Raw genomic sequence first — 56,057 nt, 5'->3', positions numbered from 1 at the left:
CAATAAGAAATTTTCCTGTTGAAGCAGTTCAACCTGTTTCTTCAATTCATCATATACAGTCATCATATCTGCATATAACTGCTTTGTCTGAAGATATAATTCTTTGTAGTCTTGATCATTGATCTGGCCTGTTTTCATCATCTATATTATACCATAATATGCTTTATATATCGCGTTTTTGAGCGATTTATATCACACTTTTTGGACTGACTTTTTTGATGACCTTCGGCTGTTCGATCTCTAATCCTTCCAGCAGCCATCGAAGCTGCTGATGTGTAAGATCTTTGACTTCTTTCTGTTTTCTAGGCCATCTGAACCGTCCGTCTTCCAAACGTTTATACATCAAAAGAAAACCATCACCATCCCAATACAATGCCTTGATCCGATCATTCTTCCTTCCACAAAAAAGAAACAGACTGCTTGAAAACGGATCCAATTGAAATTCTTCCTGGACGATGGCGGAAAGACCATCAATTGACTTTCGCATATCGGTATGACCACAAGCTAAATAGATGTGATCGAGTTTGTTTAGATCTAACATTTTGATGCCGCTCTAAATAATTTGATCAGAAATTCTTCCGATACATCTTCTGACATTTCGATATCCACATTACCGATATGGATAGATATGGAATCAGTATGTGCAGCAGGCAATGAAGATACAGGTATTTCTTCAAAACAGGTATTTTTATTTTTTGATGACCAGTCAACTGGAAGATTTGAATTTTTCTTCGGGATATCTTCGATCGCCATCTTTCGAATCTTGGCCAGATAATAGTAATAGCTTTTTTCACTGATATTGTTCTGTTTACAAAATTCTGTATTTGTGAGACCACTGGCCCGGCACTTATGGATCACTTCAAGCCAGTATTCGATCTTCACCTGTTTCACAGGAGATAATTCAGCCTTCATATAATTTAGACTCCAATCTAGAATTTTTTAAAGTTCTTGGAGCAGCTCCAAAAACTCTAATTGAATTCACTAAAATTATCGGAGATTTATTGATGAATTGGAATCCACTGTTTTATCTGACGCTTACATACTAAATGCAATTTGAAGCAATTAAGCCCTTTGGAAGAAAGTTAACTGAAAAGCTTAGGAACCTAAATCTGAATTTTTCTAAAAATAGTACAATAAAATATCTTAAATGTTGAACAAAAACGCCAGAAATCCTTTGTTCATGGGATATCTGGCATTTTCTCTGTGTAGTGATGTAACTTCAAATTTATAGTATTTTAAAATTTTCTTTTTTATTTTGGTACTTATTGATTGTTGGTACACCATATGAAGAACCACAATGAGTTGTTAACTTTTATGATATTGTTCCTATTCAAAAGCGGTTGTATGAAGATAAGGAAGAAATATTTCAATGATATATCCCATTTCTGCAGGTGGGATTTGGATTGCGAATATTTCATTGATAACATTAAAATTCTTTTCTAATACGTTATATAATTTTTCATTATTTTTTATTAGAGACTTAGCTTTTGGATAATTGTATGGTTCTTTTCGGATACAGCGTTCTAAAGTAAATGTTGTATGGAATAAGAACTTTATTAGCAGATCATCACAATATGTTATGTTTAAATCATTTATGATATTAAGCAATACATTGAACAAAGCTTGGCAAGCTTTATGTGGATTAAGAAACACTAAAGATTCAGACAACAATTTTTCTTCAATTGATTTTAATAAATCATAGGCATGTTTTTCGATTTCTTTTGTTTCATTTGATTTCGAATCGTTGATATTCAATCCTGTGTAGGAACCCATTGCCGTTAGAGTTGTGCCCAAGGATTCAACTTTTTGCGCAATGGATACTAAATTTTTTATGGATATGTCGTTTGTTGTGATAAATTCTCCGGAATATGTACTATCCAAAAGTTCGATCACTTGTTTAATAAATGGATAATCCAATAATAAGACTACACCTTTTCCTCTGTCAATTTCTGTCATTTTCATAGCAATATTTGCTACAGTTGATTCAATTTGATTGGCTTCTTTTGAAACGGAAAGATAGTTAGCATGGGTTTTAAAAAAATTGTTGTTAATATAATTTGAATAATGAGCCGCTTTTTCCTTATCCGTTGATACAATGAGTAATTGTATATATTTTTTATCAATCCATTGGGATGATAAATATAGATATGTAGCCACATAATCAATTTCTTCATCATTGAAGGATAAATTATAATATTTCTCAATACTTGTAATGATTAAATTTGCGTAATTATAATCTACATTTCTTGCGATTTTATTTGAAAGTTTTTTGAATTTTGAATGAGTTTGACCTGAAGTTATTCTATTGATTTCATTGGAAAGATGTAATAATAATCCATAAATAAGATTTTCATTTTCTTTAATAGGATGTCCATCTAATAAGTTATAGATGATATCGTAAATTCTTTGAAGAAGTACAGCTCGAATTGTATTGATTTGAATGGATCCTACAGAGTCAATATCATTAATACATTGATTAACTAATTGTTCATCATTTTTGGTTGTTAAATTTGTGGAAATAGTATTATCAATCGGTTCACTAATTTCGAAGAGTAACTTTAATTCTGGATTCTGTTTATCAGCTGAGAAAAACAAATATTCATTTTCGAATAAGTTTAAAGTATCATATAATTCATTTAATCGTTTATCCACATTAAAAATATTCATTAAAACAGGTGTTGAAATTTCATCAAAACCAATATTAATGAAATAACTTTTATTTTTTATAAAATTTGTGTATCCCATGGCACACGCTTGGCGAATTTCTGAGCGTAATTGAGCCAAATTCCCTTTATATTGCGACATAGCAAAACAGCTAATGGCATCTTTAGATACCCGAATGGTTTCTTTGATGTTATTTGCTTCATCTTGAAAAAATTGCAAAATGATAACGATTATTTCCATAATTGTTCGATCATTCAAGCTTGGAATTTGAATATACATTGGAAAGCATCTAAGCATTTCTGTGCTTTCAGCTAACATTTTGTTTGTTGTTGTCGCAATGATAAAAGCATCGAGTTTTAGTTGTTTACTGGAATTGATCGGAGAATAGGATTTATCGAGAATAACGTTTAATAATGCTGTGGATGTACGCTCTGATAGTTGATTGATATTGTTGAAAATAATGATGTTATTTTGAGCTTTTTGAAGAATTCCTTTTTTGTAAGATTCAGTTCGCGTAACATACTCTCCAAACACCATTTTTAAGAAGGAATCCTCATTTACGGCATTATAGTTTACACATTCCACAATAATGGGTTCTGATTTTTCATCTACTAATTGATTTTCTTTGGCAAATTGTGCTAGAGATTTGGCAAATTGAAGTCGTCCAGATCCTTTTTCTCCATAAATGAGAGTGTTTAGTTTGCTTGGATATAATATAGCGGATTTTGCTTTAGCAATAGGATCAAACATTTTCGATTGACGAGAATTAGCTAGATATCTATTAAAACTATTTACGTTTGACTTTTTAATAGATAAATATGAGATGTAATCATTGATTGTCTTACTTTTAGGTATGATTGACGGAATAGCAATACTTTGAAATGCATCATTGATGGAAGACCGATCAATAAATAATACAGGTCGGGAAGATGTTTTTATTAGTTTTCCCTCATTATATAATTGATTTAATATTCTCGAAATGTTTGAACGATTCATTTTTAATTGGGTACTTATTTCTAAGGCATCCATCCCTAAATGATCGAAATTAGAATGATTGATTTTATTTTTTGTATCTAAATGAATCAGTTGATAAATTTCTTCTTTCTTTTCCATAGGCTACCTCTTTTTCAACATTATAATAAAACAGTGTGTAAAATTGAATGATAAAATTCATAAAATAACATTTATGTTCTTTTTAGAGTGTAAAATGCGAAAGAAAACGCTTACTTCAACAAATAAAAATTAGAATATTTCATAAATAAAAGGTCATATATAAATCAACACTAAAAATTGTGTGTAATATATGCCGAAATTTTACATAGAAGAATATCAATGATACTTTAAAATTGTAAAAATTATCATGATAATCTTTTTAGAATCTGGAGGGTGTTAAATGGTAGCTTTGCTATTAGTTACACACGGAGATTTAGCTAAATCTCTGGTAAGTAGTGCAGCTTTAATTATGGGGACTACACCGTTAATTGAAAGTTATGGTCTATATCATGGAGACAGTGTTGACGATTTGAAAGACACGGTGAAAGAAGCTGTAGAAAAATTGGATAAAGAATCGAATGGATCAGGCGTTCTTATATTGACGGATTTATTTGGTGGTAGTCCGTATAATGCGATAGCACGAGGATTATATGAACTGAAAGATACTGTAAAAGCTGAGTGCGTAACAGGTGTAAATTTACCAATGCTTTTAGAAGTTGCTACAAGTGTATCATACAAAGATTTAGAAGAACTTAAGAATAGCTGTTTGGAAATTGGTCCAAAAAGTATTTTGAGTTTGAAAGATAAAATTCAATATTAGAAGGAGAGAAAAATATGCACATTTCAATTATTCAAGCGATTCTTCTTGGTTCTCTGTATTATTTGACGAATAATGGTACGCCGTTATTGACGGGGCTGGGAAGTGTCTCGATACGACAACCAATTGTTTGTGGAACGATTACAGGATTGATTTTAGGTGATGTTGTTCAAGGTTGTATTATTGGTGCAACAATTAATACGTTGTATTTAGGATTTGTCAATGCTGGTGGTACATTACCAGCCGATGCCGGAATTGGTGGAATTGTTGGTACTGCATTAGCATTGAGTTCTGGATCAAGTGCGCAAGCAGCTATTGCGATTGCTGTTCCGCTTGGAATTATGGGAACGATGATTTGGACACTGCGTCAAACGGTAGATATTTACTTTGTTCATAAAATGGATAAATATGCCGAAGTTGGAGATACGAAAAAGATGGCTTTTTGGCAGTTGTGGCCAACTCAAATCTTTGCTTATTGTGTGACTGCAATTCCAGTAGCTATTTTGGTTTATTTAGGAGCACCCGTTGTTCAAAGTGCTATTACGATGTTATCTGGAACGCCACTTCATATTCTAACTGCTATTGGAGGCTTATTACCTGCTATTGGTATTGGTATGTTATTAATGATGTTAAACACACGTAGAGGTATCTTACTGTTCTTCGTATTAGGATTTTTCTTATATACGTATTCGGGATTAAGTATGTTAGTCATTGCAGTATTTGCTGGTATCTTCGCTTGGGTATATGCAGAATTGAAGTTTAAGGAGGATTAGCATGGCAGACAATAAGATTACTTTGACAAAAAAGGATTTGAACAAAGCGTATTGGAGATTTCAATTTTTTGCACAGGCTTGTTGTAGTTATGAGCGTCTTCAAGCCCCGGGCTTCTTTTCAGGAATGAGAAATATCATTGAAAAATTATATGCAGATGATGAACAAGGAAAAATCGAAGCTTGTAAAAGGCATATGGAATTTTATAATTCAGAATTTGCGTTAGTAGGACCCGTTATTTTAGGCGCTGTTATCGCCATGGAAGAAGAGAAAGCAAATGGAGCAGAAATCGAAGGAGAAGCAATCAGTGCAGTAAAAACATCCTTAATGGGACCTCTGGCAGGAGTTGGAGATACGCTTCGTCAAGGAACTTTGATTCCAATTATTGGATCCATTGCTATTTCTTTGGGACAAGCTGGAAATTTGATTGCACCCATTTTCTATATGGCCGTTACATTGGCATTGAATTGGGGAATTAGTTATACACTTTATAATAAAGTGTATCAAAAAGGTAGCAGTTATATCGCAGAATTTTTCTCCGGAAATCGAATGGAGAAGATCATGACTTTGATTACTTCTATGGGAGCTGTTACAATTGGCGCTTTAGCAGCCAGCACGGTAAAACTGTCTACTCCTCTTAAATTAATTCTTGGTCAAAAAACATTAGCGGTTCAAACGGATATTTTAGATGCAATCATCTTAAACTTGTTACCATTCTGTGCCGTTATGTTGGTATATTGGTTGATTGCAATTAAAAAGGTCAGTATCAATAAAGTGATCGTAGGTATCTTTGTCGTTTGCATTGTGGGTGGATTATTAGGAATTATCTAAAGGAGCGTATATGAAAGTTTTGATTACATCAAATAGTTTTGGAAAATTTGATTCAAAGCCCAAACAATTTATGGAATCTTTAGGATGGGAAGTTATTAATAATAGATACCACCATATCATGAATGAAAGCGAAATGATGGGCGAAGTAAAAGATGTAGATGCCATTATTCTTGGATCGGATATTTTAAATAAAAGAGTTTTAGATGAGGCTAAATCGCTAAAAATTATTTCTAGATATGGAGTAGGTATTGATAATATCGATTTAGATGAGGCAAAACGAAGAGGAATTAAAGTAACTATTACTAAGAATTGTAATACCGAAGCAGTAGCTGATTATGCGGTTGGATTAATGTTATCGACTATTCGTCATATTTGCAATGTAGATCGCCATCTTAGGGAGGGAGTTTGGAAAAAAGAAACAGGATTAAATTTATGTCATAAGAAAGTAGGCGTTATTGGATTAGGTTCGATTGGAAGACAAGTTGTAAAACGATTAAAAGGATTTGATTGTGAAATTTATGGATACGATAAATTTTTAGATGAAGCATATTGTAAAGCAAATGATATTCATGTAGCTGAACCAAGTGAAATTTATAAGATAGCTGATGTTATTACTCTTCATGTACCAGGAAATCCAGATGGCAGCCCGCTGATTGGATATAAAGAATTACATGAGATGAATAAAGACACAGTATTAATCAATACAGCTAGGGCATCTTTGGTTGATGAAAATGCATTACTCGATGTGTTAAAAAATCGAGAGATCTATGGATATGGTACAGATGTATTTGCTCAGGAGCCGCATATTAATACTGAATTTGAAAAGTTGGACAATGTTGTACTGAGCCCACATACTGCAGCCGTGAGTGTTGAAGCGATCAATAAAATGACTAATGCAGCTGTTAATAATATTTTAGCTTATTTTCATATAGATAGAGGAGACCAATTATGAAAAATATCGTATGGACAAGAATTGATGACCGATTGATACACGGTCAAGTTATGACGCAATGGATTCAAAATGCATCAGCTTCAGAAGTTGTTATTGTTGATGATGGAGTTGCGAAAGATCCTTTCATTCAAATGATCATGAAATCAAGTGTACCAGCAACCATTAATTTGCAAGTGTTTAATACATCCGATGCCATCGATTATTTAAAGGGTGATGACAATGGAAAACGAATCTTTATTTTGGTGAAAACGCCCGGGGTCTTGGTTGAATTGGTCAATAATGGTGTGAAAATTGAGTCGATCAATGTCGGTGGAATTGGTGCAAAAGCCGGTAGAACATCATTATATAAGAATATATCTGCTAGTCCCCAGGAGAAAAAAGATTTAAGAACTCTTATTGATAAAGGTATAAAAGTTTTCTTTAGAGTCGTTCAATCAGATTCTGAAGAAGATGTAGCGAAGTATGTATAAAGGAGGGCAAACGAAGGATGAATGAAGTTGTAAAATTTATCGAAGATCATAAGGTTTTAGTTATTTGTCGGGGATATTATGGCGAAACATTGTTAAAATCCATTGATGCCCTATATAACGGAGGAATTCGAATGACGGAGGTCACATTTGATCAATCCGATCCAGATGCGATTGTGAAAACAACAGACGCGATTCGTTTGATTAAAGAACATTTTCCAGATATGAAAGTAGGCTCAGGAACAGTTACTTGTATTGACCATGTATTAGCTACGAAATATGCCGGTGGAGAATTTTGTTTATCGCCGAACGTAAATATTGATGTAATAAAGAAAACAAAAGAAGTTGGACTTGTTTCTATTCCAGGAGCAATGACACCAAGTGAAATTTTAACAGCGCACGATGCTGGAGCCGATTTGGTTAAAATATTTCCAGCTGGATGGTTAGGACTCCATTATCTAAAAGATATTAAAGGGCCAATCAATCATGTCAAATTTTTAGCAACTGCTGGTGTTAATGAAGAAAATTTCGGTACTTTTTTACAAGCGGGATATTGTGGAGCTGGCATTAGCAGTCGATTATTAGATAAAAAGTCAATTCAAGAGAATAATTTTGATGAATTGACTCGAAGAGCCCAAATTTTCACAAAAATTGCTAATGAAAACTAGGTCAGATAACACTGGCCTAGTCTTATTTAGGAGGTTGCATTATGGGAACTTTTATTAAGATGGAAAAGCAAAAGAGCAATATTTTTATTGAAAGAGACATTCGCTTTCACATCGATAAATATGTTGATTTAAATAGACGCGTGCTAATCTTAACCGATGATGGAGTTCCAAAGCAATATGTTCGAGTCATTGAAGAACAGTGCCCCCATCCATATCTCAAGGTCATCCCACAAGGAGAAGGATCCAAGTCATTGCAATCGGTTGAGGAAATTGTTTTATGGATGGCACAGATGGGTTTTGAAAAAGGAGATTTGATGTTTGCTGTAGGCGGTGGAGTTGTCGGTGATTTAGGAGGATTTATTGCAAGTATTTATTTGCAGGGAATTCAAGTTGTTTCCTTGCCAACGACTACATTATCACAAATAGATTCAAGTATTGGTGGTAAGACAGCAGTCGATTTGAATCATATTAAAAACAATGTTGGATCTTTTTATCAACCATCTAATGTATTTATTGATTTAAACACAGTAGCTACCTTGACAAAACGTGAATATTACAGTGGATTAGTCGAAGCATTGAAAGCTGGTCTAATTCGAGACTCCAAACTCTTTGATATATTTTGGACACATATAACAGATTTTAATGAAAGTATTCCTCCTTCAGATGTTGAAGAAATTGTTATCAGAGCATTGAATGTCAAGAGAAAAATAGTGGAAAAAGACGAAAAAGAAGCTAATTTAAGAAAGTTACTAAATTTTGGACATACCTTGGGACATGCCATTGAAAGTATAGAAATGCCCAAATATTATCATGGTGAATGTGTTGGTTTAGGCATGCTTATGATATTAGAGAATATAGATCTTAGAGATAAAATTAAGCAGGTATTAGAAAAAATGGGGATGCCAACTCATATTGATTATGATATTGATCAAGTCATTTCATTAATTAAAAGTGATAAGAAATATAATGGTTCTACAGTGACTATTGTACAAGTGGATGAAATTGGAAAGGGATATTTCAAAGATGTTACGCTTGAATGGCTAAGAAATCATTTGGAGAAGAATAGAATATGAAAAAAGCAATCATTTTTGGATGTGGAAAAATTGCTAGAGGATTTGTCGGACAATTACTATATTTGAGTGACTTTGCAATAACATTTGTTGACGTATATCAACCCATTATTGATAAAGTAAATACGGATAAAAAATACCATGTCCATGTATTAGGGGATGCTTCATTAGATAGTGTCATTACGGGAATAAGCGCACTGAATTTTAATGAAAGTCAGGAAGTTTTTGACGCATTTAAAGAAGCTGATATTGCGTTTGTGTCAGTGGGCGGTAAGAATTTAATAAATGTAGCTAATTGTTTATCTTCTATTTTTGAGTTATATGGAATACCAAAAATAAAAAAGAATATTATTGTTTGTGAAAATTGGGCTGATGCAGCTAATACCTTGAAAGATCCCCTATATAAGAATCTGAGTGTAGAAAATAAAGATCTCTTTAACAAATATATTGGGATTACGGAAGGGGTACTTATGCGCACTGCAACACAACCAGATGAAAAATTGGCACAAAAGTATCCATTGGATGTTTGGGTTCAAAATTATTGGTATTTACCAATTGATAGATCAAGACTTATAACAGATATTCCCGAAATCCAAAGTATTGAAGCATTAGATCATTTTGGAAATTTTTTGATCCAAAAGATGTATACAAACAATACGAGTAATGCAGTGATAGCCTATACAGGATATTTACTTGGGTATGAGATATTAGCCGAAGCAGCAAACAGTCCAGAAATTTCTAAGATATTAGATAAAACATATAAAGAAATCAATCAGACACTGGTTGCTGAATTGGGCGTAGATCCAAAAGATCAAGAGGAATTTTCAAAACGAGCAAGAAAAAAATATTGTGATTGGACTATTGTTGATAAGATCACAAGACATGCCAAGGATCCGCTTCGCAAATTAGGGCCTAAAGATAGATTGATTGCACCAAGTCGTATGGCATTAAAACATGGTATTTACCCAGAAACGTTAATTACTACCATTGCAGAAGCATTATTTTTTGATGAGCCTACTGATGAATCTGCAATGGAATTAAAAAAGATACGTCGTGAAAAAGGAATTGAATACGTGTTAAAAAACGTATGTAAATTGGATGCAGATGAAGTCTTATATCAGGAAGTTTTGAAAGCGGTGGAAAGAATCAGCAATGAAGGTTTGGTGAAAAATCATGTCTAATATAGTATGTATTGGAGCCGGACAAACAGGAAGAGGCTTTATAAATCGTTTTTTTAGAAATGATAGAGTGATTTTTTTAGACAAAAATGATGAATTGGTAAAAAAACTTCAAGAGAGAAAAGAATATTCAGTATCATTTGGTTCAACAAGGTCACCCATGACTTTAAACAACTTTGAAGCTTATGATATCAATTCCTCTGAAGCTATGGATTCCTTAAGCAATGCAAATTTAATTATGATAAGCATTGGGAGAAACCATTTAAAAGAGTTGACCAAACCACTTGAAAGTGCATTGAAAAAAAACACAGAAAAAAGCATAGACATTGTTTTATGCGAAAATGGCGTAAATGTAAAAAGAGAATTGTCGGCAATAGAAAGTATACCAGGGGTACATTTGGCAGAAGCCATTATTTTTTGTACGACCCTTAAAGAGAAGAATTCACTGGATATATTTAGTGAAGATTTAGATTATTTACCATATGATGCGATTGCGTTAGGTCATAAACTTAACTATGAAAATCTAGTTCCTGAAGAACATCTGGATATATTGATGCAACGGAAAATCTATACTTATAATTGTATTTCTGCCATTATATCTTATTTGGGATACTATAAAGGATATGAAATATACAGTGATGCAGCAAATGATGAAGATATCAATTTATGTATTCAGAACATTGTACACACTTTAAATCAGTGTATTTGCAGAGAATATAATATAGCGGAAAAAGAACAAGAACGTTTTTCTAATTTAGCCATTCGAAAATTTAAAAATAAAGAGATTATTGATACAGTGGAAAGAAATGCACGAGATGTTGACCGAAAATTAGGTGAGAAGGAAAGAATCATAGCACCATTGTTAATTATGAATAAATATGGTGTTTTTAGCAAAGATTTGCTTTTAGTAGCTGCTAGCGCAATTTATTATGGTGAAAAGACCAATACATTAAAGAAATTGCCTTCAGATTATTTTAAAATTCTTCCAAAAAAACAACAGGATATGATTACACAGTATGTTGATGATCTTTTCAAAAATAAGAAGGGAAGAATTTAGTAGAAAGAATAGTAGTTGGAGGATTGATTTATGCCAAATTTGAATGCTTTCTATGGATTATTGGTATTGATATTTCTTATTTTTGTTTTACGACAAATTAAGAAACATAAGATTTGGCGACTGATACAAACTGAGCAATATCAAAGGCTTGAAAAAGAATTAGATAAAACATCTACCAGAATGTTAATAAAAGCATATAATCGTGAAAATCTTAAATTAAATTGTTATTTAATGCAAAGGAATAAAGATAAGATAAATGGTCAATATCATAAAATGCGGGATATACATAAGAAACCGCTCGATGATCAAGAATTTTTAACCAAAATGTTTAATTATTATTTGCAGGATAATAATAAGAATGAATGCAAAAACATTATTAGTGCGATGGAAAAACATCTCACAAATAAGACAATCATAAATGAGTCCAAAATGTTGTTTAATATCATTTTTAATAAAAGTTCAGCTTATATTGATCTATTTATTGATCAAATGAAAAATATGAAAGACGAACAAAAAGGAATTGCATGTTATTATCTCTCTATCCAATATAAAAATAAAGGAGAAGTAGAAAATCAACAGAAATATGAAAAATTGTCTAAGCAATATTTGTGTTGATTAGAAGCAGATAAGACATAATAAAATTCTAACTATTCCAATTTGTTTTAAAACATGTCCTCCTAATCAAGGGCCAGATAATAAAAATGAAGATTGTCTGGCCTGTGTATTCTGATATACAGTTTTCGACAGTTGTCAAAAATAAAAATGAGCATTTAGCCCGTGGTTAAAGGCTGAATGCCCATTTTTTTATTGATCGAAATGTTGTATGGGCCATTTTTGAAAAATTGGTTTCGAATCAATAGTGGATTGAAAGGTACAAGTAATTTTTTTATTTTCTTGAACATCTTTGTTGTTTGGTTCTTGATCGATCCAAAACATACTGTAAGATGATGATCACAAATACGATCAACATGTTATACAGTGAATGATTTGGATTAAAAATGGTCAAGATCAACAGAATCAAAGTGTACAAGATTAGGTATGTCTTTTTTTTCATTGAGAAAGCCTCCTTTATTTTTTATTTTCAGGATATAAGGTCATAAGTAAGTAACAAATTTCATCATCGGTAATATGAATTTCAAATGTGTCTTCGATATCCATGACATGTTTTTTTAAACCATTGAATTCCAATTGATGTCTTTTGATGTATTCATCTTTATGATCAAATTTTATATAAGTATGCGTGATCAATCGCTCGATCATAAAGCCTAGATGTAGGATGAGAGAGAAACGAATGGTGTCCATATCTTCATTTTGGTACTGTAATTCTTTAAATGCATCATCCAAAAATTGATTGGAAACTTTTTCAGCAACGACAGGATTCACATATAGAACATGTTCTTCTAAAAAGTGAATGGTTTTACTTTCCGTTGTTTCATTTTTGGGATGGATCCGATTGGTCTGTTGAAAACCAGAACGTTCAATAAAGAGGATAAATTGTTTTTGCTTTTCGGTGTCAATTAAATCCGTAATATGGAAAAATGGAATATTCAGATCCAAATGAATGTTACCAACCACCGCAAGGACATTGTACTTCTTTGTTATTTCAGCTTCATTTTGTTGTAGATCGTGATTATTTAAAGCAATGACCCGAATGAAATTCAGACTGTTTTTTGCTAATAAGGATTCAATGGCATTTTTAAAGGCAATACTTGTTCCTTTCCCCGATGAACAAGTAGATATGATGACCGGTTTCTTTTTATTTTGGACAGGAATAGTTGGCGTATTGTTTTTGATTAGGTACTCATTATAGAGGATGTCAGCATGATCATTTCGATTTAACATGATATGGGCAAAATCCAAAGCCAGCGCCGTAGAAACATTTGGAATTGTATGGGTTGGTATACCTGTATCTTTTGTGAGTTGTTTACCAAAATTTAATAATGAGCCCATGTCAGCTAGAATAATAATACCTTTTTTAGGCTGTAACTCAGACACTCTTTTAATAAATAAATGATAACTGGTTTGGACATCTTGGGTTAATGGCATGTCAAAAGCATTCACAAAATGGGTATGGAGTAGACGATTGCAAACATCAGCAATGCTAGAAGCCGTATTGCCATGTGCCAAGATGAACAATAAAGCATTATTCGTTTCATCAATTTGTTCATGATTGGTGATATTTTTAATCAACATCTGAAAGAATTTCGATTCATCGGCAGGAAGCTGAACAGAAAAATGCGATTCAATTTGATGAATGATGGTATCAATCAATTGATCACCAGTTTTGGTATATAAATTGGTTGACTCCATCGAAGCATTTTTTCTAAGACGGTCCACTAAGAACTTCAAATGGAACGCCAAAATTAAAATATTTTGTTCAGATATCTTGATATCAAGATCATTGCGTATCGTTTTCATGATATCCATGGAAAAATCAACGATTTCTGGATCAATGATCTTATCCAGTTCTTCCTTTTTTATATTTTTAAAATATAATTTATTGAGTATATCATTATAGTAATTTGATACAGCTGAAGAAATCGCTTGGGCCGCTTCTTCTTGGGAAGCCGACTTACTGGAATGATCCTTTATCTCTTCCATTAATGTGTTATATGAATCCTTCATGAAAATCTGTTTTGAATGTGATATTTCATTGGAAGGACTGATGATCAAATTATAGTTATAACTTTCTAGATCCCCTTCAAATGTATATTCATCTCCATTTCTTTTTTTATAGAACGATTTGATATTTTCTGATAAAAATGTATATCGAACATGCACTTCATTTGTATCGGCATCTTTCTTTGCTAAAAACGAACGTGCACATAAGATCTTGATTTCCGAAGCCAATTGACCGATATTTTCCGGAAAATCATAGATCACAAACGCTTTTAAGATGCGGGGATCAATCACATATACTTGTTTTGTGATACTGGCTTCACGCGAAAATAAATTTTCTACTAATTTGAGCCTTTCTTCAATGGGACGTTCTCTTAATGGCGGAAGCTTTATGGTCAAAGGAATTCGACGTTTGAAGGTTCTTAATAATACATCATTGGGATTCTCGGTTGTTGCACCAATGATTAAGATATCGGATGTACGCGTCGTATTGGCTTCACCCATTTTTCGATAATGTCCAGTATCCATCAAATAAAAGAGCAATTCTTGTCCTTCCGGAGGCAGTCGATGAATTTCATCCAAAAATAAGATGCCGTGATTGGCTTTTTCCACCAAACCAATCGCTTCTTGTTCCGCCCCGGTGAAAGCGCCTTTGATATGACCAAACAATTGAGAGAGAAGAAGCTGCGGATTGTAGTAATAATCGGCACAATTGAATTCAACAAAGGGATATTCTTCTTCGGTTGCATGTTTGATTTGACGGCCATAATTATACATGGCATGCGCAAACAACGTTTTCCCGGTACCACTTTCACCCGTGATCAAGGTATGCAATCCCTTAGGCGGATAGAGAATAGCGGATTGAGCTTCGGCTACCTGATTAGCTTGACTGCCGTCATATCCAATGATGATCGAGAAAGGATTTGTTTCATTGTTATTCGCAAATAAATAGGAATTGACTTCGTCTAAAGTAAATGAATTTTGCTGGATAGTATGATTTAATTTTTTCTCCAAAACATCACGAGGAATATAGGTCACTGGTTTCGAAAGAATCTTTATAAAATTGCCTTTTTCCACTTCTTTATTCAATAGATTGCTGATAGCGGATCGATAGGTACCAAAATGTTCCGCTATTTCTTTTGCGGATACCCCTATCATTTCTTTGCTCGCGAATTTTCTTTCCAAATAATTTTCATTCACAATGGAATAAACATAATCGATTATTTGTTGTGTATTCATTTCAAACCTCCTTTCCATTTCCATGACTGAGTCAACTAGGATAATAGATCAATCAACGTATGCATCATTTGAGGAGCAGAATTGGCAGATTTGATCTTTTCCATTGCTCCTTCATCGGAAAACATGCTCACTAAATCTTGGAGAATATGGAGCTGATGTTGACCACCATTGACAGCCAAAGTAAAAACAATCTCTACAGGAACCAACTCGTTTTCCGATCCCATTAAAACAAAATCCACTGGATGTTTTAATTTGGTTACAATGATCGCTGATTTTTCAACGGTATCTCTTTCAATGGGATGGGGAATGGCCACTTTGAGCACATTCGTTGGTAAAGCCGTTGGATACAATTTCTCTCTTTGGAGAACGGCATTCGCAAACCCATTTTTTACATATCCTTTTTTATAGGCATCATTGCCAACCTTTTGGATGACCTCTTCATATGTATTAGCCTCAAGGTCAAACGTGATTAATTCTTCAAATAATAAATTCGTGATTTTATAGTTATCCATTATATCTGTTCCTCCTATGTAAAATCAATTGCTTCAATTAAAGAAAAGCAAAAAAGATGCCAATTCGAAATATTTTTCGAAAGAATCAAATATCATAAAAATATTTCTATACTTCAAATAAATTCGAAAAAAAGTAAAAAACAAAAAAGATTAGGAGTTTGGCAACAATATTGCTTTAAAAGAAAGTGTAAAAAGCAATCGTGTTGTTAAGCGATCAAATTTGGTTCATAAAAAAAGATCATTTGGAAACATTTTGTCGAAGTTGGCAACAATATTGCTATGTAAGTAGGTGTAGACGACTACAAAATAATAGAAAGGAGCAGAAAAGTATATGAAAACTATTATTGTCGCTTGTGGAGGAGGTATTGCTACATCGGCAACCTGTGCTACTAAGATCAATGAAGCACTGGAAGAAAGAGGCTTAGCTGGATTGGCGAAAGCAAAAGCAGTGGATATCAAATCATTAGATAATTTTATGAAAACCGCTGACTTATATGTATCCATTACGCCAATGCGCGGTGTGCAAGAACACTACAGTATCCCAGTGATCAGTGGAATCCCTCTATTAACAGGCATGGGAAAAGATGCATGTATCGATGAAATTATTAAAGCATTGAAGTAACAAATAGAAAAGGAGAGTTAATTTATTATGCAAATGCTACAAATGGTGTTCCAAGGGCTATTAAATCTTGGAGCTGCAGTTTTCTTGCCTATTGTTTTATTTATCATTGGATTAATTGTTGGCATGAAGCCAGGCAAGGCCTTCTCATCCGCATTGACATTGGGTGTTGCCTTTGTCGGTATCAACCTATTGATTAGTTATATGGGAGAAACCGTTGGCGGGGCCTTTACTACAATTGTTAAACATACCCATACAACATTAAAATACATTGATATGGGTTGGGCACCAGCCTTGGGTTTGGCTTGGCAATGGCCCTATGCCTTCTTGATGTTCCCGGTTCAGATTGGTATCAATGTCATCATGTTGCTCATTGGCAAGACCGATTGCTTAAACGTAGATATGTGGAACGTCGGAAATAAAGTATTTACCGCTTTTTTAGTTACATGTGCTTGTAACAATGTCATCATTGGCTTTATTGTTGCCATTATTCAAATTATTGCCGAATTGAAAAATGCCGATTACACAAAATATCAAATTTTGGAATTGACCGGTGTTCCTTCGGTTGGTATGCCACACTGTATGTTTTTATCAAATATCTTCTTTTATCCAATTTCGAGCTTATTAGATAAGATCATGCCTGAAACAAAACCATTAAATGCCCAGGAAATCCGTAATAAAATTGGTATCTTTGGCGAAAATCATATCATTGGCTTTATTATGGGTACCGTCATTGGTTTGGTAGCCAAACAAGGATCAGCCGCACTATTACTTGGTGTACAAACAGGTACTGCATTAACGTTATTCCCAATGGTATCACAATTGTTTATGACTGCATTGACACCAATTTCGGAAGCAGCCAGTGATTGGGTCAAGAAGAAATTCCCAGGACGTGAATTGATCATTGGTTTGGATTGGCCTATCTTAGCCGGAAATCCAGAAATTTGGGTAGCCATTATCTTTACCATTCCAGTCGCTTTGATCTTCTCATTGATCTTGCCAAACAATACTGCCTTGGTATTAGGAAACTTGATGAATGTTTGTGTTTGTGCTCCATTATTTTTAGCGATGCGGGGCGATATCTTAAAAATGACGATCATCTCTTGGATTTGGTGTCCAATCTTAAGTTATGCCGCTTCGGAAATGGGACCATTACTAACGAATTTAGCAAAAACAGCTGGATCATATAATACCAACATTACTTGGTGGGGCTGTGATATTGCCGAGATTCGATTTGCGTTATATGAAGCTGCTCGCGGCAACGTGATTGGTGTTGCCTGCGTTGTTGGTATTGTGATCTTAGGTGTTGTTTACTTTAAGAAATTTGCGCCAGAACGCGAAAAAGCAGCAAAAGAACGTTTAGGAATTACCGATTAATCTAAAAAAAGAAAAGGAGTGAAACTATGAGTAAGTTTGAGCAATTTTGGTGGTACATCGGTGTTGGTGTTGCCTTTGTTGGATTGATGATTGCTATTTTTACTAGAAATATTACTTTGACCATCATATGTGCTTTGGTGACTGCAGGATTACGAAAACTACAACCAAAAACTTCCATTCCAGAAGTGTATAAAAAAGCCGGTATCACCAAGGAAATGTTCACTCCTGGGAGTACAAAAAAATGAAAAAAATAATCAATGATCCAAATTGTGTTGTTGGCGACATGTTGAAAGGAATGCAGATTGCCAATTCCAATATTTTGTATAATCCAAACAAAGAAGTGATTGCCAGAAAAGTCAAAAGCAACAAAGTAGGATTGGTTTCGGGAGGAGGAAGTGGTCACGAGCCAGCGCATGCTGGCTATGTTGGCTACGGCATGTTGGATGCAGCTGTTTGTGGCAATGTGTTTGCTTCACCATCTCCCGACCAAATCTTAGAGGGCATTCATCAAGCCAATGCTGGAAAAGGGGTATTGATGATTGTCAAAAATTATGCAGGGGACATCATGAATTTTGAAATTGCCCAAGAATTAGCGGGTATGGAAGACATTATGGTTGATCATGTTGTTGTAAAGGATGATGTTTCTGTGAAAGATACCGATGAATCAACCGGAAGACGAGGCATTGCCGGAACAATATTTGTACATAAGATTGCTGGGGCAAAGGCTGAAACTGGTGCTAGTTTAGAAGAAGTAAAAAAGGTTGCCAATAAAGTCATTGAAAATGTTCGAAGCTTTGGCGTTTCTCTTTCGGCTTGTACGATTCCAGCTGTAGGAAAGCCAGGCTTTCAGATTGGCGATGATGAAATGGAAGTTGGTATGGGTATTCATGGTGAAGCCGGTATTGAGACCACAAAGCTAAAATCTTCCAAAGCGATTGCTGAGTTGATCGTAGAAAAGATTCTTGCCGACAAAGATTTTGGCCAAAGTGAAGTGGCAGTCATGATCAATGGCATGGGAGCTACACCATTGATGGAATTGTATATTCTAGCTGGTGATGTCAACGATGTATTGATTGAGAAAGGTTTAAAACCAATCAAATATTATGTTGGTAATTACATGACATCGATTGAAATGGCAGGTGCATCCTGTACCATTTTAAAATTGGACGACGAGTTAAAAGAATTATTACTGAGTCCTTGTGATACACCGGCACTCAAACAAGAGGTAAGCCAATGACAGTAAAGATGACAGTGAATGATTTTATTCAATATTTCAATCAAACAAAAGATCGCATCTATAAAGAAAAAGACTATGTGACTGAATTGGATTCAGCTACAGGTGATGGCGATCATTGGGTCAATGTAAATAAGGGGTTTGAACAAATCACAAGTGGATTAAAAGATGCACCCGCAGATCTTACCTTTGTGGACCTCTTTAAGAACATTGGAATGACCATGTTTTCCAGTGTGGGTGGTTCATCTGGTGCGTTGTATGGCAGTGGGTATGTTGCAGCATCGAAAATATGTAAAGAAAAAAAGTATATCCATGAATTGGATGTTCATGCTCTCTATGATGTTTATCATGCCATACTTGTTGAAATGATGAAGCGAGGGAAAACCGAACCCGGTCAAAAAACGATGGTTGATTCTCTTTATTCCGCTTTACAAGCGTATCAAGAAGCAATGGATGCCGAAAAGAGCGAAAAAGAAATTATCATGGCCTTTATAAAAGGGGCGAATGATGGGGCACAAGCCACACGGGAAATGGCAGCCGTGAAAGGAAGAGCCAGCTATCGTACCGATAAAGGAATCGGGCATTTAGATCCAGGTGCTATCACGATGGCTATGCAACTCGAATCATTAGGAAAATATATTTTGAATAAAGAATAGAGGAGGAAACTAGTTATGAAAATGAAAAGAGTTTTGTATTATGCGCCAGGCGATATTCGTGTAGAAGAAGCTGACGTACCAACTCCAGGTGAAGGAGAAATTGTCATCAAAAATAAAGTGACACTAACTTGTGGAACCGATGTCAAAACATACAAACGAGGCTATCGATATGAACCACCATTTGGCTTTGGTCATGAATGTTCGGGTGTTGTGTATGCCGTAGGTCCAGGAGTGAAAAATTTTGTGGTAGGCGATCGTGTGGTCGCACATAATTCGGCTCCTTGTGGCCATTGTTATTATTGTAAAAAAGGGGAACCATCCATGTGTGAATCCTTGATTCAAAATCAATTTAAAAATGGTGGTTATGCCGAATATCAATTGATTCCTGCACCCATTGTTGAACAAAATACATTCCACATTCCTGATAATATGGAATATAAACAAGCGGCTTTGTTGGAACCATTAGCATGTGCATTATATGGAACAGAAATGACTCATTTTGATATGGGTGATACAGTATGTGTAAATGGATGTGGCCCAATTGGTTTAATGTTTGTCAGAATGTGTGTATTACGTGGAGCCAGAGTTATTGCTTGTGATATGAATCCCGAACGATTGGCAACGGCAAAAAAATTAGGGGCAGAAATTGTAATCAATATTAAGGATGTAGAAGATCAAGCCCAAGCGGTCATTGATCAAACACCAGAAAAACGCGGTGTCGATGCAGCTATTGAAGCAACAGGATTAGCGCAAGTCTGGGAAATTGCAGCTAATATGGCACGCCCAGGAGGTGAAGTCTTGTTCTTTGGTGGTCCGAAAAAAGGCTCAACGGTAACATTTGATACGAATAAATTCCATTATCAACAATTAACGATGAAAGGTGTTTTCCATACAACGCCACAAGTGGTCAATGGGGCTTTTGAATTATTAAAGATGGGTGCCATCAAAGCTGATGATTTTGTTCAGAATGAATATCCGATTGAAGAAACGGAACAAGCCATTCTGGAACATGCCAGTGGTAAAGTGATCAAAAATTGCATTGTTTACGATTAGGAATTAGAAAAATTGTCGTATCATGGAACTAGAATGTCATGAAACAACAATTAAAAATTATTCAAAAACAGAAACAAAAACTATCGATCAAGCAAATTCCTTCCATGGAAATTTTGAAATTAAATGAGCAAGATCTGGAAGAATATATTGAAAAAAGCTTGGTGGATAATCCGTTTTCAGAAATAGAGGAAAATAAAATATCTTCGGAAACGAAAGAGATGGATTTTAAGATCATTAAAAAACAGAATACAGAAGAACAGCAATCCTTTGATTGGGAAGATAAAAATAAGAATGATCTCATGGACTATGTGTTTTCACAACTTTCTCCTTTAATCCATGATGAAAAAGACAAGAAAATCTTTCAATTCCTTATTGAATCCTTGGATTCTAGAGGCTATTTAAATGAATCTGAAAATGAGCTGGCCGCTTTTTTAAACATTTCAAAGAATAAGTTACAACAGTATTTAGAGATCCTCAAAAGCTGCGATCCACAAGGATTGGGCTCGAGAGATTTAAAAGATTGTTTATTATATCAACTTGAACAAAGAGCAGATACACAATTAGCCCAACATATTGTAAAGGATCATTTGGAAGACCTTGGTTCTGGGTATTATCAAAAAATTGCGATAGACGAACATACAACGGTTGATGAAGTGAAAAATGCTTTACAAATCATTCAATCGTTGAAACCCATTCCAGCTAATGGGTTCCAAGTAAATACCAAGACTTTATATATTGTGCCCGATGTATATGTTTATGAAGAAGATGGACATTTACATATTGAAATTAATACGCGAGCACAAAAGAAGTTGCAATTAAATACGGAAAACTATGATGCCTACAAAACTAATTCTTTTGATGCAAAGTCTAAGGAATTTCTACAAAAGAAGTATCACGACTTTAAGTGGTTACAATACAGCATCCAAAGAAGGCAAATTACGCTGCAAAAAATCATTGAATTTCTAGTGGATTATCAAAAAGACTATTTTTATACAGGAAACCTTTTCGCATTAAAACCAATCCGTTTATCGGATATTTCAAAAGCTTTAGATATCCATTCTTCAACGATTAGTCGCGCAACGAGTAATAAGTATTTTCAAAACAAATATGGTACATTTCCATTAAAAATGTTGATTCCCAGAAGCTATGAAAAACAAGGACAACCCTTATCTTCTGTTCAAATGGTTAAAGATGAGATCCAAGAAATGATCAAATATGAAGATCCAGAACATCCTTTTTCTGATGAAAAAATTAGAGAGCTATTAGAAGAAGAGGGATTTGTCGTTTCACGTCGAAGTATCTCTCTATATAGACAAGAAGAAGGAATTCCATCTTCACGAAAACGGAAAACAATAAAAACCAAAGAAAGGAAATAATGTGATGCGTATTATTGATGTGGATTTTGTGTCTGATCTTGTCGATGCCTGTCAGTATTTTTGGTCCGCCGGTTGGGGCGAATATCATGCAGGAAATATCAGTTATTTGTTGGATGAAAAAGAACTCAATCAAATTCAAGACTATTTAGAATGCATAAAAACTGTAAAAGTTGATTTTGATACGTCAGGACTTGAAGGCAAGACATTCATGATCACAAGATCAGGTGCAGCCTTTCGAACGATGAAAAAAAGATACGAAAAAGATCTAGGAATTATTCGTTTTAAAGAAAATAGCTACGATATTTTATGGGGATTTGATCATGGCACGGGATCACCAACCAGTGAATTACCCGCTCATGTGTTGTGCCATCGAGCCAGATTGGCCGATGATCCAAAGAATAAAATTGTGATGCATTGCCATCCAACATATTTAAATGCGATGACGATGATCCATAGTCTCGATGAAGAAGAATTCACCAAAACGTTATGGAAAATGAATTCGGAATGTCCACTTGTATTCCCTGAAGGCGTATCTGTATTACCATGGATGGTATGTGGAGAAGGCCCCATCGGACCAGCCACAGCTAGAAAAATGAAAAATAAACGAGTGGTCATTTGGCCATTTCATGGTATTTTCTCAAGTGGTGCTTCCATTGCGGATGCAATTGGATTAATCGAAGCTATTGATAAAAATGCTCATATTTATGTATTGGTGAAATCCAATATTATTCATAGTATGAGCGATGAAAATGTACAAGAATTAAAGGATCATTTTGGCTTAAAATGATCTATGAAAGAAAACGATGTTAGAAAATTTAAAAAAAGATGTTTGTGAAATCGCAAAACGAGCCCAACAAACAGGTCTCTGTAAGCATAAATCTGGCAATTTTTCAGCAAGAGACCAAGCAACAGGATATATTGTGATTACACCAACAAGTGTGGATCGAGAATTATTAACACCACGCGATATGGTCGTCATGGATAAGAATGCCTGTGTTCTAGAGAATCTTTCGGGTTTAAAACCAACCAGTGAAGCCTTGATGCATTTAAAGATTTATGAAACCCGTCCCGATGCGATGGCCATTGCACATACCCATTCTGTGTATGCAACAACTTTTGCGTTATTGAATAAGCCTATTCCAGCAATTGTATATGAAGTTGCCAACCTTGGCGTTACAAAAGGACGTATTCCGGTGGCTCCTTATGGCCGCCCAGGCACTGTAGATTTGGCAAATTCTATTGTGAATGCCGCCAAAGAATCTGAATGTTTCTTGATGGAAAAACATGGTGTTGTTGGCTTTGATTCTAGAAACATTTATGAAGCGTATTTAAAAGCAGCCTATGTGGAAGAATTAGCACAATTGTATTTCAATGCATTGGCAGTATCGGGTGGTAAAGAACCTAATGCCTTTCCACAAGAAGAATTAGCCAGTTGGGAATATCCAAAAGAAATTCATTGGAAGTAGTTTCCTTTAATGTAAAAAAACTGTGTTCTTACTGAATTCATCTCTAAGAGCACAGTTTAAATTATTGGATACAATGCCATTTTTTATCTACCAATGGTGATGTTTTTTATGTTATAAAAGAATTGGCCTATCCCATTTGCATAAGATAGACCCATAGTGACGCTCGGATATAAAATATCAGTGAACCCATACGTTATATGTATGTGGCCAAAATTTCGCATTATATGACCAGTCTTACTGTGTCAAACGAAAGGATATTATTATGCTCCAATCAATACGATCCATTGTTTCTAGGCGTTTGACACCCAGTTTTCACCCAGTATCTCATTGCTAATTACACTTTATTTAAAGCATCATTCTTAGAGAGTAGATACACACAATACTGATTCATACTTACACCTTCTTAGGTATTCTTAGTTTGAATTGCCAGAATAATTTTCGAGCGAAGCAGGGTCTTCGATTTTTCTTCTTTCCTCTAATGCTGCTTCAATTCATGCTCTTTTAGCATCTTCCATATTTTTTACAACAGAGTCTAAGTTTCCCCAACCGAAATATAACCAGTTAGTTCAGGATAGCGAGCAACATCCCTGGATCTGGAACCATTTCTAATCGATAGGGAAGATTCAGGTAATATGCAATCGTTTTCATGTGACGATTCCTCCACGACCTCACATCCCATAACATCGATGCCAAGTTTTGCTTAAAATTCTTTTGATAACCATAATTGAATCATACTCTTATTACGATCCATCTATTTCATAATCAATCTTATTTCATTCCTAAAAATTAACTTTCTCGTTTATGTCTTTCTATCAAGAATTGAAGAAATAGTATAATCCATAGTATGGATGCAATGCGTATTCCCTTACCAGGAGAGTATATATCAATGCCAATTCCAATCAAAAAAGGAATAGCCCACAACATCATCTTTTTCCCATAGTCTTTACATAATGTATCTTCATTGAATTTTTTGCGTTCGTCTATGGATTTCATATTATAGCCCGTTAAAAAATTAGCGGCTTTTCCGTTGGATTTATAAAAGTATATCCCGATCAAAAAGAAAAGAATGGCCATCATCAAATCAAATAGGATGTAATAAAGCTTCATAATAATATCCTCCTGAAGTCTAGATATTCAAATCATCAATCAATGCTACAAATTTGAGTTTGTATCCCATATCCATTTTCCTGTCTGATCCATTTATATTCAAAAATTTTGTGGTTAAAACTTCAAAAATACGGATTATTTCCAATATGAAAAATACTTTAGGTTTGAGAGTATCTTATCTTTGTACAGACATCAACTACCATCCTAGTCATCGTCATCATTGGTAATACAATCCATGATTTCACGCTTTATACCGGATTTGCCTGCAAGATGGCATCCGTTATTTGATAAAACGCTTGTTTCCAATCTAATTGGCCTTGTTTAACAGCCCATTTGTATTCCAAGCCTAGGAATGCAAAATTACATGCATCATAGAGTGTTTTGGTATCTTCACTGGATTGGAATTCATTGGCTTTTTTTCCTTTATCAATGAACACTTCCACAATTTTTGAGAGTTGATCTCTGGTCGCAAAACTATTGAAATCTTTGGACAAATTCAGGTCTAACATCTTCGCAATTAATTTTGGTCCAAGTTCAATGGAACGATCGATGATCATGTCATAAAATAAGTGAAATTGTTCATAATAGGTATCGGCTTGGACGATATGGGAAAAGTGCAAATAGATATCTTGACAGACTTCATCATAATAAGACGTTAAAATGGATTCTTTGGAATCAATATATTTATAAAAAGTGGGCTTAGTGATTCCTGCTTTTCTACAAATGTCATCGACACTGACTTCATCAAATCCCTTGGCTTTAAAACAGTCATAGGCAACGTGTAAGATATCTTCTCTTGTGGTTTTGTTTTTCATACTTTAAGAATATTAAAAATTAGTAAGGTGTGCAATGTTTTATCATTTACTTTACTATGAGTAAATGATAATCTATATATAGTAAACAATGGAGGAAATGAGTATGTCAAATTTATTTAGTCCTATGTATATTGGCAATCTTCGTCTGAAAAATCGCCTTGCGATGGCACCGATGCATACCAACTACGAAGCCGATGGTTCGTATACGTTGAATGCCATTCGTTATTTTGAAGAACGTGCCAAAGGCGGCGTGGGTTTGGTCATGACCGGTGCGAATGTAGTGAGTACCAAGTATGATGGCAAACGCCCAAGCCCAGAAATTTCTTCATTAGCGCATGTCGAACGCATGGCCATGCTCGTTGATCGGGTCCATGCCTATGGAGCGAAGGTTTGTTTCCAATTAAGTCCTGGTGCCGGTCGTGTGGCTGTTCCCAATCCTGCCAATCCACCGTATTCGGCCAGTGAAATTGAAGAATTTTGGGCACCTATGATCAAATGCCAAGTCTTGTCAGTGGAAGATATTCATTATCTAGCAGATCGTGTTGGCTTTGCAGCTTGGTTAGTGAATAAAGCCGGTGGTGACATGGTCGAACTGCATGCCTATGGTGGCTATTTATTGGATCAGTTTATGAGTAGTCAATGGAATCATCGGACCGATGAATATGGAGGATCCCTTGATAATCGCATGCGTTTTCCATTGGAATGCATTGCTGCCATTCGTAAATATACCAATGGAAAGATGCCTATCAGTGTTAAATTTACGGCCGACCAAGGCATTGAAGGATTCCGCACCTTGGATGAAGGCATTCAAATGGCCAAGATCTTTGAAGAAGCGGGTGTGGATATCCTACATTGTGATCGCGGTGTCTATGAAGCTTGGTATCAAGCCATTCCAACCGTTTATCAAAAACATGCCTATAATGTCGAAATGATCAAAAAGATCAAAGCCAGTGTATCGATTCCTGTCATGGGACATGGTAAATTATTTGATCCAAGTGTGGCTACATCCATGATCGAAGATGATATTTGCGATATAATTGCCCTTGGCCATCAAGAAATTGCCGATCCATATTGGCCAGAAAAAGTAAAGAAGGGAAACATCGAAGACATTGTTCCTTGCATTGGTTGTAACGAATGTCTAAATTCAGCCTTTAATGGTACCCATCCTGTATGTTCGGTCAATCCAACTTGTTTTGAAGAAGATACCTTTGCCTTACCAGAAACCCAAGATACCCATCGAAATGTGTTGATCGTTGGTGCTGGGCCTGGTGGCATGGAAGCCGCTATTACCGCAGCCAAACGCGGATATCACGTGGAAGTATGGGAAAAGAAGGATCGTGTTGGCGGTAATTTATGGGGAGCTGGAACCGCACCATTCAAACACGATGTGCTTCGTTTGATTACGTATTATGAAACACAAATGAAAAAATTAGGCGTACAAGTTGTTTTCCATAAAGAAGCAACAGCCAAAGAAATATTAGCCAAGCACTATGATAAAGTCATCCTTTCTGCAGGTGCCCATAGTTTTATGCCACCAATCAAAGGTATTGAACATGCCAAAGAATCCTTGGCATACCTAGAAGGAAACGTACAACCAGGCAAACACGTTGTTGTGATTGGTGGTGGCTTGGTTGGTTGTGAAACGGCTTGTTTCATGGCCGAAAAAGCCGAGGATGTGACCATCGTTGAAATGCTGCCAGATATTTTAAAGATTGCCGATCATTGTAAGAACAATGACCAAGCTTTACGTGCCATGATCGATGAAAAACACATCCGAAAAGTATGTGGTGTCAAAGTGGTCGAAATCAAAGAAGATGGCATTATCTATCAAGATGATCAAGCCAATCTCCATACGCTTCCATGCGATACTGTGATCATTGCTTCTGGTTTTAGAAGCAACAACCAACTGATCAAAGAGTTGGATGGCAAGATCGACTTTGACATTGTTGGTGATGCCAATCGTCCAACCAAGATCATCAATGCCGTTAAACAAGGATATCATGCTATTCGCACGATGAAATAATCAAGGAACCGTTCTTTTGGACGGTTCTTTTTTCGTGAAAAAGTGATACATTGAATGTATGATAAAAATCTATTTGACTCGACATGGACAAACCCAATCGAATGTGGATCGATTGATGCAAGGCTGGGCCGATACCCCATTGACCCCACTTGGCTTGCAACAAGGACAAAGATTGGGTGAACAATTACGATCGGTTCCGTTTTCAAAAATTTATTGTTCTCCCAGCCAAAGAGCCTACCAAACGGCTTCTTTGATCAACGTTTTTCAACAAACGGAAATCATTCCAACCAAGGGGTTAAAAGAAATGCATTTTGGCCAATTGGAACTGAAAAAAGAACCAGAAGGAAAAACTTGGCAACAACTCTTGTTGCGAGATTGGACAGACATTGGTGGCAATAACTTGGATATCGTCGCCAAACAAATGCATACGACAATGGATACCATTGTTCATACAGCCAAAGACAATACCAATATTTTATGTGTGACCCATTGTTTTTCCATCCTATCTTTTCTTTCCATCATTGATCAACCTTTCTTTGAACAATGTTTAAACAACGATGATAAAGTTGAAAATTGCCGTTTGACCATCCTTCAATATGAGAAGGGACAATATTCGATTGAAGCATTTAATGAAAGCATCTGAGAAGAATGGAAGCAATCGATTCACAAACAATGGCAAAAAACTATTTGAATAACAGGACCATCTTGAACTGTGTTTACTACAAGTAGAAAAGCTTGTCATTCTTAAACAAAAGTTCTATTAAGTTTGTTTGAAAAAGTTGTGTTTTAGAACAGTGTGAAATAGGAGGTGGTCTGTAATATGACAGAAAAAAAGAAGATAACTATAGATGAACAAATCGAACACATAAAATCTAAGAACATAAAATTTGAAATTATGTCTGAAAACGATGCAAAAAAATTTTTAACTTACAATACTTATTATTTTAAATTGAAATCATATGCTAAGTCTTTCGAACGAAAAAAAGATGGATCATTTGTTAATTTAGATTTTGCATACTTGGTTGAATTATCAACATTAGATGCCAATTTAAGATTGTTTATAATTAATCTTTCCTTATCAACTGAGCATTCATTAAAAACAATGTTGATACGTGATGTTACAAATAATGAAAAAGAAAATGGCATTACAATCATTAATGATCTATTTGAAAAATATCCTTTTATCAAAAAAAATATAAATCAGAAGAAAAAAGATTCTGCATGTGCAGATCTAATACAAAAATATGAAAATCAATGGAGCGTTTGGTCTATTGTGGAGGTCATGTCATTTGGCGACTTTATTAAACTTTATCAACTATATTATTTAAAATATCCTACAGAAATTAGTGATAAAGTTCTTCCTTTGCTTTGGTCTGCAAAATTCCTAAGAAATGCGGCTGCACATAACAATTGTTTATTAAATTCGTTACGTATACCGTATAAACATACTCACTTAAATCAACAAGGAATCATTGCACCAACGAAAGAATTGCAACATGAAATCAGTAAAATAGAAAATATCAGCAAATCAACGAGAAAAAAGTTGTTGCGAAATCCAATAATCCATGATTTTGTGGCTTCCTTATTTTTATTTAATTATATATGTACTAGCGAACCCATGAAAGGTCATATATATAACGATTTGGAAAAGCTTTTTAAAGAAAGATTTGTATTCCATAAAGAATATTTTGAAAAAGATTCATATTTAATATCATGCTATATATTTTTAGAAAAAGTGATTGACTACGTGAAATAAATATGTTTATAATGCCAAAGAAGAACAAAAAAGTTAAATCTTTTTCCGGAGAGAGGGTACCTGTGCCTTCTCTCTATTTTTTACATTATTGCGTAGTCATGTTTGGATCTTAATAAACCTGTATAGATTGAAACTAATTAGCTCGTTATTTGTGCTGACAAAAGTGATATGAAATCAGCACCTCCATAAAACTGCCTAATCATCTTGTCTACATGAAATAAGGGTGATTAGATTTTTCAAATCCTTATCTTTCTTTTTGACATATGTCTTTCATGCTGTATTGAATACCTGAATCTCAATATTCCTACGACTTCGTGCCATGTCACAAATCGTTCGCTGCACATCTTATATGGGAATGTCATTTCCATAATGATTCTTATTTAGTAGATCTTTTTTCACGGTCTATAAGATTGTGATAATACAATGTCTCCTCATGAGAAAAAACGGCGGTGGGGGGGGTGTATTTGTGAAGAATAAAAAGTTCATCAGGCCACACATCCTCACTGATGTAGATCCCATGGCCAATTCGTTCCAGATTATTCTTTTTTACATACGGATAAAATGCATCTTTTTTAATACTGTTTTTTTGTGGCATTGATCCTTGTATCTGTAATAAGATCATTCATTATGTGCACGATCATGGCCTAATATACGAAAGTTGAAATCATTCAATCCTATGGATTCCTATCCCAAGAAAACAAATAACTCTATGGGATCGTAAAGCCTTTTGAAATGCAGAATCGTTCTGCAACAAGCTACACAAACGGGTTACATAAAGGGAAGAGATGGCTTTCTTATTAGATATCTAGGTGCATTTGTAGGGGACCTGCTCGATATTTCCACAGATAGATGATCCTAAAAGAAAAAAGCGTTATCCTTGTTTCGAATAACGCTTCATGAAATGCCATTTCGGTTTATTTCATCTTTTTCTCTAATTCATCAAAATCAACGGGTGGGATTTCACCAAACGCTAACGTGACATGATCATCATTGACATAGCGAGGAATTAAATGCACATGGAAATGATGAACACTTTGACCGGCAGCTTCATGGACATTGGTCAACACATTGATCCCATCACAATGGAGTCTTTCCTCTAATTTGTTGGCTAGTTGTTGTGCCACTTCAAAAACATGGTCACGCACTTGTGCTGGGCAATCCAAGAATGAATCCGTGTGTTCTTTGGGAACCACTAAACAATGACCATAACTCGTTGGGTTGACGTCAAAGAAAGCAATGACCGTATCATCTTCATATAATTTATGACTGGGAATCTTTCCCGCTGCAATATCGCAAAAAATACACATATTCGTTGCTCCTCCTTATGTTTAGTATACGCCTAAAAATAGGAAAAGCCAGGCTAAGGGGGTGCCTGACTCTTCCAAAAAATTAAGGGGATAGAAAATTGTATGAATATCAAATCGATGATTCACACAGGCAAGGTCTTCTACTCCTTGCTTATATCGAGTATATCACACCTAAAGACGCAATTTATGTGAAAAGTGTGGGAAAATATGTGAAAATGGGCAAAAAATGGATTTTTATGGATAAAAAACCTAAAAATATATCCTTTTTTTATCAAAAAAGAAAAAAATCCAATGAAAAATGGGATGAAATGGGAAATTGAAATGGTCTTCCTAAAATGTGCTATAATAGCCGCACAAGGAGTAAAATTCATGATTCAAACAACCACTCAAACCATCGCACATGCACTTCACACATCCCTTTTTGGATGTGACGATTCGGATATTTCTATTGCTGGTATATCCATTGATTCACGCCGTGTACAACCGGGCAATCTGTATATTCCCCTCATCGGCCAACGCGTGGATGGACATACCTTTTTAGATTCGGCCAAACAACACGGAGCCACGGCCGCTTTTTGGCAAATCGATCATAAACCCTATCCCGATTTTCCTCTTATTTTGGTTTCGGATACTACGGTAGCCCTCCAAGATTTGGCCCGCTATTATATGAAGAGTCTATCTTGTACTGTCATTGGCGTAACGGGATCCAATGGCAAGACATCTTGTAAAGATATCTTGTATTCGGTCTTTTCTCAAAAATATAAAACCCAAAAGACCCAAGGCAACCACAACAATGAAATTGGCTTACCATTGACTGTCTTAGATCTGGATGCCGATGTAGAAATTGCTATTCTCGAAATGGGCATGGAACACAAAGGGGACATCGACTTCTTATGCTCCATCGCACAGCCGGATATTTCCATCATCACCAGCATTGGCTCGGCCCATATGGAAAATTTTGGAACCAAAGAAAATATTGCCCGTGGCAAGTTGGAAATTTTGACCCATACCAAATCACTCTGCCTCTATCATACATGCCCAGAAATCAAAGCGGTATTGCCAGAAATCGATCGTGGTGATGTCATGCTGCATTCTTTTGGTCCGGGTGGAAATAGCTATATTATGGGGGACATCATCCATCGAAAAGATGGCATTACCTTTACCTGTAACGATATGAAAAAGCCCGTTTCCATGAATGTATTAGGCGACTTCCAAGCTGAAAACGCTTTACCCGTAATTTATGCGGCAAAGACTAAACAAATCGATGAAAATGCTATAGAATATGGACTAGAGCATATTGAAATGACAAAGATGCGCACCCAACAAATTACGATTGGTCAAGCAACCATCATTGATGATTCGTATAAGTCCAATCCCGAAAGTGCCAAGGTTGCTTTGGATACCTTATCCAGTATTCCTACCCCTTGTCATATTGCCGTTTTATCGGATATGCTCGATCTAGGAGAAAACGAAAAAGCATTACACGCACAAATTGGTGCCTATGCCCATCAATTAGGCATTGACTATGTATTCTGTGTTGGCGATCGATCATTCTATACAGCCGATGCAGCCCAGGGAACTTGGTTTGATTCCAAAAAATCATTGATGCAAGCTTTACGCCCCTTTCTAAACACCGATTGTGCTATCTTAGTGAAAGGCTCCAGGGCCATGGCCATGGACCAAATTATTAGTGATTTACAACAAGGAGAAAACGAATGAAAAAAATCAATCTGGCCGTCATCTTTGGCGGACAAAGTTCAGAATATAGTGTTTCGTTACATTCCGCAGCCAGCTTCTTACGACAAATTCATGCCGAGTTGTATCAAATGACCATGATTGGCATTGATCAACAAGGTGTCTTTTATATTTATGATGGATCCATCGATGATATCGAACACGACCATTGGCAAACCCAAGCCAGACCTTGTGCTTGGATCCATCAAGGTGTATTTGATCTGACCAATCAAAAGAAAATCGATATCGATTGTGTTTTTCCCATCGTCCACGGTAAAAACGGGGAAGACGGCTGTATCCAAGGCTTAATGGAACTGATGAACATCCATTGTGTGGGCTGTGACGTATTGGCGAGTGCGATGTGCATGGATAAAGAAATCATGCATATCATTTGTAAAGAAGCCAACATTCCCTGTGCAGACTATCTTTGCTTATATAAAACAGAAGAAGTTCCATCTTTTGAATCCGTTGTTTCACGGATTCCTTTGCCATGGATCATCAAACCATGCAACGCTGGAAGCAGTTATGGCGTTCATAAAGTTGAAACCAAAGAACAATATTTGGATGCGGTCCAAGACGCTTTTAAATACGATGGCCGCGGCAAATGTTTGATTGAAAAAGCCATTGAAGGCTTTGAAATTGGCTGTGCCGTTATGGGCAACGAAGAACTGGTGACCGGATCCTGTGATGAAATTGAGATTACACGCGGTGTGTTTGATTTTGAAGGCAAATACGATTTGGTTGGCTCCCATATTTATTGTCCAGCCCGCATCGATGCTGATACCTTTGAAAAAGCCCAAACTTTGGCTAAACAAGTCTATCGTGCCTTGAATTGTACAGGCATGGCCCGTGTCGACATGTTTGTCCAACCCGACAAATCGATTGTCTTGAATGAAGTCAATACGATTCCAGGCTTTACTGCCACGTCGCGTTATCCAAGCATGATGGCCGAAGCCGGTATTTCCTTTCCAACTCTGATCGATCGTTTGATTGCATTGGCTATGGAAAGAGAAGTCGGCATATGTTAGAGAGCTATAGTCGTGCTTGGATCGAAATCGATCCGGATGCCATCGCTCATAATTTAGAGGAAACCCAAAAACTCATTGGATCGACCAAAATTATGGCGATTGTCAAAGCCAACGCCTATGGGCATGGGGACATTACGGTTGCCAAAGCCTGTCAAGCATGGGGCATTGACTTTTTTGGCGTTTCCAGCGTGGATGAAGCCCTTCGCTTACGCCAAGCCGGCCTGCAAGAGAACATCTTGATCTTAGGCTATACCCCCGAAGAACATTGGCACTATCTGCATGAACAAAACGTTACCCAATCGCTTTGTTCGTATGCCTATGCCTGCAAATTAAATGACTATGCCAAATCCCATGATGTGATCATTCATGCGCATTGTAAAGTAGATACGGGCATGAATCGGACCGGGATCTTGTATCAACCACAAGAAAAACATTTTGAAGATATCGTTCGTGCCTATCAATTGGATTATGTCCAAGCGGATGGGATCTTCTCTCATTTTCCGGTCAGTGATGACCTAGGTATCGACGCATCGACTTTCACCAAACAGCAAATTGGTTTATTTAATGAAGTTCTTGATCGATTAAAAGATAACGGGATCGATCCCGGATTGACCCATCTACAAAATAGTTATGGCATCTTAAACTATCAAGATCTCGGCTATGACTATTGTCGACCCGGTTTATTGCCCTTGGGCTTGACCAGCGATGATCAAATTCCCATCGCCACCCAACCGGATTTTATACCAATCTTGTCCCTCTATGCCAATGTGAGCGTAGTCAAATGGATCCAGCCCGGCATGAGCGTATCGTATGGACGGCATTTTATTGCGCAAAAACCAACCAAAGTCGCAACGATGTCCATTGGGTATGCCGATGGCTTGCCACGTTTGATATCCAATCAAGGCGTAGAAGTGTTGGTCCATGGAAAACGTTGTCCATTGATTGGCAATATTTGTATGGATCAATGTATGATCGATGTGACCCAGGTAGACAACGTACAAGAAGGGGATATTGTTTGTCTCATTGGGCATCAAGGAAAAGAACAAGTGACGATGGATGCGATCACACGATCTGCCCATACGATCAATAATGAATTGGCATCCACATTAGGCGCACGAGTGCCACGTTTGAAAAAAAGATAAGGGGAAAGAGAGAATATGGCAAGACGAAAAAGGAGATATGGCGCCATTGATATTGCCAAATATGTATCGGCACTATTGGTGGTTTGTATCCATACCTACCCATTCTATGAAGTTTCACAAACATTCAATACCTATTGGATCCAAACGGTTTGCCGTTTGGCTGTACCTTTCTTCTTTGTGGCATCGGGATTTTTCTTCTTTCGAAAAATTACCAATGATTTGTCCACCAATGAAGAAGCACTGCTCAACTATGAAAAACGCTTAGGTAAGATCTATTTGACCTGGACCATCATTTATTTGCCCTATACCATTTGGGACTATGCCCATGCGAATTTTCGCATCTATCACATCTTTGCTTATTTACGCGATGTGATATTCAATGGATCCTATTATCATTTATGGTTCTTGCCCGCATTGATGTTAGCTACCTATATCGTCTATCTGCTGTACACCAAACACAGCATGAAACGCGCATTGATCGTATCCTTGATCTTATATATCTTCGGCTATTTGATCAATGTCTATACGCCCATTTGGGAAACCATGCCCTATGTATCCTTCTTCTTTGGCTTTTTTACCAAAGTGTTGGTAACCTCACGAGACGGCATCTTCTTTGGCCCTATGTTTGTATGCATCGGCCTGTTATTAAGCAAGACCCGTCGTTTGCCTCATCGCGTATCCATGATTGGTTGGCTGATTAGCTTTATTCTATTGGTCATGGAAGTGCATCTCTATGATCAAATGGGCATCCTTCGTGATTTGACCAGTATGTATCTGTTGTTGGTGCCAGCTACCTATTTTATGGTCAATGCCCTATTGACCTGGAATTTACCCTATAAGGAAAGTTATATGACCTTGCGCCATGAATCCTTATTGATTTATACTTCACATATCTTATTCGCAAAAATATTATTGGCGTTGTTACCCCATGCACACTTGGTCGTTTATTTCTTGACCCTGGCCTTTGCGCAAGCCTTTGCCAGCCTTGTGATGCATTATCACAAACGCTATCCGGTGTTAGATAATTTATTATGATCCGTGTTTTTCAAGTCAAATGTGCCACCGAAGACAAAAAAGAAATAGAGGCACAACTTCTAAAAAAACTACATATGCCAACCAAGGATCTTTTGTCTTGGTCCATCCACCGCAAAAGTGTGGATGCCCGATCGCAAAAGATCTTCTTTTCGTATGTGATCGATGCCAAAGTCAAACACGAACGAAAGTATCTACGACACAAAGATGTACAACCCCGCCCCAATGAACACTACCAACCCGTATCCAGCGGCCACCATCCCTTGATTGATCGACCCGTTGTCGTCGGCTTTGGCCCAGCAGGCATGTTTGCGGCCTTGATCTTGGCCCAAGCCGGCTACCATCCCATGATTCTAGAACGCGGTTCCCAAGTGGATACAAGAACCCAAAAAGTTCATCAATTTTGGCAAACCGGCCAATTGGATCCAGAATGCAACGTGCAATTTGGCGAAGGCGGTGCCGGCACCTTTAGTGATGGCAAATTGACCACCCGATCCAAAGACAGTCGCTGTCGCAAAGTCTTGGAAGAATTGGTCCGTTTTGGCGCTCGATCCGAAATCTTGATCGATCAACATCCCCACATTGGTACGGATGCCTTTGTACAAATCATTAAAAACTGTCGAAATGAAATTGAACGCCTGGGCGGCACCTTTCTTTTTGATACAGCCTTAGAAGACATCCAAGTCAAAGACGGAAACCTGGTTGCCATTCAATACCACAATGTATGGCATCCCTGTACGGCCATGATCTTAGCGTGTGGACACAGTGCCAAAGATACCCTTTTGATGTTGCATGCCCATCATATCCAGTTGGAAAATAAACGCTTTGCGATCGGTGTGCGCATTGAACATCGACAAGACTATATCAATCAAGCCATGTTGAAAGAATATGCCCACGATCCCCGACTCATTCCTGCACGCTATAAACTTACCTATACCGCATCCAATCAAAAAGGCGTCTATACCTTTTGTATGTGTCCCGGTGGTTATGTGATCCCGGCTGCCAGTGAGGCCAAACACACGGTGATCAATGGCATGAGCTATGCCAAACGTGATGGCACCAATGCCAATAGCGCCCTATTGGTCCAAGTGGATGAAAGCGATTATGGAAAAGCAATCCTGGGCGGTCTAGCCTATCAAGAAGAGTTAGAAGCCAAAGCCTATCAAATGGCCCATGGCTATGCCGCTTGTTGCCAATTGGCCTCTGACTATTTAGACCATAAGATATCCACAGCCTTTGGCGCGGTCCAACCCACGTATGCATTGGGAACCCAATTTGTGGATCTAAATACCTTATTTTCAAACCCCATCAATCAAGCTCTGCATGAAGCACTAGAAAACTTTGAACAACGCGTACCCGGCTTTGTTTCTTCCGGTGCTATCTTGAGTGCGGTTGAATCTCGCTCTTCCAGTGCCATTCGCATTTCACGCGATCCACAAGGAATGAGTTCAATTTTTGGCCTTTATCCAAGCGGCGAAGGATCGGGATATGCCGGTGGTATCGTGACCAGTGCGATTGATGGTATCCATAGTGCCGAAAAATTAATTGAATATTTTGAAAAGCCTCAGTACAATCTAGAAAAGGAGGGTTGTGAATGACCAAATATTGTAAAGGGTGTGGCGTTGAACTTCAAAATGAAGACCCCGAAGCCTTGGGATATGTTCCCCGACTGGATGCAACCTATTGTGAACGATGTTATAAGATCTCGCATTATGGCCAAGTCACGATTTCCATGCAACAAGGCATTGAATCCAGTCAAACTTTCGAAAAGATCAATGCGATCGATGGCGTTGTCTTTTGGATCGTTGATCTCTTTGATTTTGAAGGCGGTATGATCTCACGACTCAATCAAAAATTACCGGGCAAAGATATTGTCTTGATCTTGACCAAACGAGATATCTTACCTAAGACCGTGACGGATCAAAAGATCTATGCGTTTGTGGATCATCGACTCAAAGAAGAAAAAATCGTCGTTCGTGATATCTTGATTTGTGGTGATCTAATTTTAGATCCATCCAAAAAACATAAAACACTATCCGATCGAGGGATCCACAGCATCCATCAAATTGAACGTGCCATTGAACGCTATAGCTTTGGCAAAGACATCATCTTTATGGGCATGGCCAATGTAGGAAAAAGTACCTTATTGAACCAAATGTTGGAAGACCGTCAATTAACCGTCTCTCGAAATCCGGGGACAACGCTCGATCTGATCCCTATTCCACAAGAAGGATTTACGATCTATGATACACCTGGCATTGAAAATCGCCATAGTGTATTGGCATGGCTTCAACCCAAAGACTTAAAAACGGTCATTCCTACCAAACCCGTTCGGCCGTATGTATCGCAGATCTATGAAGACCAATCCTTTGCCGCTGCCGGTTTGGCCCGTTTGGATGTGGTCACCAATGGTAAAGCCAGTGTGGTTGGTTATTTTTCCCGCTCCATTGCGATCCATCGCGGCAAATTAGCCGATGCCGATCGCTTATGGAATGATCATTTGAACGAAATGTTGGTGCCTTGTTTAGATACCAGCATGGTCAGTATGCATACGTTCCATGGACCCAAGGTAGGGAATGATAAAATGGATGTGGTCATTCACGGCTTAGGCTGGTTCTGTGTGAGTGGCGACATCAAACAAATTTATGTACGTGTCCATAAAGGCATCAATGTCACATTTAGAAAGGCAATGATTTAATGTTAGATAAACAAACCAAGAAAAAATTACGGAAACTCGCAAACTCGTATCGAGCCATCCTTCAAATTGGCAAAGACGGCCTATCGTACAATACGATGGAAACCTTAGATGCAGCCTTGGAAGCCCATGAACTGGTCAAGTGTAAATTATTGAAGACCAGTCCCATTGATGTGCGCGAAGCAGCTATTGAATGTGCTGCCAATACCCATAGTGAAGTCGTCCACGTCGTGGGTCATACCTTTGTGTTGTATCGTCGCTCCAAAGAAAATAAGTTGGGGATGTAGAAATGAAAGTAGGAATTATTGGTGGATCCTTTGATCCCATTCATTATGGCCATATCCAAATCGCAAAGACCGGTTTACAAAAGCTTCATTGCGATGAAATTTGGTTCATGCCCACCAAATCGACGCCATTAAAAGATCGAATCTTAACATCCGATGTCCATCGCTTGGCTATGATCCAAAGAGTCATGGCCTATGATCCACGCTTTCATGTCTGTACATTGGAAATGGAACGAGAAGGAAAAAGCTATACGATCGATACGGTCAAGACCTTGAAACAAAGGTATCCCGATCATGAATTTGTCTGGATGATCGGCAATGATCAATTGACACAATTTGATCAATGGCGCGAACCCGAAACATTGACTTCGTTGATTTCTTTTGTTTGTGTGGATCGAGATGGCCAGCTAGCCAAGACCCAATATCCGATTCAGTGTATCCATATGGAAGCCATGCCTGTATCCAGTTCGGAAATTCGCAAGGGCAATAAATTGAATTATGTACCTTACAGTGTCTTACAATATATCTATGAACATCGTTTATACATAGAAAACTTTATTGCCGAAAGAGAAACGCAACATCGCTACAAACACAGCGTATCGGTTGCCCATTTATGTGAAGAAATGGCCTTGGCCAATGGCTTGGATGGGCAAAAAGCCTACTATATTGGTTTGTTTCATGATATTGCTAAAAATATGGATAAAATCCATTTGGAACAATGGATGGATGCCATTTGTCCCGAAAATAAGAAATGGGCCATTCCGGTATGGCATGGTTTTGTCGGAAGCGAAATCGTGGACCGCATCTTTTATTTGGATGATCCCCAAATCAAAAATGCCATCTATCACCATGTCTTAGGCGATGATCATAGAGATCCCTATGCGATGATCGTGTTTTGTGCCGATAAGACCGATCCCTTACGAGGTTATGATTCTACCCATTTGATCGATCTATGCAAAGCCGATATTTATCAAGGCTTTTGGGCCGTAAAAAATGAAAATGATAAATATTTAGAGGAAGGAAAATAAGTATGGAATTAAAAGATGTCGTGATTCAAGCGATATTGGAACGAAAAGGAATGTTCGTGAAAGACTACGATTGTATGGATATCACTCCATTTATGGATGATATCATTGTGGTCACAGCCAATAATCTTCGTCAAAATAATGCGATTGCCCAAAACATCAAAGAAAAAGTCAAAGAAGCAGGCTTTGATATCCCCATTCGTCAAGAAGGCGATGCCCATAGTCCTTGGATCTTATTGGATCTTGGCAATGTGGTGGTCAATTTATTTGTGAAAGAAACACGTCAAATTTATAATTTGGATCGTTTGTATGCAGATTGTCCGGTGACTAGCTATGATCTATAGTACGTTGGCCACCTATTATGATGATCTAGTCAAAGATGAACAAGCAACACAAGCCTGGGTTACTTGGATCGAACGACACAAATCCGCTTGTTCCATGTTAGAATGTGCCTGTGGATCAGGAGAAATCACTCATGCCCTTGCTTTAAAAGGCTATACGATGCAAGCTTTGGATCTTTCGCAACAAATGATCGATCAAGCCAAAGCCAAAGATCCAACCATTCCGTATTATTGCCAGGACATGAAAGACCTAAGTGCCTTGGGATCGTTTGAGGCGATTGCCTGTTTATGTGATAGCTTCAATTATCTTCTAGATCCAGAAGATGTCATTACCTTTTTTCAACAAGTCCATGATCATTTACATCCCCATGGCACTTTTTTCTTTGATACCCACGCTTTGGATCGCTTAGCAGAATTTCGCCAAGAATGGAATGAAACGGGTGAGTTTTGCGATGGTACCAAATACCAATGGTCCATTGAAAGCGAAGACGATTGGATCTATCAAGACTTTGCGTTTTATACGAAAGCCGGACTCATCCAGGAACATCACCTTCAAAGAGTCTATGATCCCCAATGGTTAAAAACACAATTGGAACCCTATTTTGAAATTGAATCCATCGATACGGACTTTACCCATCCCGGTATCTGTCCGGGTGAAAAATATTTTTATGTATGTACAAGAAAGGAAACGAAATGATAGGAATTATTGCTGCAATGGATATGGAAGTCGAAGCCATTGAAAAGCTATCGACCATTACGAAAACCGAACAAGTCGCCACCTGTACCTTGCATTATGGTACGATGCATGGCAAAGACATCGTGATCGCAAAATCGGGCATTGGTAAGACGCATGCGGCCATGGCCACAGCGATCTTATGCATGAAACAAGATTTAGAAGCCATTATCAACATTGGTACGGCCGGGGGTCTAAAAGCCGATCAAAACGTCTTGGATATTGTCATCTCTCAAATGGTGGTACAAGCCGATTTTGATTTGACCGCATTGGATGGAGACGACGCCTATGGTCTGGTCTATGAACCCGACCAAAAATTGGTGGATCTTTGTACATCGTGTGCCCAAGATCTAGGCATTTCTTTTCATGTAGGTTGGATTGCCAGTCAAGACTTATTTATGTCACGAACGGAAGATCTGGATCGTTTGATGAGCCATTTTCCACAATCGGCCTGCAGTGAAATGGAAGCCGGCGCCATTGCCCAAGTGGCCCATTCGTTCCAAGTGCCCTATGTCATTGTCCGGGCATTGAGTGATGTGGCTGTTCACCATGATAATCCCATGGAATTTTCGGAATATGCACCCAAAGCCAGTGCTCAATCGGCACAATTAGTGGAAACCTTTATCAAACGTCTATAAGAAAGGAAGGGATAGGATGAAAGGACTGAATCGTCGTTTTACTGCTGTATTATGGATCGTCTTGATCCTTTTGATATGTATCTTTTGGTCACTTTTCATCAGTGGTCCCAATCGCGTTCATGAACAAGTCGAAGCCCAAAATCAAGCGAAGATCGAAAAGAAAGTCAAAGGCATTCAAGGATTAACGACGCATGTTTTTGATTATAAGACGTATCAAGGCTACACGAAAAAAACGTTATATTGGTTTAATGTGAAGGGCAATGTCATCACGACGCGAAAAATGAGCACGTTAAATTATGATAAAGCGAAGAAAGTGGCAAAAAAAGAGTATGGTATCCAAGCCGATACGATTGTTCTCGGTTATGGATATAATAATCCTTGTTATGTGATCACGGGCGATGGATCAATGATCTTGATTGATTATGATACCTTTGTTCGTGTCTATGAAAGAGGGTTGAGCCCAAATGAGTAAGATGGATTGGAATGCACCGTATATGGATCATCGCACTTGGATCTTGGATCATCTCCAAGATCTGCATGTCAACAACGATGAAGCCATGGTCTTATTATTGATTGATTTTATGAATCAAACCCATACCCCAATAGATCATGAAGCCCTATCCACAAAAACAAAGCTAGATGTGGATCAGATTGAAGAAATCTTTTTATCTCTATCGGATAAAGGCTATTTGACCATTGATTTTCATGACGGGGCCTTGACCTTTCATATTGACGGCGTCTATGAAGACGACATTGGACAACCTTTGGATCAATCTTTGATTGAACGCATTGAAACCGAATTTGGTCGTCCTTTAAGCCCCAATGAAATGCAACGCATCCTTGATCTGGAAGAAAAATACACCGAGCGCATGGTCGTTTGTGCGCTCAATGAAGCCGTGGTCTATAATAAATTATCCCTGAATTATATGGAATCGATCTTGGTGTCTTGGAAACAAAAAGGCTTAACGGTGGAAGAAGTGGAGGATGGTATTCGTGACCGGTAATGAAATTGTTGATGAAATCGAAAAAATATTTCCGCATGCCCAATGTGAATTGATCCATGAAACTCCGTTTCAATTGTTGGTAGCGGTTGTTTTATCGGCCCAAACCACCGATGCATCGGTCAATCAAGTCACACCAGCTTTGTTTGAAAGATATCCGACATCCAAAGCCATGGCACAAGCCGAAGTCAAAGACATCATCCCCTACATCAAACGGATTGGTTTATATCGAAATAAAGCCCATTCCATCTTAAATTTAAGCAGAGAATTGGAAGCACGATACGATGGCATCGTTCCTTCCAGTTATAAGGATTTGTTATCTTTGCCGGGCGTAGGAAGAAAGACGGCCAATGTGGTTCGCAGTGTAGCTTTTGGGATTCCTAGTTTTGCGGTGGATACCCATGTGGATCGGGTGAGTAAACGATTGGGATTGGCTAAACCTTATGATACGGTGGAAAAAGTGGAAGCCAAGCTCAAACGAAAGATTGATCGCGATCGATGGAATCAAGCCCATCATGATTTTATCTTTTTTGGTCGTTATCTTTGTACAGCCCGTAATCCTAAGTGTGAACAATGTCCGTTCACCAAGATTTGTAAGAAAGACAAATTGGATGCCTATAAACAGAAGCAATAGTACCCCAGGGGTACTTTTTTTATGGGAGAAAAAAGGTATAGTGAAGATAGGAGGGATGATCGTTTAGGCATGAAACAAAAACGATTTCTGTTTCCATATGCATCGCAATAAAGCCGAATGCAGGATAAGGAGAACAGTGCGAAGCCAACGAAAGTTTTTCAACACCCATTGGGCATTCATGATCTTATAGATCTTTCAGAGATTGAGCAAAAATCATCGTGAATTTCCCCCTGGCTGTGTTCTGTTTTAGCAGGACACAGTTTTTTTTGAGCAAATCACAAGACAGAAGACAATATCTAAGATAAAAAAGATATAGGAGGACAAAGATGAAGACAGTAACACATTTTGATCTATCCACGTATTTATCATTTCGTATGGGACCTATCATCCATACGGCCATCATTGTCGAAAAGGATCAAGAAATTGAAGATATCTTTCACTTATATCCAAATGCTTCGATTTTAGGTGGAGGCACCAATACGTTGGTAGGAAAGGAAAAGGCCCAAGATGTTTGGCTGATCAATCAAATGATGGGTTGGCAAATGGAATCGGAAACCGTGCAGGGTGTACGCATTCGCATCCAATCCGGTCAAAATATGGACGCATTTATTCAAAGGAGCGTAGAAAATGGGTACCAAGGCATGGAATCTTTATCGGGCATTCCAGGAAGCTTAGGTGGAGCTGCCATGATGAATGCAGGGGCTTATGGCCATGAATTAAAAGATGTCATTGAATCGGTCCAAGTGTATGATCGTTTCACGCATCAAATAAAAACATTTTCAAAAGCTGAATTGGGTATGGGATATCGAACGTCTATTTTTCAACAAGATCCCCAACGTTGGTTTATTCAATCGGTGGTTGTTTCTTTGATTAAAGGATCGAAACAAGCACTTGTTCAAAAACGGTCAGAAATAGTAGATCAACGATTCCATCGCATTCCGAATCTGCAACGCTATCCAAGTTGTGGCTCTTTTTTTCGCAATGTGATCGTTGCCAAAAGCCAAGCCATCCAGCTCCAAAAACAATTTCCTACTTTGAAGATGTTTGATTTGCCAGCAGATCATATCAAAATATCAACGGGATCAATATTAAAGACTTTGTGGCCCAAGGGATTTCATTTTCAAGGGATACGCATGTATCCAGACAGTCCATTGATCTTGATCAATGAAGGAGCAACCATGGATTCGGTATCTTGTGCGATCCAAACCATCCTAGAGAAGGTCTATGCCCACACAAAGATCCAATTGGAACCAGAAGTTCGATTGATGGGCATTCCACTTGGTAAACGTTCGATTTTTCGATACGATGAAAGCACAAGGAGGTAGATCCTATGAATAAAAATAACATATTGATCATTGGGGCTGGCATTGCCGGTCTAACTGCTGCCATATATATTCAACGCGCAGGAAAACAAGCCATCGTGTTTGAAAAAAATGCACCGGGTGGTCAGATCATTACGGCCAATGAAATCGAAAATTATCCGGGCATGGCTTCGGTGAATGGGGCTGATCTAGGTTTTAAGCTCTATCAACAAGCCATGGATCTCGGTGCTCATTTTGTCTATGAAGAAGTTGTGAAGATTGTTCCCGAAGAAAATCGTGTCACGATCCAAACGGCACAAGATACATATTCCGGAAAGAGTTTGATCTATGCAGGTGGAGCGAGCCATCGTCATTTGGGCCTGGCCAATGAAGAAAAACTGATTGGACATGGCATTTCATATTGTGCCAATTGTGATGGGGCATTCTTTAAAGATAAAGTGGTAGCTGTCAATGGCGGTGGTAATATTGCCTTGGATGATGCCATTTATCTATCATCGATTGCCAAAGAAGTCTATTTGATCCATCGTCGGAATACATATCGAGCCGAAACGGTCCTACAGGAAAAATTAGCAACCATCGACAACATTCATCCCATCACAAATACGATCATTTGTGGCTTAGAGGAAAAGCAGGGAAAACTATCGGGTCTTGCGCTTCAAAATGTGCAAACGAAAGAAAAGCGTTCGTTAGCGGTAGATGGCTTATTTGTGGCCATTGGTATGCAACCAGAAACCAGCTTGTTGGAAGGCATTGTCCATTTGGACAAAAGCGGCTATATCCAAGCGGGAGAAGATACACGAACCAATGTAAAAAATATTTTTGTGGCAGGTGATGTGCGTACGAAAAATGTGCGTCAATTAACAACAGCGGCTGCCGATGGTACGGCTGCTGCTATATTAGCGGCTTCCATATAAAAAAAGAACCAATCAAAGTTTCTATTCTTTGATTGGTTTATTTTTTTTATAAATGATATTTAAGCCTTTGAAGATCAAATCGGCATCGTATGTATCGATCAATGGGGTATGGGCATGAATGATGCGGCCTAGACCGCCCGTGGCCACAACTTTGATGGGTTGAGGAGTATCGGCTTGTTTCTGGAATTGGCGAATCGTATATTCCACTCCACCTAAATATTGGTAGAAGACACCTGCTTCCATTTCACTTTGCGTATTACGAGCCATGATGGTCTTTGGTTTGCGAATTTCGATTTCTGGTAACTGTGCGGTTTGGTTGGTCAATGCCAAAGCACCCGTTTCAATGCCGACACTGATCACACCGGCACGAAACCGACCTTTTTCATCCACAAAATCATACGTGGTTGCCGTACCAAAATCGATGACCAATACCGGACCGCCATAATGATAATAGGCCCCGGCACAATCGACGATTCGATCAGCACCGACACTGCGTGGGTTTTCCATTTGAACACTGATTCCACTTTTTAAGCCCGGTCGAACAATGATGGGCTCGATCCCAAAGAATTTAAAAACACCATTGCGACAAGAGTGCATGACCTTGGGCACAACAGAAGTGATGATGACATCATCAATATCTTCTTTTTGTATATTTTCTCTTTGCATAAAGGACTGCAACATCAACCCAAACTCATCACTGGAACGACGCGCTTTGGTCGTTAAACGATATTTACCCACGATTTGATCCTTATTGATCAGACCCAATGTGATATTGGAGTTCCCGATATCGATACACACTAACATAGGCATTATTTTTCCTTTTCTAGTTTCGACATAGTCTTTAGAATTTTATATCCTAATTCCGATTTCGTCAACTTTGGCAGTTGATCGATGGAATCTTTGGTAATCAAACAGACTACGTTGGTATCGCCTTGGAAACCGGCTCCTTCCACAAATAAGTTATTGCCAATCAAAAGATCACAATTTTTATCGATCAACTTTTGGTGCGCATTTTTTTCGAGATCTTGGGTCTCCATCGCAAAGCCACAAAGAATCTGATGCGTCTTGTGACGACCAACAAAAGCTAAGATATCGGGATTTTTTATTAGACGCAATTCCATACAAGCATCCGCTTTCTTAATTTTTTGATTCGAAACCACTTCGGGTCGATAATCACCGACAGCGGCTGCCATGATGATATAATTCGCATCTTCATAAGTGTTTTTTACCGCTTCAAACATTTCCTGCGCCGTCTGAACATGGATCATTTCGACACCAGGAATATCCGTTAATGCACAAGGACCACACACAAGCGTGACTTGTGCCCCCATATCTTTAGCAGCTTGTGCGATCGCATAACCTTGTTTTCCGGAAGAATGATTGGAAAGAAAACGAACCGGATCCAATGGCTCTTGGGTCGGACCGGCTGTGATCAATACCTTTTTTCCAGCTAAAGAAAAAGTCGGATGGGTCAATTGTTCAATCCGATCGACCATAGCGGATACGGGTGCTAATTTGCCTTTGCCCGTTGCATCACAAGCTAAATGCCCCACTACAGGTTCCACAAATTGATAGCCCAATTGCTTGGCTTTTTGGATATTTTCTTGGGTCACTGGATTTTCATACATATCCACATTCATAGCTGGACAAATCAATTTGGTACATGTACAAGCTAAAAAGGTGGTGGATACCAGATCGTCACTGATGCCATGGACCACTTTCGCGATCACATTGGCAGTGGCAGGTACCAATACGACAATATCGGCCCAATTGGCTAAACTGATATGCGCAATGGGATCTTTTGTATCATGAAACAAGTCAGTTTCGACTGGATTTTTGGACAAGGCTTCAAAAGATAGTGGGGGAACAAATTGCGTTGCATGTTCTGTCATCATTACTTTTATTTCGAAATTGCGTTTGGAAAGCGTGCTTACAAGATCACAAGCTTTGTAGGCGGCAATGCCACCACAAACGCCAATCAATACATGTTTTTTGGCCATACGTATGCCTCCATATAAGCTCTTTTCATTATATAGTATCGCGATTTTGAACTCAATCTTTTCTATGGTAAACTGAAAATATGAAAATTGTCATTGCGAGTGATTCCTATAAAGGATGTATGACATCATCACAAGCTTGTGATCGCATTGAAGCTGGCATTCTTCGTGCCAATCCAAAGCATATTTGTGTGAAATATCCCATGGCGGATGGCGGCGAAGGAACGGCTGCAGTTTTTTGTGATGTGATCCATGGCAAGATGGTTTCCTGTCATACGGTGGATGCCTATGGAAAACCGATTCGAGCACACTATGCCTATAATGGATCAGTGGCCGTCATGGATGTGGCTAGTTGTATTGGCTTGAATATGACATCCAAAGAAAAGCGAAATCCGATGGTTGCTTCTTCCTATGGTGTTGGTTTGATGATCAAGGATGCCATTCATAAAGGGGCAAAGACATTGGTCATTGGTCTGGGTGGTAGTGCTACCAACGATGGTGGCATGGGCATTCTTTGTGCTTTTGGTGTCAAATTCTATGATAAAAAACGCAACGAATTGGAACCAGGTGTTTATGGTTTGCGACGAATTGCCTATATCGATAAGCGCCAATTTAAACGGCCACATATAGAGATCATCGTGGCTTGCGATGTGAAAAATCATCTACTCGGTCCAGAAGGGGCTACGTATATTTTTGGGGCGCAAAAAGGAATCTTTAACAATCAAATGAAAGAGATCGATCATTGGATGCGTTTGTATCGGGATAAGGTCCAACAAACCTTTCATGTGGATATCGATGCCTATGAAGGAGCGGGTGCTGCTGGGGGTATTGGCGGAATCTTATTGGGGGTTTTCCATGCCCGCCAACAAGCCGGGATTTCCTTATTGATGGAAACGAATCATATGGAAAAAGATGTGCGTGATTGTGATTTGGTGATAACCGGCGAAGGACAAACCGATGCGCAAACGATGTATGGAAAAGTTCCTTTTGGCGTTTGTGAATTGGCCAATCGCTATGACAAACCCGTCATTTGTTTATCAGGTGCTTTAGGTAAAGGGTATCAAGAGATGTATCAAACGGGAATGATCGGCATTTTCTCAACCGCAGATCGAGCGATGTCTTTTCATCAAGCATTAGCCCAAGGGCCAGAAAAACTCGAAGCTTTGGCATATAGCATGACCAAATTAGTCGATGGATTAAGGAAGTGATCAATATGAAACGTTTGTTTTCAATCGTATGTGTTTTCGCTGTATTCCTTTCTTTGGTGGGTTGTCAGTCGAAAAAAGCATTTCAGACCAAAGATATTACGGTGAGTCAGCTCCAAGAAAAGATCAAAAATAAAGATACGTTTGTGTTTATGGTGGAACGAGATGGTTGTCAGTTTTGTAAGAAGTTAAATGCCTATATCAAAAAAACCAAGGGCGAACATCCAAATCTCACTATTTATGTGGTGGATTCCACGGATTTTGGTTTTCAAAAAGAAACCGAAGATGCCGATCATTTGATCTCTTCAACCAAAGATGGCAAAGCTTTACTTCAGATTGTAACGTATTTCATGTATACACCGGCTTTGTATGCGATAAAAAAAGGCAAGGTCAAACAAGCGGCCATTGGTTTCAATGATACGGATAAGACAGTTGGTTTGTGGAACAACACGTCACAAATCGATTTTGAACAAGCTGAATATGAAGACTTCTGGGATTTTGTTGAAAGCAGCGCACAATAAATTTACATTTCTTGAAAACTGTTTCAGTAATGCTATAATAAATGTACACGTTTTCGGGAGGATTTATGCAAGAGATTGAAAATAATGCGCTATTTTGGCAAAAGGTAGATACTTTGGTTTTGTCCAGTTCGATTCAGATTGATTATCCAAAAGGATCAAAACATAAACAATTCACCAATTTGATCTATCCAGTTGATTATGGAATCTTGACCGATACGATTGATCCATCCACGGATCCCATTCATATTTATAAAGGATCCAAAAAAACCAATCGGGTCGATGCATTGGTCATTAGTGCCGATATCTTAAAGAAAGATTGTGTTGTGAAATTTTTAGTGGGCTGTGATGAAGACGAAACACTGGCCATCATGGAATTTTTAAATCAAACGGATTTTCAAAAAGCGGTATTGATCCGGAGGGGGACAGAAATTCCAAATTGGGCTTCCAATGACTAAAAAAATGGTATAATAAACAAAAAGAGGAGGTCTGATTTTATGGAATTAAAAGGTTCTCAGACAGAAAAAAATTTACAGACAGCTTTTGCGGGTGAAAGTCAAGCAAGCATCAAGTATCAGTATTATGCTTCGCAAGCCAAGAAAGATGGATATGTAAAGATCCAAAATATTTTCTTGGAGACAGCAGGCAATGAAAAAGAACATGCGAAATTGTGGTTTAAAGCTTTGCATGGGGGTGCCATTCCAACAACGACTGAAAATCTAAAAGATGCAGCGGCTGGTGAAAACTATGAGTGGACCGATATGTATGCTGGTTTTGCCAAGACGGCTCGTGAAGAAGGCTTTGATGAAATTGCTCGTTTATTCGATGGCGTAGCGAAAGTGGAAAAACATCATGAAGCGCGTTACAAAGCAATGACCAAAGAAATTGAAGACGATACGATGTTCAAGAAAGCACCAGATACGGTATGGATCTGCTTGAATTGTGGACATGTATTTGTGGGACCGAATGCACCAGAAAAATGTCCAGTATGTGCGCATCCAAAGAGCTATTTCCAAGAATTAAAAGAACATTATGAATAATCGATAGGCTGGAATTTCCAGCCTTTATTTTGAGGTACTATGAAAGTCATTGAATCAAACCAAGTTATGGAATATCTAAAAGCAGGTCATGTTCTTGTCATCATGGAAGATGGAACGCTTGTGTGCTTAAAAGCAGAAAAGATTTGTCTTCAAAATACGAATTGGCACAGTGTGGTCTCGTATCAAGATTTCTGGGAACTCTATCCCCAAGCTCATTTTGGGCTGTATGAAGAAGAAGTGACCATTGATGAGAAGAAAGATGAAGAATATTATCAATGGCGTGCCAAATATCAATAGGAGGAATACTATGCCACCAGTTTTCACTAAATGGAAAGATCTAACACGCCAAGTCCGGCATATTGGTTGGTTATTGCTTGGCTTTGCCTTTGCACAGATCCTATTGGGATGGGTATTGCGTTTGTTGTATATGCGTTTTTATATTTCTATCAATCAAGAAACCTATGCAGGGGTTCGTCTGCTTTTGTTGACCATATTGACAACGGGAGGAACAGCTTGGATTGGTAAAAAAGCATTGAAGGTCGAATGGACCAAGGCCCAATTTCGATGGGATTTTTCTTTTGAGACAGTCATCAAGACCGTAGCTTCGATGTTTACGATCACGATTACCTTTTCCATGCTTTTAACACTGATCCAAATGGCATTGGGCCTTCATTTTATGGATGGAGGATTGACCACCTATCATGGACCTTTCTATATTGTTTTGATGCTGGTTTCCGCTGTATGTATTGCGCCTTGTTGCGAAGAAATCTTATTTCGTGGAGAGATTGAACAAAGCCTCATGCCTTATGGTGCGGTATTTGCGATTGTCTTTAGTGGCGTTTTATTTGGTTGGATGCATATGAACTTTACCCAAGGCATCATGCATATGTTTACAGGAATCTTGTTGGGCATGGTCTATTGGAAACATCGGAATCTTTCCCTGAATATGGTATGTCATATGTTGTTTAATGGCATTACGATTGGCCTGAATTATATGACCCACTTTATGGGATTGCGCGCTTTGATTGTCTGTGTGTTGGTTGGCTATGGCATCGTAGGCTTGTTCGATCTACGACCCTTGCCGGAAAAGAATGCCTATCCGGTATTTCGCCTTGCTTTTCGTCAAGTTTCGATCATTTTATTTTTTCTTTTGTTTTTAGTGATTTCCTTTCTAAGTATCTATTAAAAAAAGTGAAAAATTGTGTTGACATCAAATATCGCAAATGGTAATATGATTAGGCAGTCAACAAGCGGGCCTGTAGCTCAGTTGGTTAGAGCGCACCCCTGATAAGGGTGAGGTCGCTGGTTCAAATCCATTCAGGCCCACCATTGATTTTGTTGGCTTTCATATACATGGGGTGTTAGCTCAGATGGGAGAGCACCTGCTTTGCAAGCAGGGGGTCATCGGTTCGATCCCGATACGCTCCACCAATTTTTTATAGAATATCGCTTCGGCGATTATCGCGGGCCTGTAGCTCAGTTGGTTAGAGCGCACCCCTGATAAGGGTGAGGTCGCTGGTTCAAATCCATTCAGGCCCACCATTCAATTTTATACCATGGGGTGTTAGCTCAGATGGGAGAGCACCTGCTTTGCAAGCAGGGGGTCATCGGTTCGATCCCGATACGCTCCACCAATAGAAAAATAATCGCCAATTGGCGATTTTTTTATGTCTTCATCTACTTTTTACAATAGATATGGTAATCTAGAAGTATGAACAGAGAAATTATCCAAGGTCTTTTGATTCCTTTTTTAGGAACATCCATAGGTGCTTCTTTTGTCCTATTTATGCGTAAGCCCCTTTCTCAAACCAGCCAACGGATGCTGACTGGTTTTGCTGCCGGCATCATGGTCGCTGCCAGTTTTTGGAGCTTACTACAACCAGCATTAGCACAAGCCAAAACGGTATGGCCCGTTGCGATTGGTTTTTTATTAGGGATTGGCTTTTTGTTGTTGCTGGATGTTGTGATCCCGCATACGCATATGGATGATCAAGAAGAAGGCCCACATACGTCTTTAAACAAATCAACCAAACTTTTATTAGCGGTCACGCTTCATAATCTTCCGGAAGGAATGGCGGTGGGCGTCGTATATGCCGGTTGGTTATCAAACTCTGCCATTGGTCAAGCCGGTGCCTTCGCATTAGCGATGGGGATTGCCATTCAAAATGTACCGGAAGGAGCGATCGTATCCATGCCTCTAAAAGCCGCTGGTATGTCACGATGGAAAACCTTTTTAGCTGGGGTTGGATCTGGAGCCGTAGAACCAGTCGGTGCTTTATTGACAATTTGGTTATCCGCTTGGATCGTTCCATTGATGCCTTCTTTCTTGGCCTTTGCGGCTGGAGCCATGTTGTATGTAGTCGTGGAAGAATTGATTCCCGAAATGAGTGAAGGAGCGCATTCGAATTGGGGAACGATTTGTTTTGCACTGGGATTTGTCTTGATGATGTGTTTGGAATAAAGAAGGAAACAAAATGGGCGAACTTTATGAATTTTTAAAAAAAGCAGGGGTATGGTTTCTAGCCACCGATGATCAGGGACAGCCCCATGTACGACCAATGAGTACGCAATTGATCTATCAACGTAAATTTTATTTTCAGACGGGTCTAAAAAAGAAGATGGCGCAATAACTTTTGAAAAATCCGAAAATTGAGCTTTCAGCGATCCAAAAGGATCAATGGGTCCGTGTTCAAGCAGAAGTTGTTTTAGATCCAGATGAAGATGTCCAAAGAGAAATGTTGGAAGCTTTTCCTGAACAAAAAGAAAGCTATGCCGTAGGGGATGGAAATATGGCTTGTTTCTATCTAAAAAATGCAAGTGCGACATTCTATAGTTTCAAGGAAAGTCCACATACGATCAAATTTTAGCCAAAAAAAAGAAGTTGACTCAACTTCTTTTTTTGATGGAAATCAAACCAAGGCCAGAAAGGATACAACCAAATAGTGAACTCATCCAAGATAAAGAAACACCCGTTGAAACGGTGGATGAAGTTTCAACAGAAGTCGAAGCTGGAACCACATTCGTTGAAGTTGTCGTGATATGGGCTTGGGTTGGATGCGAAACAATCACATTTGGTTTTGATGGTGTACTTGGTTGTGATACAAATAAATCGGTCAATTGGATATCTTGACCCTCCCATTGCACCATTTGTTTATTGGGTCTTGTATAGGAAATCGTTTCCGATCCAACTCCTTGATAGACTCCACCAAAAGAGCTTGAAAAAGAATAGAATGTATATGTGAAATGATCGGTTGCCGGTAAGGCATACATCATCCAAGCACTTCGATTGTCGGGTGTAGTATCTCGATACGTGCCAAAATTACCAACGATGCCATTTCGATCCACTAAATTTTTATCCTTTAACCATTTTACGTTCATCTCATCCATCTTCACAGCTTGATTATCGTCTACATCCGTAATGATCACCAATGGCTTTTCCAATACCACGGGATCATCGTTCGCATCTAAGAAAGATACTTTCATAGTCAATTGGGCATTATCATACCATAGAGCCACTTGATTTTTGTCAATAAAAGATAATCGAGTTTTTTCTATTTCAGGTAATGCATCTAGATCATTGCCCGTTTCATTGGCTCCTGCGGTTGCATTCTGTTGAATTTTGAGGATGTCAAAACGTAAATTGATGGGATCACCTGTTTTACTATCGAGAAATACATTGCGATAGATCCAATAATCCGCTTTATGAAGATACCCATTTTCTTTTAGATGGGTTTCCAATTGTAACGATTTGTTTGGACTTTTGGAGATAACCGTGACCTTATTGAAATCCCCGTCAACTAGTTCTTTGAACTGATCCATGGACCATTCATTTTGTTTATATTCGGGATCCTGGATCACGGTCGCGAACGCTTTTTCTTGTTCCTTGGCATATGCATCATTGTACTGTTTTTGTTGTTGAATGGCTTGATTCAAGGCGTCGATCTGTGATTGATAATAATCATGCAGTTCTTGTTACGTTTTTGGCAGCTCTTGTTGATTGTTGATCGTTTGAATGTCGATACCCAAATCTTGTGCTTCCTTGATCTTCGTTTCCTATTCCGTTCGATTGTCCACTTCGACCGGTTGGATATCCTCATTTTCGTTTTGACTGGTTGTCTCTGTTGTTTGTGCGACAGGTTCTGGTTGTGTCGTAGGTTCCGCTGCTTTAACGGCGATATGGCCCAATGTAAACAGAGTTCCAGCAACTACAGGTACTTCTAAAAATCTTGTGATTTTGTTCATAGAATTCCCACTCTTCCGGTGATATATAATACGTCTATATTCAAATAAAGCACATTTAAAAAAGATGAAATAGTAAGAGAATATTTGATGTCCTTAGAAAAGGAGTACCGTGTCTAATACTCGGTCGTGATTCATTTCATGCATCGTCAAATCATCGATCATCAACCTAGATAAGTCGATAGACATAAAAAAGGCAGCTTAGGCTGCCTTCCATTGATTATTTTTCAAAAGGGAATTTGTAGTCCAAATGATACATATCTCGTACTGCTTTGAAATCGTTTTGCACACCTTCACCCATTGGGACACCTTTATCTTTGCGTACTTGCCAAACATCCCATTCTTTTTCACCCGCTGTATAGATACGATCTTCACCAGGTGCTTTTTGGCTGTTGCGTAAACCACGCAAGATATCACCAGCCGTTTTCTTGAAGGTATCCAGACCCATAAAGAATTCAGGGTTGATCACTAGGAAGAAATGACCCAAATGATAAGGTCGTTTCGTTCCATCGGGATTCTTATTCGTTAGATCTTTCATGAATAAACCACCCGTTAGGGCTGCCGATAAAATTTCTACAACTGCGGCATAGCCATAACCTTTATAACCTGCCATTTCTTCGCCAATACCACCCAATGGCGTTAGAGCGGCTGTGCCTTCTACTAATTTCTTTAGAATTTCTTCGGAATCCGTTAGTGCCGTACCATCATGCGCAATGACCATACCTTTTGGGGTTGGCTTGCCTGAACGCGCATAATATTCGATCTTACCGCGTTGTACGATCGAAGTAGCGCAATCTAAAATAAAGTCAAAATCTTCATCCGTTGGGAATGCGAAGGTGAGTGGATTGGTTCCCATCATATTTTCCACACCAAACGTAGGTGCAATCGATGGACGAGCATTGGTTCCGGTAATTCCTAACAATCCTTCTTTACTAGCCATGGTTGCCCAATAGCCGGCAATGCCATAATGCGAGGAATTCTTGATAGCACCCATTGCTAGGCCATATTTTTTCGCTTTTTCAATCAATGAAGTCATCATTTTATAACTTGCCACCATACCCATTCCATCATGCGCATCGGCTACACAAGTAGTGGGTGTATCCTTTAATATTTCATAATTTGTAACTGGATTTAAAATTCCATCATTGATGCGATCGATATAAATGGGTTTGAAACGGTTGGTTCCATGACTTTCAATTCCACGACGATCACTTTCCATCAATACATCGGTACAAATTTTGGCATCTTCTTTCGGTACACCAGCTGCTTGAAACGCATCGATCATAAACGATTGAATGAGATCCCAGCTGACATAAGGACGTGTTTCTTCCATTTTCTTTACCTCCAAACCTATGTTCTATTGGTATCTTATCATAATTCCGCGTATAATAGAGGAAACTTAGGAGGATGCAACCATGATGAAACAACTTTCGGTTTTTGCCGAAAATAAGAAAGGCGCAATCAACGATATTACGAAAGAATTAGCCGATGCCAATATCAATTTATATGCGCTATTGACCAATGATAGTTCTGCTTTCGCGATTGTCCGTATGATCGTTTCCGACACAGAGAAAGCACAAGAAATCTTAAAGAAACGATACTTGACTCACTTGGATTCCGTTTTAGCCGTTCGTGTTTCCAATGAAGTGGGTAGCTTGAACCATTTATTGGAAGATGTCAAAGAATGCAACATCAATATTGATTATTTATATACAACGTTTGGTTGGGACACCCCACAACCCATTATGTTGATTCATTGTGAAGAAGAGGAAGAATTAGAAATCAGTCTAAAAAACAAAGGGTACGATCTTATGTGATCGTACCTTTACTTTTGTTTTTCAAAGAGGATCGTAGCTCCACTGTATTCAAGGATCAAATGGCCATCTTTGGCTTTGAAATCCATCGTAT

At 38.1% G+C, this 56,057-nt stretch carries 64 protein-coding genes and 4 tRNA genes (1 of these 68 only partly in view); 53 read left to right on the top strand and 15 right to left on the bottom strand.

Annotation, left to right across the window (positions count from 1 at the left end):
- Window positions 1–187: 187 nt before the first annotated feature.
- The 3 genes from tnpB to MOZ64_RS05670 form a co-directional block, all read right to left on the bottom strand.
- Window positions 188–541, bottom strand: coding sequence for an IS66 family insertion sequence element accessory protein TnpB (gene tnpB / locus MOZ64_RS05680; protein WP_128519833.1), 354 nt, complete (start codon window positions 539–541; stop codon window positions 188–190).
- Window positions 535–912: an IS66 family insertion sequence element accessory protein TnpA gene (gene tnpA, locus MOZ64_RS05675; RefSeq protein WP_128519832.1), complete on the bottom strand. Its 378-nt coding sequence runs from the start codon at window positions 910–912 to the stop codon at window positions 535–537. Before tnpA ends, tnpB begins: the two co-directional genes overlap by 7 nt.
- 414 nt (window positions 913–1,326) lie before the next feature.
- Entirely contained in the window at window positions 1,327–3,777 is a 2,451-nt protein-coding gene (locus MOZ64_RS05670; protein WP_320325621.1) for a PRD domain-containing protein, read from the bottom strand.
- A 280-nt stretch (window positions 3,778–4,057) separates the two neighbouring features.
- On the opposite strand from MOZ64_RS05670, the gene MOZ64_RS05665 reads away from it, so the two are divergent.
- Genes MOZ64_RS05665 through MOZ64_RS05620 form a run of 10 tightly spaced genes read left to right on the top strand, consistent with a single transcriptional unit; the run spans window position 4,058 to window position 12,083 of the window.
- Entirely contained in the window at window positions 4,058–4,477 is a 420-nt protein-coding gene (locus MOZ64_RS05665; protein WP_320325620.1) for a PTS sugar transporter subunit IIA, read from the top strand.
- Between the two features lie 14 nt (window positions 4,478–4,491).
- The gene (locus MOZ64_RS05660) at window positions 4,492–5,247 is read left to right on the top strand and encodes a PTS mannose/fructose/sorbose/N-acetylgalactosamine transporter subunit IIC (RefSeq protein ID WP_320325619.1); all 756 of its coding nucleotides are present in this window, start codon (window positions 4,492–4,494) and stop codon (window positions 5,245–5,247) included.
- 1 nt (window position 5,248) lies between these two features.
- Complete coding sequence (locus MOZ64_RS05655) at window positions 5,249–6,076, top strand: PTS system mannose/fructose/sorbose family transporter subunit IID (protein ID WP_320325618.1); 828 nt, start codon at window positions 5,249–5,251, stop codon at window positions 6,074–6,076.
- Window positions 6,077–6,086: 10 nt separating this feature from the next.
- Window positions 6,087–7,028, top strand: a complete 942-nt coding sequence (locus MOZ64_RS05650; protein ID WP_320325617.1) for a phosphoglycerate dehydrogenase — start codon at window positions 6,087–6,089, stop codon at window positions 7,026–7,028.
- Entirely contained in the window at window positions 7,025–7,498 is a 474-nt protein-coding gene (locus MOZ64_RS05645) for a PTS sugar transporter subunit IIB (protein ID WP_320325616.1), read from the top strand. Before MOZ64_RS05650 ends, MOZ64_RS05645 begins: the two co-directional genes overlap by 4 nt.
- Window positions 7,499–7,515: 17 nt before the next feature.
- On the top strand, window positions 7,516–8,163 hold the full coding sequence (locus tag MOZ64_RS05640; protein WP_320325615.1) for a bifunctional 4-hydroxy-2-oxoglutarate aldolase/2-dehydro-3-deoxy-phosphogluconate aldolase: 648 nt from the start codon (window positions 7,516–7,518) through the stop codon (window positions 8,161–8,163).
- 41 nt (window positions 8,164–8,204) lie between these two features.
- Window positions 8,205–9,236 (top strand): 3-dehydroquinate synthase, encoded by a 1,032-nt coding sequence (gene aroB, locus MOZ64_RS05635; protein WP_320325614.1) that lies wholly within the window; start codon window positions 8,205–8,207, stop codon window positions 9,234–9,236.
- The gene (locus MOZ64_RS05630; RefSeq protein ID WP_320325613.1) at window positions 9,233–10,414 is read left to right on the top strand and encodes a mannitol dehydrogenase family protein; all 1,182 of its coding nucleotides are present in this window, start codon (window positions 9,233–9,235) and stop codon (window positions 10,412–10,414) included. Before aroB ends, MOZ64_RS05630 begins: the two co-directional genes overlap by 4 nt.
- Window positions 10,407–11,468, top strand: a complete 1,062-nt coding sequence (locus MOZ64_RS05625) for a mannitol dehydrogenase family protein (RefSeq protein ID WP_320325612.1) — start codon at window positions 10,407–10,409, stop codon at window positions 11,466–11,468. The genes MOZ64_RS05630 and MOZ64_RS05625 overlap by 8 nt, the downstream gene beginning before the upstream one ends.
- A 30-nt stretch (window positions 11,469–11,498) precedes the next feature.
- On the top strand, window positions 11,499–12,083 hold the full coding sequence (locus tag MOZ64_RS05620) for a hypothetical protein (RefSeq protein WP_320325611.1): 585 nt from the start codon (window positions 11,499–11,501) through the stop codon (window positions 12,081–12,083).
- Between the two features lie 271 nt (window positions 12,084–12,354).
- Here MOZ64_RS05620 and MOZ64_RS05615 read toward each other — a convergent pair whose 3' ends face one another.
- The 3 genes from MOZ64_RS05615 to MOZ64_RS05605 are packed head-to-tail and all read right to left on the bottom strand — an operon-like array spanning window position 12,355 to window position 15,838.
- Window positions 12,355–12,522, bottom strand: coding sequence for a hypothetical protein (locus tag MOZ64_RS05615; RefSeq protein ID WP_320325610.1), 168 nt, complete (start codon window positions 12,520–12,522; stop codon window positions 12,355–12,357).
- 14 nt (window positions 12,523–12,536) lie between these two features.
- Window positions 12,537–15,326 carry a sigma 54-interacting transcriptional regulator gene (locus MOZ64_RS05610; protein WP_320325609.1) on the bottom strand — a complete coding sequence of 930 codons (2,790 nt, stop codon included), beginning with the start codon at window positions 15,324–15,326 and terminating at the stop codon, window positions 12,537–12,539.
- A 35-nt stretch (window positions 15,327–15,361) separates the two neighbouring features.
- Window positions 15,362–15,838 carry a PTS sugar transporter subunit IIA gene (locus MOZ64_RS05605; protein ID WP_320325608.1) on the bottom strand — a complete coding sequence of 159 codons (477 nt, stop codon included), beginning with the start codon at window positions 15,836–15,838 and terminating at the stop codon, window positions 15,362–15,364.
- A 331-nt stretch (window positions 15,839–16,169) separates the two neighbouring features.
- On the opposite strand from MOZ64_RS05605, the gene MOZ64_RS05600 reads away from it, so the two are divergent.
- Genes MOZ64_RS05600 through MOZ64_RS05560 form a run of 9 tightly spaced genes read left to right on the top strand, consistent with a single transcriptional unit; the run spans window position 16,170 to window position 23,619 of the window.
- Window positions 16,170–16,460 (top strand): PTS sugar transporter subunit IIB, encoded by a 291-nt coding sequence (locus tag MOZ64_RS05600; protein WP_320325607.1) that lies wholly within the window; start codon window positions 16,170–16,172, stop codon window positions 16,458–16,460.
- Window positions 16,461–16,487: 27 nt separating this feature from the next.
- The gene (locus tag MOZ64_RS05595; protein ID WP_320325606.1) at window positions 16,488–17,834 is read left to right on the top strand and encodes a PTS galactitol transporter subunit IIC; all 1,347 of its coding nucleotides are present in this window, start codon (window positions 16,488–16,490) and stop codon (window positions 17,832–17,834) included.
- Between the two features lie 26 nt (window positions 17,835–17,860).
- Window positions 17,861–18,079 carry a hypothetical protein gene (locus tag MOZ64_RS05590; RefSeq protein WP_320325605.1) on the top strand — a complete coding sequence of 73 codons (219 nt, stop codon included), beginning with the start codon at window positions 17,861–17,863 and terminating at the stop codon, window positions 18,077–18,079.
- On the top strand, window positions 18,076–19,071 hold the full coding sequence (gene dhaK, locus MOZ64_RS05585) for a dihydroxyacetone kinase subunit DhaK (protein WP_320325604.1): 996 nt from the start codon (window positions 18,076–18,078) through the stop codon (window positions 19,069–19,071). Before MOZ64_RS05590 ends, dhaK begins: the two co-directional genes overlap by 4 nt.
- Window positions 19,068–19,724, top strand: a complete 657-nt coding sequence (dhaL, locus tag MOZ64_RS05580; RefSeq protein WP_320325603.1) for a dihydroxyacetone kinase subunit DhaL — start codon at window positions 19,068–19,070, stop codon at window positions 19,722–19,724. The genes dhaK and dhaL overlap by 4 nt, the downstream gene beginning before the upstream one ends.
- A gap of 15 nt (window positions 19,725–19,739) precedes the next feature.
- On the top strand, window positions 19,740–20,777 hold the full coding sequence (locus MOZ64_RS05575; RefSeq protein WP_320325602.1) for a zinc-binding dehydrogenase: 1,038 nt from the start codon (window positions 19,740–19,742) through the stop codon (window positions 20,775–20,777).
- 38 nt (window positions 20,778–20,815) lie between these two features.
- A complete protein-coding gene (rpoN, locus tag MOZ64_RS05570) occupies window positions 20,816–22,153 on the top strand; it encodes an RNA polymerase factor sigma-54 (RefSeq protein ID WP_320325601.1) in 1,338 nt (445 codons plus the stop codon).
- 4 nt (window positions 22,154–22,157) lie between these two features.
- Window positions 22,158–22,940 (top strand): rhamnulose-1-phosphate aldolase, encoded by a 783-nt coding sequence (gene rhaD, locus MOZ64_RS05565; protein WP_320325600.1) that lies wholly within the window; start codon window positions 22,158–22,160, stop codon window positions 22,938–22,940.
- Between the two features lie 16 nt (window positions 22,941–22,956).
- Window positions 22,957–23,619: a class II aldolase/adducin family protein gene (locus tag MOZ64_RS05560; protein WP_320325599.1), complete on the top strand. Its 663-nt coding sequence runs from the start codon at window positions 22,957–22,959 to the stop codon at window positions 23,617–23,619.
- Window positions 23,620–24,405: 786 nt separating this feature from the next.
- Here the strand turns inward: MOZ64_RS05560 and MOZ64_RS05555 are convergent.
- Together MOZ64_RS05555 and MOZ64_RS05550 are read right to left on the bottom strand one after the other, a co-directional pair.
- The gene (locus tag MOZ64_RS05555; RefSeq protein ID WP_320325598.1) at window positions 24,406–24,726 is read right to left on the bottom strand and encodes a DUF3784 domain-containing protein; all 321 of its coding nucleotides are present in this window, start codon (window positions 24,724–24,726) and stop codon (window positions 24,406–24,408) included.
- Between the two features lie 248 nt (window positions 24,727–24,974).
- Window positions 24,975–25,541 (bottom strand): TetR/AcrR family transcriptional regulator, encoded by a 567-nt coding sequence (locus MOZ64_RS05550; protein WP_320325597.1) that lies wholly within the window; start codon window positions 25,539–25,541, stop codon window positions 24,975–24,977.
- Window positions 25,542–25,644: 103 nt separating this feature from the next.
- Here MOZ64_RS05550 and MOZ64_RS05545 point away from each other — a divergent pair, with 103 nt between their 5' ends.
- From MOZ64_RS05545 to MOZ64_RS05535, 3 genes are all read left to right on the top strand, one after another.
- The gene (locus tag MOZ64_RS05545) at window positions 25,645–27,564 is read left to right on the top strand and encodes an oxidoreductase (RefSeq protein WP_320325596.1); all 1,920 of its coding nucleotides are present in this window, start codon (window positions 25,645–25,647) and stop codon (window positions 27,562–27,564) included.
- 58 nt (window positions 27,565–27,622) lie between these two features.
- On the top strand, window positions 27,623–28,207 hold the full coding sequence (locus tag MOZ64_RS05540; RefSeq protein ID WP_320325595.1) for a histidine phosphatase family protein: 585 nt from the start codon (window positions 27,623–27,625) through the stop codon (window positions 28,205–28,207).
- Between the two features lie 177 nt (window positions 28,208–28,384).
- Window positions 28,385–29,320 carry an Abi family protein gene (locus tag MOZ64_RS05535; RefSeq protein ID WP_320325594.1) on the top strand — a complete coding sequence of 312 codons (936 nt, stop codon included), beginning with the start codon at window positions 28,385–28,387 and terminating at the stop codon, window positions 29,318–29,320.
- A gap of 914 nt (window positions 29,321–30,234) precedes the next feature.
- On the opposite strand, the gene MOZ64_RS05530 is transcribed toward MOZ64_RS05535, so the two are convergent.
- A complete protein-coding gene (locus tag MOZ64_RS05530) occupies window positions 30,235–30,627 on the bottom strand; it encodes an HIT family protein (protein ID WP_320325593.1) in 393 nt (130 codons plus the stop codon).
- A 98-nt stretch (window positions 30,628–30,725) separates the two neighbouring features.
- On the opposite strand from MOZ64_RS05530, the gene MOZ64_RS05525 reads away from it, so the two are divergent.
- The 17 genes from MOZ64_RS05525 to MOZ64_RS05445 all read left to right on the top strand — a co-directional run bounded on the left by MOZ64_RS05525 (window position 30,726) and on the right by MOZ64_RS05445 (window position 45,150).
- The gene (locus MOZ64_RS05525; protein ID WP_320325592.1) at window positions 30,726–30,947 is read left to right on the top strand and encodes a hypothetical protein; all 222 of its coding nucleotides are present in this window, start codon (window positions 30,726–30,728) and stop codon (window positions 30,945–30,947) included.
- 49 nt (window positions 30,948–30,996) lie between these two features.
- Entirely contained in the window at window positions 30,997–32,346 is a 1,350-nt protein-coding gene (locus MOZ64_RS05520) for a UDP-N-acetylmuramoyl-tripeptide--D-alanyl-D-alanine ligase (protein ID WP_320325591.1), read from the top strand.
- The gene (locus MOZ64_RS05515) at window positions 32,343–33,389 is read left to right on the top strand and encodes a D-alanine--D-alanine ligase family protein (RefSeq protein ID WP_320325590.1); all 1,047 of its coding nucleotides are present in this window, start codon (window positions 32,343–32,345) and stop codon (window positions 33,387–33,389) included. The genes MOZ64_RS05520 and MOZ64_RS05515 overlap by 4 nt, the downstream gene beginning before the upstream one ends.
- The gene (gene alr / locus MOZ64_RS05510) at window positions 33,383–34,531 is read left to right on the top strand and encodes an alanine racemase (RefSeq protein WP_320325589.1); all 1,149 of its coding nucleotides are present in this window, start codon (window positions 33,383–33,385) and stop codon (window positions 34,529–34,531) included. Before MOZ64_RS05515 ends, alr begins: the two co-directional genes overlap by 7 nt.
- Window positions 34,532–34,546: 15 nt before the next feature.
- Window positions 34,547–35,566, top strand: a complete 1,020-nt coding sequence (locus MOZ64_RS05505) for an acyltransferase family protein (protein ID WP_320325588.1) — start codon at window positions 34,547–34,549, stop codon at window positions 35,564–35,566.
- Window positions 35,563–37,161 carry an NAD(P)/FAD-dependent oxidoreductase gene (locus MOZ64_RS05500; RefSeq protein ID WP_320325587.1) on the top strand — a complete coding sequence of 533 codons (1,599 nt, stop codon included), beginning with the start codon at window positions 35,563–35,565 and terminating at the stop codon, window positions 37,159–37,161. Before MOZ64_RS05505 ends, MOZ64_RS05500 begins: the two co-directional genes overlap by 4 nt.
- A complete protein-coding gene (locus tag MOZ64_RS05495) occupies window positions 37,158–38,261 on the top strand; it encodes a GTPase (protein WP_320325586.1) in 1,104 nt (367 codons plus the stop codon). The genes MOZ64_RS05500 and MOZ64_RS05495 overlap by 4 nt, the downstream gene beginning before the upstream one ends.
- Window positions 38,261–38,545, top strand: coding sequence for a YhbY family RNA-binding protein (locus tag MOZ64_RS05490; protein ID WP_320325585.1), 285 nt, complete (start codon window positions 38,261–38,263; stop codon window positions 38,543–38,545). The genes MOZ64_RS05495 and MOZ64_RS05490 overlap by 1 nt, the downstream gene beginning before the upstream one ends.
- A 2-nt stretch (window positions 38,546–38,547) precedes the next feature.
- The gene (gene nadD / locus MOZ64_RS05485; RefSeq protein WP_320325584.1) at window positions 38,548–39,570 is read left to right on the top strand and encodes a nicotinate (nicotinamide) nucleotide adenylyltransferase; all 1,023 of its coding nucleotides are present in this window, start codon (window positions 38,548–38,550) and stop codon (window positions 39,568–39,570) included.
- 2 nt (window positions 39,571–39,572) lie between these two features.
- A complete protein-coding gene (gene rsfS, locus MOZ64_RS05480) occupies window positions 39,573–39,911 on the top strand; it encodes a ribosome silencing factor (protein WP_320325583.1) in 339 nt (112 codons plus the stop codon).
- The gene (locus tag MOZ64_RS05475; protein WP_320325582.1) at window positions 39,901–40,605 is read left to right on the top strand and encodes a class I SAM-dependent DNA methyltransferase; all 705 of its coding nucleotides are present in this window, start codon (window positions 39,901–39,903) and stop codon (window positions 40,603–40,605) included. The genes rsfS and MOZ64_RS05475 overlap by 11 nt, the downstream gene beginning before the upstream one ends.
- Entirely contained in the window at window positions 40,602–41,279 is a 678-nt protein-coding gene (locus tag MOZ64_RS05470; protein ID WP_320325581.1) for a 5'-methylthioadenosine/adenosylhomocysteine nucleosidase, read from the top strand. Before MOZ64_RS05475 ends, MOZ64_RS05470 begins: the two co-directional genes overlap by 4 nt.
- A 16-nt stretch (window positions 41,280–41,295) precedes the next feature.
- On the top strand, window positions 41,296–41,751 hold the full coding sequence (locus MOZ64_RS05465; RefSeq protein ID WP_320325580.1) for a hypothetical protein: 456 nt from the start codon (window positions 41,296–41,298) through the stop codon (window positions 41,749–41,751).
- A complete protein-coding gene (locus MOZ64_RS05460) occupies window positions 41,744–42,283 on the top strand; it encodes a DnaD domain-containing protein (protein WP_320325579.1) in 540 nt (179 codons plus the stop codon). Before MOZ64_RS05465 ends, MOZ64_RS05460 begins: the two co-directional genes overlap by 8 nt.
- Window positions 42,273–42,914, top strand: a complete 642-nt coding sequence (gene nth / locus MOZ64_RS05455) for an endonuclease III (RefSeq protein ID WP_320325578.1) — start codon at window positions 42,273–42,275, stop codon at window positions 42,912–42,914. Before MOZ64_RS05460 ends, nth begins: the two co-directional genes overlap by 11 nt.
- A 326-nt stretch (window positions 42,915–43,240) precedes the next feature.
- Window positions 43,241–44,239: a UDP-N-acetylmuramate dehydrogenase gene (locus MOZ64_RS05450; protein WP_320325577.1), complete on the top strand. Its 999-nt coding sequence runs from the start codon at window positions 43,241–43,243 to the stop codon at window positions 44,237–44,239.
- Between the two features lie 5 nt (window positions 44,240–44,244).
- Window positions 44,245–45,150 (top strand): NAD(P)/FAD-dependent oxidoreductase, encoded by a 906-nt coding sequence (locus MOZ64_RS05445; RefSeq protein WP_320325576.1) that lies wholly within the window; start codon window positions 44,245–44,247, stop codon window positions 45,148–45,150.
- Window positions 45,151–45,171: 21 nt separating this feature from the next.
- Here MOZ64_RS05445 and MOZ64_RS05440 read toward each other — a convergent pair whose 3' ends face one another.
- Complete coding sequence (locus tag MOZ64_RS05440) at window positions 45,172–45,954, bottom strand: type III pantothenate kinase (protein WP_320325622.1); 783 nt, start codon at window positions 45,952–45,954, stop codon at window positions 45,172–45,174.
- Between the two features lie 5 nt (window positions 45,955–45,959).
- Entirely contained in the window at window positions 45,960–47,150 is a 1,191-nt protein-coding gene (coaBC, locus tag MOZ64_RS05435; protein WP_320325575.1) for a bifunctional phosphopantothenoylcysteine decarboxylase/phosphopantothenate--cysteine ligase CoaBC, read from the bottom strand.
- 80 nt (window positions 47,151–47,230) lie between these two features.
- Between coaBC and MOZ64_RS05430 the strand changes: the two genes are divergently transcribed.
- From MOZ64_RS05430 to MOZ64_RS05370, 13 genes are all read left to right on the top strand, one after another.
- Window positions 47,231–48,355, top strand: a complete 1,125-nt coding sequence (locus MOZ64_RS05430) for a glycerate kinase family protein (RefSeq protein WP_320325574.1) — start codon at window positions 47,231–47,233, stop codon at window positions 48,353–48,355.
- Window positions 48,356–48,360: 5 nt separating this feature from the next.
- Window positions 48,361–48,873, top strand: a complete 513-nt coding sequence (locus MOZ64_RS05425; protein WP_320325573.1) for a thioredoxin domain-containing protein — start codon at window positions 48,361–48,363, stop codon at window positions 48,871–48,873.
- Between the two features lie 65 nt (window positions 48,874–48,938).
- Complete coding sequence (locus MOZ64_RS05420) at window positions 48,939–49,328, top strand: Inorganic pyrophosphatase (protein ID WP_320325572.1); 390 nt, start codon at window positions 48,939–48,941, stop codon at window positions 49,326–49,328.
- A 39-nt stretch (window positions 49,329–49,367) separates the two neighbouring features.
- Window positions 49,368–49,910, top strand: coding sequence for a rubrerythrin (gene rbr, locus MOZ64_RS05415; RefSeq protein WP_320325571.1), 543 nt, complete (start codon window positions 49,368–49,370; stop codon window positions 49,908–49,910).
- A 39-nt stretch (window positions 49,911–49,949) separates the two neighbouring features.
- The gene (locus MOZ64_RS05410) at window positions 49,950–50,207 is read left to right on the top strand and encodes a hypothetical protein (RefSeq protein ID WP_320325570.1); all 258 of its coding nucleotides are present in this window, start codon (window positions 49,950–49,952) and stop codon (window positions 50,205–50,207) included.
- A 10-nt stretch (window positions 50,208–50,217) separates the two neighbouring features.
- Window positions 50,218–51,096 (top strand): CPBP family intramembrane glutamic endopeptidase, encoded by an 879-nt coding sequence (locus MOZ64_RS05405; protein WP_320325569.1) that lies wholly within the window; start codon window positions 50,218–50,220, stop codon window positions 51,094–51,096.
- A gap of 66 nt (window positions 51,097–51,162) precedes the next feature.
- Window positions 51,163–51,239: transfer RNA gene (locus MOZ64_RS05400), tRNA-Ile, on the top strand.
- A 26-nt stretch (window positions 51,240–51,265) separates the two neighbouring features.
- Window positions 51,266–51,341 (top strand) — tRNA-Ala (locus MOZ64_RS05395).
- A 34-nt stretch (window positions 51,342–51,375) separates the two neighbouring features.
- Window positions 51,376–51,452 (top strand) — tRNA-Ile (locus MOZ64_RS05390).
- A 16-nt stretch (window positions 51,453–51,468) separates the two neighbouring features.
- Window positions 51,469–51,544, top strand: a tRNA-Ala gene (locus MOZ64_RS05385).
- Window positions 51,545–51,621: 77 nt separating this feature from the next.
- A complete protein-coding gene (locus MOZ64_RS05380; protein WP_320325568.1) occupies window positions 51,622–52,371 on the top strand; it encodes a ZIP family metal transporter in 750 nt (249 codons plus the stop codon).
- Window positions 52,372–52,384: 13 nt separating this feature from the next.
- Window positions 52,385–52,540 (top strand): pyridoxamine 5'-phosphate oxidase family protein, encoded by a 156-nt coding sequence (locus tag MOZ64_RS05375; protein ID WP_320325567.1) that lies wholly within the window; start codon window positions 52,385–52,387, stop codon window positions 52,538–52,540.
- 3 nt (window positions 52,541–52,543) lie between these two features.
- Window positions 52,544–52,777 carry a hypothetical protein gene (locus MOZ64_RS05370; protein ID WP_320325566.1) on the top strand — a complete coding sequence of 78 codons (234 nt, stop codon included), beginning with the start codon at window positions 52,544–52,546 and terminating at the stop codon, window positions 52,775–52,777.
- A 19-nt stretch (window positions 52,778–52,796) separates the two neighbouring features.
- Here MOZ64_RS05370 and MOZ64_RS05365 read toward each other — a convergent pair whose 3' ends face one another.
- The 3 genes from MOZ64_RS05365 to MOZ64_RS05355 form a co-directional block, all read right to left on the bottom strand.
- Window positions 52,797–53,843: a hypothetical protein gene (locus tag MOZ64_RS05365; RefSeq protein WP_320325565.1), complete on the bottom strand. Its 1,047-nt coding sequence runs from the start codon at window positions 53,841–53,843 to the stop codon at window positions 52,797–52,799.
- A gap of 120 nt (window positions 53,844–53,963) precedes the next feature.
- On the bottom strand, window positions 53,964–54,152 hold the full coding sequence (locus tag MOZ64_RS05360) for a hypothetical protein (RefSeq protein ID WP_320325564.1): 189 nt from the start codon (window positions 54,150–54,152) through the stop codon (window positions 53,964–53,966).
- Between the two features lie 217 nt (window positions 54,153–54,369).
- Window positions 54,370–55,482: an Ldh family oxidoreductase gene (locus tag MOZ64_RS05355; protein WP_320325563.1), complete on the bottom strand. Its 1,113-nt coding sequence runs from the start codon at window positions 55,480–55,482 to the stop codon at window positions 54,370–54,372.
- Window positions 55,483–55,564: 82 nt separating this feature from the next.
- Between MOZ64_RS05355 and MOZ64_RS05350 the strand changes: the two genes are divergently transcribed.
- Window positions 55,565–55,966, top strand: a complete 402-nt coding sequence (locus MOZ64_RS05350; protein WP_320325562.1) for an ACT domain-containing protein — start codon at window positions 55,565–55,567, stop codon at window positions 55,964–55,966.
- Between the two features lie 8 nt (window positions 55,967–55,974).
- On the opposite strand, the gene MOZ64_RS05345 is transcribed toward MOZ64_RS05350, so the two are convergent.
- Window positions 55,975–56,057 carry the 3' end of a hypothetical protein gene (locus MOZ64_RS05345; protein WP_320325561.1) on the bottom strand. The gene runs 271 nt beyond the window's last position, so 83 of the gene's 354 nt are visible here — the last part of the coding sequence; the start codon falls outside the window, past its right edge; its stop codon occupies window positions 55,975–55,977.

Origin of the sequence: Absicoccus intestinalis, from assembly GCF_033971885.1 — a bacterium.
Classification (GTDB): domain Bacteria; phylum Bacillota_I; class Bacilli_A; order Erysipelotrichales; family Erysipelotrichaceae; genus Absicoccus; species Absicoccus intestinalis.
The sequence above is the reverse complement of the archived record's forward strand: the minus strand, read 5'-3'. Positions and strand labels throughout refer to the sequence as shown.

Coding starts and splice junctions, on each gene's coding strand:
- tnpB (WP_128519833.1), bottom strand. CDS start 541: ATGTTAGATCTAAACAAACTCGATCACATCTATTTAGCTTGTGGTCAT.
- tnpA (WP_128519832.1), bottom strand. CDS start 912: ATGAAGGCTGAATTATCTCCTGTGAAACAGGTGAAGATCGAATACTGG.
- MOZ64_RS05670 (WP_320325621.1), bottom strand. CDS start 3,777: ATGGAAAAGAAAGAAGAAATTTATCAACTGATTCATTTAGATACAAAA.
- MOZ64_RS05665 (WP_320325620.1), top strand. CDS start 4,058: ATGGTAGCTTTGCTATTAGTTACACACGGAGATTTAGCTAAATCTCTG.
- MOZ64_RS05660 (WP_320325619.1), top strand. CDS start 4,492: ATGCACATTTCAATTATTCAAGCGATTCTTCTTGGTTCTCTGTATTAT.
- MOZ64_RS05655 (WP_320325618.1), top strand. CDS start 5,249: ATGGCAGACAATAAGATTACTTTGACAAAAAAGGATTTGAACAAAGCG.
- MOZ64_RS05650 (WP_320325617.1), top strand. CDS start 6,087: ATGAAAGTTTTGATTACATCAAATAGTTTTGGAAAATTTGATTCAAAG.
- MOZ64_RS05645 (WP_320325616.1), top strand. CDS start 7,025: ATGAAAAATATCGTATGGACAAGAATTGATGACCGATTGATACACGGT.
- MOZ64_RS05640 (WP_320325615.1), top strand. CDS start 7,516: ATGAATGAAGTTGTAAAATTTATCGAAGATCATAAGGTTTTAGTTATT.
- aroB (WP_320325614.1), top strand. CDS start 8,205: ATGGGAACTTTTATTAAGATGGAAAAGCAAAAGAGCAATATTTTTATT.
- MOZ64_RS05630 (WP_320325613.1), top strand. CDS start 9,233: ATGAAAAAAGCAATCATTTTTGGATGTGGAAAAATTGCTAGAGGATTT.
- MOZ64_RS05625 (WP_320325612.1), top strand. CDS start 10,407: ATGTCTAATATAGTATGTATTGGAGCCGGACAAACAGGAAGAGGCTTT.
- MOZ64_RS05620 (WP_320325611.1), top strand. CDS start 11,499: ATGCCAAATTTGAATGCTTTCTATGGATTATTGGTATTGATATTTCTT.
- MOZ64_RS05615 (WP_320325610.1), bottom strand. CDS start 12,522: ATGAAAAAAAAGACATACCTAATCTTGTACACTTTGATTCTGTTGATC.
- MOZ64_RS05610 (WP_320325609.1), bottom strand. CDS start 15,326: ATGAATACACAACAAATAATCGATTATGTTTATTCCATTGTGAATGAA.
- MOZ64_RS05605 (WP_320325608.1), bottom strand. CDS start 15,838: ATGGATAACTATAAAATCACGAATTTATTATTTGAAGAATTAATCACG.
- MOZ64_RS05600 (WP_320325607.1), top strand. CDS start 16,170: ATGAAAACTATTATTGTCGCTTGTGGAGGAGGTATTGCTACATCGGCA.
- MOZ64_RS05595 (WP_320325606.1), top strand. CDS start 16,488: ATGCAAATGCTACAAATGGTGTTCCAAGGGCTATTAAATCTTGGAGCT.
- MOZ64_RS05590 (WP_320325605.1), top strand. CDS start 17,861: ATGAGTAAGTTTGAGCAATTTTGGTGGTACATCGGTGTTGGTGTTGCC.
- dhaK (WP_320325604.1), top strand. CDS start 18,076: ATGAAAAAAATAATCAATGATCCAAATTGTGTTGTTGGCGACATGTTG.
- dhaL (WP_320325603.1), top strand. CDS start 19,068: ATGACAGTAAAGATGACAGTGAATGATTTTATTCAATATTTCAATCAA.
- MOZ64_RS05575 (WP_320325602.1), top strand. CDS start 19,740: ATGAAAATGAAAAGAGTTTTGTATTATGCGCCAGGCGATATTCGTGTA.
- rpoN (WP_320325601.1), top strand. CDS start 20,816: ATGAAACAACAATTAAAAATTATTCAAAAACAGAAACAAAAACTATCG.
- rhaD (WP_320325600.1), top strand. CDS start 22,158: ATGCGTATTATTGATGTGGATTTTGTGTCTGATCTTGTCGATGCCTGT.
- MOZ64_RS05560 (WP_320325599.1), top strand. CDS start 22,957: ATGTTAGAAAATTTAAAAAAAGATGTTTGTGAAATCGCAAAACGAGCC.
- MOZ64_RS05555 (WP_320325598.1), bottom strand. CDS start 24,726: ATGAAGCTTTATTACATCCTATTTGATTTGATGATGGCCATTCTTTTC.
- MOZ64_RS05550 (WP_320325597.1), bottom strand. CDS start 25,541: ATGAAAAACAAAACCACAAGAGAAGATATCTTACACGTTGCCTATGAC.
- MOZ64_RS05545 (WP_320325596.1), top strand. CDS start 25,645: ATGTCAAATTTATTTAGTCCTATGTATATTGGCAATCTTCGTCTGAAA.
- MOZ64_RS05540 (WP_320325595.1), top strand. CDS start 27,623: ATGATAAAAATCTATTTGACTCGACATGGACAAACCCAATCGAATGTG.
- MOZ64_RS05535 (WP_320325594.1), top strand. CDS start 28,385: ATGACAGAAAAAAAGAAGATAACTATAGATGAACAAATCGAACACATA.
- MOZ64_RS05530 (WP_320325593.1), bottom strand. CDS start 30,627: ATGTGTATTTTTTGCGATATTGCAGCGGGAAAGATTCCCAGTCATAAA.
- MOZ64_RS05520 (WP_320325591.1), top strand. CDS start 30,997: ATGATTCAAACAACCACTCAAACCATCGCACATGCACTTCACACATCC.
- MOZ64_RS05515 (WP_320325590.1), top strand. CDS start 32,343: ATGAAAAAAATCAATCTGGCCGTCATCTTTGGCGGACAAAGTTCAGAA.
- alr (WP_320325589.1), top strand. CDS start 33,383: ATGTTAGAGAGCTATAGTCGTGCTTGGATCGAAATCGATCCGGATGCC.
- MOZ64_RS05505 (WP_320325588.1), top strand. CDS start 34,547: ATGGCAAGACGAAAAAGGAGATATGGCGCCATTGATATTGCCAAATAT.
- MOZ64_RS05500 (WP_320325587.1), top strand. CDS start 35,563: ATGATCCGTGTTTTTCAAGTCAAATGTGCCACCGAAGACAAAAAAGAA.
- MOZ64_RS05495 (WP_320325586.1), top strand. CDS start 37,158: ATGACCAAATATTGTAAAGGGTGTGGCGTTGAACTTCAAAATGAAGAC.
- MOZ64_RS05490 (WP_320325585.1), top strand. CDS start 38,261: ATGTTAGATAAACAAACCAAGAAAAAATTACGGAAACTCGCAAACTCG.
- nadD (WP_320325584.1), top strand. CDS start 38,548: ATGAAAGTAGGAATTATTGGTGGATCCTTTGATCCCATTCATTATGGC.
- rsfS (WP_320325583.1), top strand. CDS start 39,573: ATGGAATTAAAAGATGTCGTGATTCAAGCGATATTGGAACGAAAAGGA.
- MOZ64_RS05475 (WP_320325582.1), top strand. CDS start 39,901: ATGATCTATAGTACGTTGGCCACCTATTATGATGATCTAGTCAAAGAT.
- MOZ64_RS05470 (WP_320325581.1), top strand. CDS start 40,602: ATGATAGGAATTATTGCTGCAATGGATATGGAAGTCGAAGCCATTGAA.
- MOZ64_RS05465 (WP_320325580.1), top strand. CDS start 41,296: ATGAAAGGACTGAATCGTCGTTTTACTGCTGTATTATGGATCGTCTTG.
- MOZ64_RS05460 (WP_320325579.1), top strand. CDS start 41,744: ATGAGTAAGATGGATTGGAATGCACCGTATATGGATCATCGCACTTGG.
- MOZ64_RS05450 (WP_320325577.1), top strand. CDS start 43,241: ATGAAGACAGTAACACATTTTGATCTATCCACGTATTTATCATTTCGT.
- MOZ64_RS05445 (WP_320325576.1), top strand. CDS start 44,245: ATGAATAAAAATAACATATTGATCATTGGGGCTGGCATTGCCGGTCTA.
- MOZ64_RS05440 (WP_320325622.1), bottom strand. CDS start 45,954: ATGTTAGTGTGTATCGATATCGGGAACTCCAATATCACATTGGGTCTG.
- coaBC (WP_320325575.1), bottom strand. CDS start 47,150: ATGGCCAAAAAACATGTATTGATTGGCGTTTGTGGTGGCATTGCCGCC.
- MOZ64_RS05430 (WP_320325574.1), top strand. CDS start 47,231: ATGAAAATTGTCATTGCGAGTGATTCCTATAAAGGATGTATGACATCA.
- MOZ64_RS05425 (WP_320325573.1), top strand. CDS start 48,361: ATGAAACGTTTGTTTTCAATCGTATGTGTTTTCGCTGTATTCCTTTCT.
- MOZ64_RS05420 (WP_320325572.1), top strand. CDS start 48,939: ATGCAAGAGATTGAAAATAATGCGCTATTTTGGCAAAAGGTAGATACT.
- rbr (WP_320325571.1), top strand. CDS start 49,368: ATGGAATTAAAAGGTTCTCAGACAGAAAAAAATTTACAGACAGCTTTT.
- MOZ64_RS05410 (WP_320325570.1), top strand. CDS start 49,950: ATGAAAGTCATTGAATCAAACCAAGTTATGGAATATCTAAAAGCAGGT.
- MOZ64_RS05405 (WP_320325569.1), top strand. CDS start 50,218: ATGCCACCAGTTTTCACTAAATGGAAAGATCTAACACGCCAAGTCCGG.
- MOZ64_RS05380 (WP_320325568.1), top strand. CDS start 51,622: ATGAACAGAGAAATTATCCAAGGTCTTTTGATTCCTTTTTTAGGAACA.
- MOZ64_RS05375 (WP_320325567.1), top strand. CDS start 52,385: ATGGGCGAACTTTATGAATTTTTAAAAAAAGCAGGGGTATGGTTTCTA.
- MOZ64_RS05360 (WP_320325564.1), bottom strand. CDS start 54,152: ATGAACAAAATCACAAGATTTTTAGAAGTACCTGTAGTTGCTGGAACT.
- MOZ64_RS05355 (WP_320325563.1), bottom strand. CDS start 55,482: ATGGAAGAAACACGTCCTTATGTCAGCTGGGATCTCATTCAATCGTTT.
- MOZ64_RS05350 (WP_320325562.1), top strand. CDS start 55,565: ATGATGAAACAACTTTCGGTTTTTGCCGAAAATAAGAAAGGCGCAATC.